48 protein-coding genes, 1 tRNA gene and 1 pseudogene are annotated in these 55,895 nt (G+C 71.4%); 28 read left to right on the forward strand and 22 right to left on the reverse strand.

What is annotated here, in order from left to right:
* A pseudogene (locus ACT3T5_RS16065) lies at positions 1–224 on the reverse strand (CidA/LrgA family protein); the annotation flags it as partial.
* A 75-nt stretch (positions 225–299) separates the two neighbouring features.
* Between ACT3T5_RS16065 and ACT3T5_RS16070 the strand changes: the two are divergent.
* Positions 300–854, forward strand: a complete 555-nt coding sequence (locus tag ACT3T5_RS16070) for a GNAT family N-acetyltransferase (protein WP_444594883.1) — start codon at positions 300–302, stop codon at positions 852–854.
* Between the two features lie 10 nt (positions 855–864).
* Here ACT3T5_RS16070 and ACT3T5_RS16075 read toward each other — a convergent pair whose 3' ends face one another.
* From ACT3T5_RS16075 to ACT3T5_RS16095, 5 genes are all read right to left on the reverse strand, one after another.
* Positions 865–1,104, reverse strand: a complete 240-nt coding sequence (locus ACT3T5_RS16075; RefSeq protein WP_444594884.1) for a hypothetical protein — start codon at positions 1,102–1,104, stop codon at positions 865–867.
* Between the two features lie 12 nt (positions 1,105–1,116).
* Positions 1,117–1,665: a pyridoxine/pyridoxamine 5'-phosphate oxidase gene (locus ACT3T5_RS16080; protein ID WP_444594885.1), complete on the reverse strand. Its 549-nt coding sequence runs from the start codon at positions 1,663–1,665 to the stop codon at positions 1,117–1,119.
* Positions 1,666–1,757: 92 nt separating this feature from the next.
* The gene (locus ACT3T5_RS16085; protein ID WP_444594886.1) at positions 1,758–2,420 is read right to left on the reverse strand and encodes a response regulator; all 663 of its coding nucleotides are present in this window, start codon (positions 2,418–2,420) and stop codon (positions 1,758–1,760) included.
* Positions 2,410–3,780: a sensor histidine kinase gene (locus tag ACT3T5_RS16090; protein WP_444594887.1), complete on the reverse strand. Its 1,371-nt coding sequence runs from the start codon at positions 3,778–3,780 to the stop codon at positions 2,410–2,412. The genes ACT3T5_RS16085 and ACT3T5_RS16090 overlap by 11 nt, the downstream gene beginning before the upstream one ends.
* The gene (locus ACT3T5_RS16095) at positions 3,777–4,892 is read right to left on the reverse strand and encodes a hypothetical protein (protein ID WP_444594888.1); all 1,116 of its coding nucleotides are present in this window, start codon (positions 4,890–4,892) and stop codon (positions 3,777–3,779) included. The genes ACT3T5_RS16090 and ACT3T5_RS16095 overlap by 4 nt, the downstream gene beginning before the upstream one ends.
* A 779-nt stretch (positions 4,893–5,671) precedes the next feature.
* Here ACT3T5_RS16095 and ACT3T5_RS16100 point away from each other — a divergent pair.
* Positions 5,672–6,319, forward strand: a complete 648-nt coding sequence (locus ACT3T5_RS16100; RefSeq protein ID WP_444594889.1) for a hypothetical protein — start codon at positions 5,672–5,674, stop codon at positions 6,317–6,319.
* A 72-nt stretch (positions 6,320–6,391) separates the two neighbouring features.
* Here the strand turns inward: ACT3T5_RS16100 and ACT3T5_RS16105 are convergent, their stop codons facing one another.
* Positions 6,392–6,790: a winged helix-turn-helix transcriptional regulator gene (locus ACT3T5_RS16105; RefSeq protein ID WP_444578494.1), complete on the reverse strand. Its 399-nt coding sequence runs from the start codon at positions 6,788–6,790 to the stop codon at positions 6,392–6,394.
* Between the two features lie 65 nt (positions 6,791–6,855).
* Between ACT3T5_RS16105 and ACT3T5_RS16110 the strand changes: the two genes are divergently transcribed.
* Positions 6,856–7,749 (forward strand): alpha/beta fold hydrolase, encoded by an 894-nt coding sequence (locus tag ACT3T5_RS16110; RefSeq protein ID WP_444594890.1) that lies wholly within the window; start codon positions 6,856–6,858, stop codon positions 7,747–7,749.
* 45 nt (positions 7,750–7,794) lie between these two features.
* Here the strand turns inward: ACT3T5_RS16110 and ACT3T5_RS16115 are convergent, their stop codons facing one another.
* Both ACT3T5_RS16115 and ACT3T5_RS16120 read right to left on the reverse strand, forming a co-directional pair.
* The gene (locus ACT3T5_RS16115; protein WP_444594891.1) at positions 7,795–9,384 is read right to left on the reverse strand and encodes an AbgT family transporter; all 1,590 of its coding nucleotides are present in this window, start codon (positions 9,382–9,384) and stop codon (positions 7,795–7,797) included.
* A gap of 57 nt (positions 9,385–9,441) precedes the next feature.
* Positions 9,442–10,854 (reverse strand): M20 family metallopeptidase, encoded by a 1,413-nt coding sequence (locus ACT3T5_RS16120; protein WP_444578490.1) that lies wholly within the window; start codon positions 10,852–10,854, stop codon positions 9,442–9,444.
* 183 nt (positions 10,855–11,037) lie between these two features.
* Here ACT3T5_RS16120 and ACT3T5_RS16125 point away from each other — a divergent pair, with 183 nt between their 5' ends.
* The 9 genes from ACT3T5_RS16125 to ACT3T5_RS16165 all read left to right on the forward strand — a co-directional run bounded on the left by ACT3T5_RS16125 (position 11,038) and on the right by ACT3T5_RS16165 (position 21,119).
* Entirely contained in the window at positions 11,038–11,991 is a 954-nt protein-coding gene (locus tag ACT3T5_RS16125) for a PTS sugar transporter subunit IIA (protein ID WP_444578489.1), read from the forward strand.
* A gap of 108 nt (positions 11,992–12,099) precedes the next feature.
* On the forward strand, positions 12,100–13,695 hold the full coding sequence (locus tag ACT3T5_RS16130; RefSeq protein ID WP_444594892.1) for a PTS ascorbate transporter subunit IIC: 1,596 nt from the start codon (positions 12,100–12,102) through the stop codon (positions 13,693–13,695).
* Positions 13,696–14,000: 305 nt separating this feature from the next.
* Entirely contained in the window at positions 14,001–15,644 is a 1,644-nt protein-coding gene (locus ACT3T5_RS16135) for a sodium-dependent transporter (RefSeq protein ID WP_444594893.1), read from the forward strand.
* A 157-nt stretch (positions 15,645–15,801) separates the two neighbouring features.
* Positions 15,802–15,909, forward strand: coding sequence for a methionine/alanine import family NSS transporter small subunit (locus tag ACT3T5_RS16140; RefSeq protein ID WP_444578484.1), 108 nt, complete (start codon positions 15,802–15,804; stop codon positions 15,907–15,909).
* Between the two features lie 334 nt (positions 15,910–16,243).
* Positions 16,244–17,434 (forward strand): hypothetical protein, encoded by a 1,191-nt coding sequence (locus tag ACT3T5_RS16145; protein WP_444594894.1) that lies wholly within the window; start codon positions 16,244–16,246, stop codon positions 17,432–17,434.
* A gap of 214 nt (positions 17,435–17,648) precedes the next feature.
* Positions 17,649–18,959 (forward strand): cation:proton antiporter, encoded by a 1,311-nt coding sequence (locus ACT3T5_RS16150; RefSeq protein ID WP_444594895.1) that lies wholly within the window; start codon positions 17,649–17,651, stop codon positions 18,957–18,959.
* 481 nt (positions 18,960–19,440) lie between these two features.
* Entirely contained in the window at positions 19,441–19,971 is a 531-nt protein-coding gene (locus tag ACT3T5_RS16155) for a flavin reductase family protein (protein WP_444578480.1), read from the forward strand.
* 137 nt (positions 19,972–20,108) lie between these two features.
* On the forward strand, positions 20,109–20,951 hold the full coding sequence (locus tag ACT3T5_RS16160; RefSeq protein ID WP_444594896.1) for a DUF5694 domain-containing protein: 843 nt from the start codon (positions 20,109–20,111) through the stop codon (positions 20,949–20,951).
* Between the two features lie 83 nt (positions 20,952–21,034).
* Positions 21,035–21,119: transfer RNA gene (locus ACT3T5_RS16165), tRNA-Ser, on the forward strand.
* A gap of 106 nt (positions 21,120–21,225) precedes the next feature.
* On the opposite strand, the gene ACT3T5_RS16170 is transcribed toward ACT3T5_RS16165, so the two are convergent.
* Positions 21,226–22,287: an Rv2578c family radical SAM protein gene (locus tag ACT3T5_RS16170; protein ID WP_444594897.1), complete on the reverse strand. Its 1,062-nt coding sequence runs from the start codon at positions 22,285–22,287 to the stop codon at positions 21,226–21,228.
* Positions 22,288–22,560: 273 nt separating this feature from the next.
* Here ACT3T5_RS16170 and ACT3T5_RS16175 point away from each other — a divergent pair, with 273 nt between their 5' ends.
* A complete protein-coding gene (locus tag ACT3T5_RS16175) occupies positions 22,561–23,778 on the forward strand; it encodes a hypothetical protein (RefSeq protein ID WP_444594898.1) in 1,218 nt (405 codons plus the stop codon).
* Between the two features lie 35 nt (positions 23,779–23,813).
* Entirely contained in the window at positions 23,814–24,332 is a 519-nt protein-coding gene (locus ACT3T5_RS16180) for an OsmC family protein (protein ID WP_444594899.1), read from the forward strand.
* A gap of 348 nt (positions 24,333–24,680) precedes the next feature.
* On the opposite strand, the gene ACT3T5_RS16185 is transcribed toward ACT3T5_RS16180, so the two are convergent.
* Together ACT3T5_RS16185 and ACT3T5_RS16190 are read right to left on the reverse strand one after the other, a co-directional pair.
* Positions 24,681–26,828 carry a S9 family peptidase gene (locus ACT3T5_RS16185; RefSeq protein WP_444594900.1) on the reverse strand — a complete coding sequence of 716 codons (2,148 nt, stop codon included), beginning with the start codon at positions 26,826–26,828 and terminating at the stop codon, positions 24,681–24,683.
* Positions 26,829–26,884: 56 nt separating this feature from the next.
* Positions 26,885–28,096 (reverse strand): alpha/beta hydrolase, encoded by a 1,212-nt coding sequence (locus ACT3T5_RS16190; protein ID WP_444594901.1) that lies wholly within the window; start codon positions 28,094–28,096, stop codon positions 26,885–26,887.
* Between the two features lie 88 nt (positions 28,097–28,184).
* On the opposite strand from ACT3T5_RS16190, the gene lysX reads away from it, so the two are divergent.
* The gene (gene lysX, locus ACT3T5_RS16195) at positions 28,185–31,574 is read left to right on the forward strand and encodes a bifunctional lysylphosphatidylglycerol synthetase/lysine--tRNA ligase LysX (protein WP_444594902.1); all 3,390 of its coding nucleotides are present in this window, start codon (positions 28,185–28,187) and stop codon (positions 31,572–31,574) included.
* Here the strand turns inward: lysX and ACT3T5_RS16200 are convergent.
* Entirely contained in the window at positions 31,540–32,376 is an 837-nt protein-coding gene (locus ACT3T5_RS16200) for a hypothetical protein (RefSeq protein ID WP_444594903.1), read from the reverse strand. The genes lysX and ACT3T5_RS16200 overlap by 35 nt on opposite strands.
* A 234-nt stretch (positions 32,377–32,610) precedes the next feature.
* On the opposite strand from ACT3T5_RS16200, the gene ACT3T5_RS16205 reads away from it, so the two are divergent.
* Both ACT3T5_RS16205 and ACT3T5_RS16210 read left to right on the forward strand, forming a co-directional pair.
* The gene (locus tag ACT3T5_RS16205; protein WP_444594904.1) at positions 32,611–33,777 is read left to right on the forward strand and encodes an LLM class flavin-dependent oxidoreductase; all 1,167 of its coding nucleotides are present in this window, start codon (positions 32,611–32,613) and stop codon (positions 33,775–33,777) included.
* Positions 33,778–33,956: 179 nt separating this feature from the next.
* Positions 33,957–34,784, forward strand: a complete 828-nt coding sequence (locus ACT3T5_RS16210; protein ID WP_444594905.1) for a CE1759 family FMN reductase — start codon at positions 33,957–33,959, stop codon at positions 34,782–34,784.
* Between the two features lie 74 nt (positions 34,785–34,858).
* Here ACT3T5_RS16210 and ACT3T5_RS16215 read toward each other — a convergent pair whose 3' ends face one another.
* Both ACT3T5_RS16215 and ACT3T5_RS16220 read right to left on the reverse strand, forming a co-directional pair.
* Positions 34,859–36,310, reverse strand: a complete 1,452-nt coding sequence (locus ACT3T5_RS16215; RefSeq protein ID WP_444578464.1) for a sulfatase family protein — start codon at positions 36,308–36,310, stop codon at positions 34,859–34,861.
* Positions 36,311–36,413: 103 nt separating this feature from the next.
* Positions 36,414–37,919 carry a sulfatase-like hydrolase/transferase gene (locus ACT3T5_RS16220; protein ID WP_444594906.1) on the reverse strand — a complete coding sequence of 502 codons (1,506 nt, stop codon included), beginning with the start codon at positions 37,917–37,919 and terminating at the stop codon, positions 36,414–36,416.
* Between the two features lie 114 nt (positions 37,920–38,033).
* Between ACT3T5_RS16220 and ACT3T5_RS16225 the strand changes: the two genes are divergently transcribed.
* The 5 genes from ACT3T5_RS16225 to ACT3T5_RS16245 all read left to right on the forward strand — a co-directional run bounded on the left by ACT3T5_RS16225 (position 38,034) and on the right by ACT3T5_RS16245 (position 41,793).
* Positions 38,034–38,852, forward strand: a complete 819-nt coding sequence (locus ACT3T5_RS16225; protein WP_444594907.1) for a sugar phosphate isomerase/epimerase family protein — start codon at positions 38,034–38,036, stop codon at positions 38,850–38,852.
* Entirely contained in the window at positions 38,849–39,835 is a 987-nt protein-coding gene (locus tag ACT3T5_RS16230; RefSeq protein ID WP_444594908.1) for a hydroxyacid dehydrogenase, read from the forward strand. The genes ACT3T5_RS16225 and ACT3T5_RS16230 overlap by 4 nt, the downstream gene beginning before the upstream one ends.
* Positions 39,836–40,005: 170 nt before the next feature.
* Complete coding sequence (locus ACT3T5_RS16235; protein ID WP_444594909.1) at positions 40,006–41,085, forward strand: LacI family DNA-binding transcriptional regulator; 1,080 nt, start codon at positions 40,006–40,008, stop codon at positions 41,083–41,085.
* Between the two features lie 88 nt (positions 41,086–41,173).
* Positions 41,174–41,401, forward strand: coding sequence for a FitA-like ribbon-helix-helix domain-containing protein (locus ACT3T5_RS16240; protein ID WP_444594910.1), 228 nt, complete (start codon positions 41,174–41,176; stop codon positions 41,399–41,401).
* Positions 41,398–41,793, forward strand: coding sequence for a type II toxin-antitoxin system VapC family toxin (locus tag ACT3T5_RS16245; RefSeq protein ID WP_444594911.1), 396 nt, complete (start codon positions 41,398–41,400; stop codon positions 41,791–41,793). Before ACT3T5_RS16240 ends, ACT3T5_RS16245 begins: the two co-directional genes overlap by 4 nt.
* 22 nt (positions 41,794–41,815) lie before the next feature.
* Here the strand turns inward: ACT3T5_RS16245 and ACT3T5_RS16250 are convergent, their stop codons facing one another.
* From ACT3T5_RS16250 to ACT3T5_RS16260, 3 genes are read right to left on the reverse strand one after another with little or no spacing between them, the layout of a single operon-like run.
* Complete coding sequence (locus ACT3T5_RS16250; RefSeq protein WP_444594912.1) at positions 41,816–42,682, reverse strand: sugar phosphate isomerase/epimerase family protein; 867 nt, start codon at positions 42,680–42,682, stop codon at positions 41,816–41,818.
* Entirely contained in the window at positions 42,679–43,956 is a 1,278-nt protein-coding gene (locus tag ACT3T5_RS16255) for a DUF993 family protein (protein WP_444594913.1), read from the reverse strand. The genes ACT3T5_RS16250 and ACT3T5_RS16255 overlap by 4 nt, the downstream gene beginning before the upstream one ends.
* Positions 43,957–43,958: 2 nt before the next feature.
* On the reverse strand, positions 43,959–45,113 hold the full coding sequence (locus ACT3T5_RS16260; RefSeq protein WP_444594914.1) for a Gfo/Idh/MocA family protein: 1,155 nt from the start codon (positions 45,111–45,113) through the stop codon (positions 43,959–43,961).
* Between the two features lie 282 nt (positions 45,114–45,395).
* Between ACT3T5_RS16260 and ACT3T5_RS16265 the strand changes: the two genes are divergently transcribed.
* Positions 45,396–47,657 (forward strand): glycosyl hydrolase family 95 catalytic domain-containing protein, encoded by a 2,262-nt coding sequence (locus tag ACT3T5_RS16265; RefSeq protein WP_444594915.1) that lies wholly within the window; start codon positions 45,396–45,398, stop codon positions 47,655–47,657.
* 95 nt (positions 47,658–47,752) lie between these two features.
* On the forward strand, positions 47,753–48,214 hold the full coding sequence (locus ACT3T5_RS16270) for a hypothetical protein (protein ID WP_444594916.1): 462 nt from the start codon (positions 47,753–47,755) through the stop codon (positions 48,212–48,214).
* Here the strand turns inward: ACT3T5_RS16270 and ACT3T5_RS16275 are convergent.
* Together ACT3T5_RS16275 and ACT3T5_RS16280 are read right to left on the reverse strand one after the other, a co-directional pair.
* The gene (locus tag ACT3T5_RS16275) at positions 48,211–49,041 is read right to left on the reverse strand and encodes an ABC transporter ATP-binding protein (RefSeq protein WP_444594917.1); all 831 of its coding nucleotides are present in this window, start codon (positions 49,039–49,041) and stop codon (positions 48,211–48,213) included. The genes ACT3T5_RS16270 and ACT3T5_RS16275 overlap by 4 nt on opposite strands.
* Positions 49,042–49,197: 156 nt before the next feature.
* Positions 49,198–50,391 (reverse strand): dioxygenase family protein, encoded by a 1,194-nt coding sequence (locus ACT3T5_RS16280; RefSeq protein WP_444594918.1) that lies wholly within the window; start codon positions 50,389–50,391, stop codon positions 49,198–49,200.
* Between the two features lie 141 nt (positions 50,392–50,532).
* Between ACT3T5_RS16280 and ACT3T5_RS16285 the strand changes: the two genes are divergently transcribed.
* The 4 genes from ACT3T5_RS16285 to ACT3T5_RS16300 all read left to right on the forward strand — a co-directional run bounded on the left by ACT3T5_RS16285 (position 50,533) and on the right by ACT3T5_RS16300 (position 54,622).
* The gene (locus ACT3T5_RS16285; RefSeq protein WP_444594919.1) at positions 50,533–51,282 is read left to right on the forward strand and encodes a response regulator transcription factor; all 750 of its coding nucleotides are present in this window, start codon (positions 50,533–50,535) and stop codon (positions 51,280–51,282) included.
* Complete coding sequence (locus tag ACT3T5_RS16290) at positions 51,279–52,847, forward strand: sensor histidine kinase (protein ID WP_444594920.1); 1,569 nt, start codon at positions 51,279–51,281, stop codon at positions 52,845–52,847. The genes ACT3T5_RS16285 and ACT3T5_RS16290 overlap by 4 nt, the downstream gene beginning before the upstream one ends.
* Before the next feature lie 66 nt (positions 52,848–52,913).
* Positions 52,914–53,837: a class I SAM-dependent methyltransferase gene (locus ACT3T5_RS16295; RefSeq protein ID WP_443335650.1), complete on the forward strand. Its 924-nt coding sequence runs from the start codon at positions 52,914–52,916 to the stop codon at positions 53,835–53,837.
* Between the two features lie 50 nt (positions 53,838–53,887).
* A complete protein-coding gene (locus ACT3T5_RS16300) occupies positions 53,888–54,622 on the forward strand; it encodes an HIT family protein (RefSeq protein ID WP_443335651.1) in 735 nt (244 codons plus the stop codon).
* 24 nt (positions 54,623–54,646) lie between these two features.
* Here the strand turns inward: ACT3T5_RS16300 and ACT3T5_RS16305 are convergent, their stop codons facing one another.
* Together ACT3T5_RS16305 and ACT3T5_RS16310 are read right to left on the reverse strand one after the other, a co-directional pair.
* On the reverse strand, positions 54,647–55,348 hold the full coding sequence (locus tag ACT3T5_RS16305; protein WP_443335652.1) for an HAD family hydrolase: 702 nt from the start codon (positions 55,346–55,348) through the stop codon (positions 54,647–54,649).
* A complete protein-coding gene (locus tag ACT3T5_RS16310) occupies positions 55,345–55,863 on the reverse strand; it encodes a hypothetical protein (RefSeq protein WP_443335653.1) in 519 nt (172 codons plus the stop codon). Before ACT3T5_RS16310 ends, ACT3T5_RS16305 begins: the two co-directional genes overlap by 4 nt.
* Between the last annotated feature and the right edge of the window lie 32 nt (positions 55,864–55,895).

The following is a 55,895-nucleotide window of genomic DNA, read 5'->3' on the forward strand; positions in this document are numbered from 1 at the left end:
AGCAGCTGCAGGTGCGCGAGCAGAGGGGTCGCGGCCGGTTCGGCGACGCGCAGCACGGCGCGCGTGGGCCGGAGCAGACCGAGCACCACCAGCAGCACGATCCCGAGCACCACCCCGGGGACGGGCAGGCCCAGCAGCGCCGACAGGCCCAGGCCCACCATCTGCGCGAGCAGCAGGACCACGAGGCCGAGCAGCACGGGAGGGAGCAGGGCGGCGCGGGACATCCCGGTCAGGGTAGCCCGACGGGACGCCCTCGCATCGCGTTGACCACGACATACCGCGCACCGCACACTGCCCTCATGCCGCGCGCGTCCCGCACGTCCCGCACGTCCCGCACGCCCCTCGCCTTCCCCCTGGTCGGCGAGCGCGTGCTGCTGCGCCCCTTCGAGCAGACCGACGCCGCAGCCGCGCACAGGATCTACGGCGATCCCGAGGTGATGCGGTACGTCGGCGACGGCGACGCGGTCTCGCCGGCGACGACGACGCAGATGATCACGGACTACCGCCGCCACCAGGTCGAGCACGGCTTCGCGTTCTGGGCGGTGATCGATCGAGGCACCGGCAGCCTGATCGGTGATGCCGGGCTGGAGGTCACCCGGTTCGGGACCGAGCTCGGCTACACGTTGGCCCGCGACGCGTGGGGGCAGGGTCTGGCCACGGAGGCTGCGCAGCTGTGCGTGGACGCCGCACTCGGACCGCTCGACATCTCGCGCCTGGTGGCGGTGGCCGACGTCGAGAACCCTGTCTCGGCGCGGGTGCTGGAGAAGCTCGGCTTCGCCCTCGCCGGGACCGTCATGGCCTACGGCCGTCCGCACCGGCGCTTCGTCCCCGACCGGGACCACGCCCAGAGCTGACGATCAGTGATCAGCGATCCTGTTCTCGAACTCGATCCCCGTCCCGATCCCGGCCGGAAGCTCGCGACTCCAGCACGCGACCGACGATGATCATCGCGGCGCCGCCGACCATGTAGAGCAGACCGAAGTTGCTCCAGGAGATGCCGCCGTGCAGAAGGGCGAGCACGACGGTTGCCACCAGTCCGCCCACGAGAAAGACGAGGCCGCTGCGCTGCAGGGTCCGCGGGTAGAAGATAGGCGCTTTCGCCATGCCGTCCTTCCGTCATCTGCCCTGGGCGTGGTTCCAGGAGCCGTCCTCCCGACGGTAGCTGATATACACATGGTTCCGATCCGCGCGGGCCTGCATGAACTCGATCAGCTCAGGTTGCAGGGCGTAGACCTGCCATTCGGGGTTCGGAGTCCCGTCGGACGTGGGGCGGGCGAGCCAGTCCCGCTGCGAGACGTCCTCCCCGAGGGCAGTGACCACGCCGGTGACCTGCACCTGCCGTCCGCTCTCGCGCCAGAAGAAGGTCATGGCCGCGCGGGGATCGTCCGCGAGCTGATGCGCCTTGGCCGAGGTGTTGCGCGTGGAGATCTGGAAGCCGGTCTCGTCGAGGTCCTTGAGGATCAGGGTGCGGCCGACGGGTCCGCCGCCCGGCAGGAGTGTCTGGAACGTCATCGCGTGAGGCTGGCGGGTACCGCTCGCGATCGCCTCGTCGAGCCAGGTCAGGAACAGCTCCGTCGGGTCCTCGGGCAGCGCGTCGAGATCGAGATCGGGCATCTCCTCGGGGAAGGCGGGCAGGGCGCGGAGGCGTGCGGCGAGGTCGCTCATCCCGCCATCCTGCGGGCAGCCCGCGCAGAGGACAAGGCGCGCTCAGGCGTCGCCGAGCATGCAGCGCTCGGAAGGCGTCGCGCGGCGCGACCTCACGGCTCGACGAGCCCGGTCCGGTAGGCGACGACGGCGGCCTGCGTGCGGTCACGGGCACCGAGCTTGCGCAGCACGGAGGCGACATGGGTGCGCACGGTCTCGGTGCCGAGCACCAGCTGCGCAGCGATCTCGGCGTTGCTCGCCCCGCGGGCCACGGCCTCGAGCACCTCTGCCTCCCGCGGGGTCAGCGCCGGACCGGTGTACGCCGCGGTGGCCGCGCGAGGCTGCAGCAGCGTGCGCACGGCGTCGGGGAACAGCAGGCTGTCACCGTGGGCGATCGTGCGCACGGCCTGCACCATCTCCTCGGCGCGGGAACGCTTCAGCAGGAAGCCCGACGCCCCGGCCAGGAGCGCGTCCAGCACATGCCCGTCGTGCTCGAAGGTGGTCACGACCAGCACCTTCGGCGGTTCGGGGAGGCGCAGCAGCAGCTCCGTGGCGCGGATCCCGTCGATCTCGGGCATGCGCACGTCCATGCACACCACATCCGGGGCGTCACGTCGGGCGAGCTGCACGGCGTCGGCGCCGTCATCCGCTTCGCCGATCACCTCGAGATCGTCCTCGGCGTCGAGGATCATCCTCATGCCCTGGCGGACCAGGGGCTCGTCATCGACCAGCAGGATGCGGACCGGGTCGCGGGTCATGTCTGACTCACGAGTCATGTCGGGGCCTCTCGGAGAGGATCGGGAGCTCGGCGCGTGCGCGCCAGCTGCCGTCGGACGGTCCGACGTCCAGCGTGCCACCCCACAGCTCGAGGCGCTCCCGCAGCCCCGCGAGGCCGCGCCCTCCACGCCGTCCCGCCGAGCCCTCCGAGACCTCCGAGACCTCCGAGACCTCCGAGACCTCCGAGACCTCCGAGACCTCCGAGACCTCCGAGCGAGCATCATCTTCCCGCAGGGCCGTCGCCGACAGCGGGTTGCACGTCTCGACGATCACGAGGCGTTCCCCCATCGCCCTCGCCCCCTCGGCGATGCGCAGCCGCACCGGACCCGCGCCGCCGTGGCGGTGCGCGTTGGTGAGCAGCTCGGTGACGATCCGGGCGAGGTGCTCGTGCTGAAGACGGGGCAGGCCTCGGGGGACCTCCATGCTCGCGCGCAGATCCAGGCCGGCACGACGGTGGTCCTCGAGGACACGGTCCAGGCGAGGCGCGGCTCCCCCATCGGCCGCCTCCCCGTCGGCCGCCTCGTCGCGCAGGCCCGCGAGCACCTCATCGAGCTCGAGCAGCGCCTCGCGCGCGGTGGCCTCGATCTGTGCGAGGGACCGCGCGGCCGCGTCCTGGTCGCGGATGATGACGTGCCCGCCGGCAGCCGCCTGGACGCTCACGATGGTGAGGGCGTGACCGATGCCGTCGTGCAGGTCGCGGGCGATGCGAGTGCGCTCGGACTCCCGGTCGATCCGGGCCAGGGCCAGCTGGAGACGATCCCGGGAGGTGGGTCCCAGCAGCCGTGGCGCGAGCTGAGCGGCGAGCCGTCCGAGCGGGAGGAAGGCGGTCAGGGCGATGACGGCCGAGAGCAGCGCGGCGGCGGCGATGCCCAGCCGTCCGGCCGCCGTGCTCGCGGTCGGCACCAGGGTGCTCTCCCCGCCGCGGAGCGCTTCGACGAGGGTGAGCACCGAGGCGGGGAGCAGCATCGTCAGACACGCCGCGACCAGCAGTCCCAGCAGCAGGTGCAGCTGCACCCACACCACGTCCTGCACCCGGTGCACGAGGCCCGGCCGAGAGGGCACCACCAGCTCGGAGTCGACGCCGAGCATCGAGCGGGCGGCGGTGACCTCGAGCTCCCGCACCCCGGGGACCAGCCCGAGCAGGCCGCCCAGAAGGATCGCCAGCAGCACACCGGGCAGGAGGAGCGGGACGGGCAGCAGCTGCTGGCGGGGCACGGGGACCACGAGCGCGAGGACGAGCACGACGGTCGTCCCGATCGCCGCGCCCGTCATCAGCCACGCGAAGCGGCTGCCCTGCTGTCGGACCTGCTGTCGGACCTGCCGTCGGACCTGCCGTCGGACCTGCCGTCGGATGCTCACGCCCCCATCCTGGCCGAGGCGGGGCCTCCGGCGCGAGGGTCGATGGTCGACCGGCGGTGGCCGACGTACCCCCACACGGCGAGCGCGAGCGCCGGGCCCCAGATCCAGCAGGGGAACACGAGCGCGAACTCGAGCGCCGAGGCGAGACCGAGCGACGAGGCGCCGAGCACGATCGGCACCGCTGCGAAGCACAGCAGGGCGGCGACCGTGAACCCGGGGATCGCGGCCGTGGCGACCGGGACCGCGCGCCCGCCGACGGCGGGGAACCAGCGCGGGAACACCTCGCCCCACGGACGGATCAGGCCCAGGGTGAGGAGCACGGCGAGCCAGGCCCCGGTCGAGAGCGCGAGCCCCCACACCCGGATGGAGGGATCACCAGCGGCCATGTCCCCGCCGAGCAGCGGCCACGGGGTGAGCCAGGTCAGGCGGAGCAGCGCGTACGGGAGGGGTCCGCAGGCCGCGATGAGCGTGAGGATCCGGCGCCGGCGCACGGTCCACGCTCCCAGCGCGCGCAGGGTCCCGGTGTCGCGCAGCGCGAGCAGGGAGATCGCGGCCCAGAGGGCGCCGGCGACGACGAAGTGCGCGGTGGCGAGGATCAGGGGGCCGACGGCGAGCATGCTGGGCAGGATCATCGAGGCGAGATGGGCGATCGTCCCCGCCCCGACGACGGTGCCCAGGATCAGCAGGGCGAGCAGCGGGACGCCGACCGCCCATCGGGCCCGACCTCCGTGGACGACGAGCAGCACCCCGATCGCGCCCAGCAGGAGCGGCATCGCCAGGGCGATGAGGTAGCCGGTCTGGGCGAGCGTCATGAAGCTCGCGAAGCCCAGGCCGAACAGGGCGACCTGCAGGCCACCCGCCACGGCCAGCGCAGGACCAGGCCGACGGGACAGGCCGACGACCCCCGCCACCGCCCCGAGCAGCGCCACGACGATCTGCAGGGCGTACAGCGGACCTCCACCGAGCAGCTCGAGCAGAGGAGGAGGCGTGGCGGACGCGGTGAAGAGCGCGGCCTCCGGGGCCATGAGCCACCGGATTCCGAGGGCTGCGCTGATCAGACTGCTGAGCGTGCCCAGCAGGAGGATCCGGAGGGAGCGGGGGGCTGCTCTCACGGCGTCATCGGGGCGTGGCCCCGCAGCGTCGTGGAGGCGCGGGCCCGCAGCGTCGTGAGGGTGCTGCCCCGCAGTGTCGTGGAGGCGCGGGCCCGCAGCGTCGTGGAGGCGCGGGCCCGAAGTGATTCCGCGGCGTGATCTCGGTGTCGTGGGGCGTGGGCGTGGATTCGGTGCTGTGGTCATGTCCCGAGACTTCGCTCATCGGCGCCGCCCCACCTCCCCCGCGCGGGTGAACACTCTCCCCCTGGAACGCTCCGGCGAGTGCGACCTTCGGGATCTCAAGGTCCCAGGACGCCAGCGTCAAGGTCGCACTCGACGAGTGGACGGCTCGGATGACTCGGACGACTCGGACGACTCGGACGACTCGGACGACTCGGACGACTCGACCTGGGCCGGGGCTCCCCCGGGTCCGCCCCGATCTCGCAGGCTCCACCTGCCTCCTGCCCCCTGCCCCGTCTGCCCCCTGCCCCGCCTGACCCTTCTGAACCTTCTGAACCTTCTGATCGTTCTGAACCTTCTGAACCTTCTGAACCTTCTGACCTGCAGGGGAGCCGGCGCCCCGGTCCGATCCCGTCGCCTGTTACGCGTGACACCCAGCGTGCTACGTCACGCACGTCTTGCGGCAGGTCCCCGGTCTCTCACAGCGTGGGTCGAGACGGACGACGACCTGCGACCCGGGCGCGCCCCGTCACGATTTCACCGTCACGACGTCACCGTCACGATTTCACCGTCACGACGTCACCGTCACGACTGCCAGGTATTCATCGGAAGGATCCCGGATGACGACCCCCATGACCACCCCCATCAGCCGGCGCACGGCACTGCGCGGACTGGGCTTCGTCGGCCTCGCCGCGACGACCGGCCTGTTCGCGACCGCCCAGGCGAACGCCGCGAGCAACCTCGTCGTCGTCGATCAGACCGGCACCGGGCCCTGGGAGGGCGAGAACTGCGGTCCGACCTCGGCCGTGATCGCGCTGGTCGCCGCCGGCCGCTCCCCCGCGCACTACGTCTCCGGGGCGAAGGGCGCGACCGTGGGCGGCAACGCCACCGCGGTCAAGGACATGCGCGTCGCCTGCGGCCTGTCCCCGCAGGGCGATGCGTCCGCCAAGAGCGTGGACTACTGGGGCGCCTACCTCTCGGACCTCGAGACGGGGATCCGCGAGAACGACCGCACCGCCACGCACGCCCAGTTCGAGGAGGGCGTGGTCGCCGCCGCGAGCGGATCGGTCGTGATCCTGCACGTCCATCACGGGACGCTGATCGGCGAGGACGCCGACTACGGCCACTTCGTCGTCGCCCAGGGCAAGGACTCCGACGGCAACATCCTGGTCTCCGATCCGGGGCGGGCGCAGACGATCGGCATCACGGGCTACTCACGCCAGCACCTGCTGGATTCCCAGCGGGACGACGCCACGATCGTCAGCTGAGCGGCAACGCCGACGGCGGGCCACTCTGAACCGCCGCGCGGCCGGTCCTGCCCAGCGCGTCGGCCACGGCGATCAGCTCACGGCGTCCGCCTCGTCGATGGCTGCCATGTTGGCCTCGGCCCAGGTGCGCAGAGCGGACAGCGGTACCTCCAGGGACCGTCCGAGCGGCGAGAGCCGATAGTGCACGGCAGGCGGGACGCAATCCTCGACACGGCGCACGACCAACCTGTCCTTGGACAGGCTCTGCAGCGTGCTCGAGAGCATCTTCTGCGAGATCCCCGGGATCCGGCGGCGCAGTTCCGCGAACCGGATCTCCTCCGACTCAGCCTCGGCCAGCACCTTGATCACCATCGAGGTCCACTTCGTGCCGATCCGGTCCAGCAGATGGCGGGTGGGGCAGTCCGGGTCCAACAGGTCACCTCCGCGTGACCCAGCGCCCGTCGAGGCCGCGTTCGGCTGCTGGTCGGTCACCTGGAGCTCACCACCTGAGAGAGAAGTGCCGTCTTCTGGTCTCTGACAAGACCACCTACGGTGACATGGTAACCAATGGTGACCAGGAGGTCTCATGGACGTCACCGACGCGTCTCATCATGGCCGGCACGATCCAGATCAACGTCGCGACAGCAGGTGAGGGACCGCCGGTGCTTCTGCTGCACGGGTTCCCCCATACCTGGCGCATCTGGACACCCGTCATGGAGGAGCTCGCCGCTGCACACCAGGTCATCGCCCCGGATCTGCGCGGCTTCGGCGGGAGCACGCAGGCGGAAGGACGGTATGACGCCTCGACGCTGGCCGGCGACGTCGAGCACCTGCTGGATGCGCTGGGCATTGCCTCCGCACCGGTGGTGGCGATCGATGCTGCGGTGGCGCCCGCCTTCCTGCTCGCCCTCCGCCGTCCGGAACGGGTGACGGGAGTCGTGCTGATGGAAGGAACACTGGGCCGGCTCCCCGGGGCCGAGGAGTTCTTCGCCTCCGGCCCGCCGTGGTGGTTCGGGTTCCACCTGGTCCCCGGATTGGCCGAGACGGTCCTCGCCGGCAACGAGTCGGCCTACGTGAACTGGTTCCTGGCCACGGGCGCGCCCCTGCGCGGAGTGCCCGAGGAGATCCGGGCACCGCTCCTCGCCTCCTACGCGCGGCCCGGAGGCCTGCACGGGGCGCTGGCGTACTACCGGGCGCTTCCGGAGTCGTCCGAGCAGCTCGCGGAGGCCGCAGCGACCGGTCGGCTGACGGTGCCCACGGTGGCGATCGGGGCAGCGACGGTCGGCTCTGCCCTCGCCGGGCAGCTGCGGCCGATCACGGACAGCCTGACGGAGATCCTCATCGAGGACAGCGGCCACATCATCCCCATCGATCAGCCCGAAGCGCTCCTCGAGGCACTCCTCCCCTTCCTCGACAGCCTGGGCGGAGCGACATCGGCGCGACGAAGATGACCTCGCTCCCGAGCGGAAGCCGGTGCGACCCCTGCCTGGCGGCTGTCACTTCTCCAAGAAGATCCCGTTGCCCGGGCCCAGGGGCAGGTCGAACACGAAGAACACGCCCAGGATGACCGTCCAGACGATCCAGAACGGCACCACGAACGGCAGCATGCGCGCCATCAGGGTGCCCAGGCCCGCGCCCGGCTCGTACTTCCGGATCATGCCCAGCAGCACGATCATGTACGGGTTCATCGGGGTGATGACCTGGGTGGCGGAGTCGCCCACACGGAAGGCCGCCTGGGTGAAGGCGGGCTCGTAGCCGATCAGCGCGAACATCGGTACGAACACGGCGCCCATGATCGCCCACATGGCGGAGCCGGAGATGATGAACAGGTTCAGGCAGCTGGCGAGCAGGATGAAGGCGATCACGGCGGGGAAGCCGGTCAGGCCCGCGCCCTCGAGCCCGGCGGCGCCGGTCACGGCGATCCAGGTGCCGATGCCGGACCAGTTGAACAGGGCGATGAAGTTTCCCAGCACGAAGGCGAGCACCACGAAAGGCAGCATCTCCTTGAGCGACTCGGTCATCATGTCCACGGCGTCACGGGTGGAGCGCACCGTCTTCGTGGCGATCCCGTAGGCCAGGCCGAGCACCACGAAGTACGCGACCACGATGAACACGATCGAGCTCAGCAGCGGGGACTTCGGCAGGAAGCCGCCGTCCTCGTTGCGCCACGGGGAGTCCGGGATCAGGAACGCCACCAGGAAGATCGCGGTGAGCACCACGGCGCTGATCACCGCGGCGAGCAGGCCCTTGTTCTCCTCGCGGGTGAGGGCGGCGCGCATCTGTTCGGCGCTCTCGGCGCTGTCGGCAGCGCCCTCGACGGCGACCTCGTCGCGGTTGATGCCCTGACGGGTCAGGCGCGGCTCGAGGACCTTGTCGATGATGAACCCGGCGACGAAGCCCAGGACGATCGACGAGGTGATGTTGAAGAACCAGTTCGAGACCGGGTTGACCGCGGTGGTCTCGAAGCCGGGCAGGGCGCCCATCACCGACGTGGTGATGCCGGCGAACAGCGCATCCAGCGACGTCGGGAAGATGTTCGTGGAGTAGCCGGCGCCTGCTGCGGCGAAACCGCCCAGCAGGCCGGCCACGGGGTGGCGGCCGGCGGCCTTGAACACGAGGGCCGCGAGCGGGGGGACCACCACGAAGGCGGTGTCGGCCATGATCGAGGAGATCACGCCGACGAACCCGACCACATAGGGCAGCAGCCAGGCCGGTGAGGTGCCGAACAGCTTGCGGATCCCGGCGGCGAGCAGTCCGGAGTGCTGGGCGATGCCGATCGCCAGCAGGATCGGCAGCACGGTCACCAGCGGCGGGAACCCGATGAAGTTCTCACCGAGGGTGGTGGTGAGCCAGGTCAGGCCCTCCCCCGTGAACAAGCCCTTGATGACGGTGGGTTCCTCGGCGCCGGGCACGGAGACGACCACGCCGCTCCAGGCCATCGCGGTGGACACGATGCCGGTGACCGCGAAGAGGACCAGGAAGAGCATGAAGGGCTCGGGCAGCTTGTTGCCCGCCCTCTCCACGCCGTTGAGGATCTTGTCGGTGATGCCGGTCGTGGCTGGTGCGGTCGATGCCGTCTTGCTCATGGGGACTCCGGACGAGGCAGGTGGAGGGGCGGGGCGGGATGCTGGCCGAGGGGCCGGTCAGTCGAAGAACGACGGCACGTCGATCGCGCCGCCGGCCTCCTCGAACTCGGTGGCCATAGCCGTGGCCAGCTGCGGGTCGTGGAGGGCGTCGAGCACGGTCGCGGCCAGGCCGTAGGCCCCGTCGGCCGCCGCGGACCGGGCGTCCTTCGAGACGGCCCAGGTCGCGAACTCGCGGGTGTGGAGGGCGACCTCGGGCGGGGCGATCCGGATCACCGGGTGGATCCCGGGCACGCGGTAGCTGACGTTGCCGAAGTCGGTGGAGGCCGCGAGGATCGGGGAGACCACGCCGAAGGGCAGCGGATCGCGGCCGCGGCGGCGCTGCGCCTGGACCCAGCGCCCGGTGAGGGCCTCGTTGGTGCGCACCGGCAGCGACGGCGGGTGCTCGTCCCAGCTCACGGTCACGCCCACGCCGGCCATGAGGGCGGCGCCGCGGGCCACGTCGTCGACCCGCGTCGAGAGGTCCTTGAGGGTCTCGGGGCGCTGCGAGCGCACGTACAGATCGAGCTTCGCGTAGTCCGGCACGACGCTCGCGCGCTCGCCGCCCTCGCGGATCACGGCGTGGATGCGGTCCGACGGCGGGGTCTGCTGCCGCATCAGCCCGATCCCCTGGTACATGAGGTTCGCGGCGTCCAGGGCGTTGCGGCCCATGAACGGCTGCGCGGAGGCGTGGGCGGTGTGCCCGTGGTACTCGACGGTGAGGGTCCGACGCCCCAGCCAGGTCTGATCGGCCAGGTCATAGCCGTAGGGGTGGGCCATCACGGCGGCGTCCAGGCCCTCGAAGGCACCTTCCCGTGCCATGTACTCCTTGCCGGTGTGGCCCTCCTCGGCAGGGGTCCCGAGGAACACGACCCGTCCGGGCACGGCCGACGGGTCGGCCTTCGCGAGCGCCGCCAGGGCCAGGAACGCGCCCAGTCCCATGACGGCGATGACGTTGTGGCCGCAGCCGTGGCCCACGCCGGGCAGCGCGTCGTACTCGGAGAGGATCGCGAGCGTCGGCCCGCCCGTCCCGTCGGCCTCGCCGCTCGCGGCCCCGCTCCCCACCTCGGTCCCCGAGATCTCCGCCCGGATCGCGGTGTCCAGGCCGTGCACGCCCAGCTGCGCCTCGATGCCGTGCGCGGCGAGGACGTCGACGATGGCGCGCGCCGAACGGTGCTCCTCGAAGGCGACCTCGGGGTGCTCGGCGAGATCGAGCATGAGGTCGATCATCTCGGAGCCGTCGGCCGCGACGAGCTCCTCGAGCCGATCGTGCAGGGCGCTGTTCGCCCCGTCGAACGACGAGCCCGGATGGGTCGCGGTGCGCATCGCCGCTTCCCGCTCGTCATCGAGCTGACGGAGGTAGGCGGTGGACACCTCGGTGTGCTGGGACTCCGGGCGTGAGGACTCGGGGTGCGGAGCCGACTGAGTAGACATGCCGACGACAATAGGCACCGGGCGGCAGGAGCCCGTGCATATTGCGCGGTGTTTCCTCACGTGTGAGGTGCGCTTCCGAGACGGCTCTTGCACCTCCTGGTGCGCGCACTGCGACGCTCGTGCGGCGTACGCTCGAACGTCCGCATCTGCGGCACCTCCTCCCTCACCCGAAGAAGCTCCCCCATGTCACAGCTCAGCGATCTGGTCGACCCCTCCGCCATCCTCCTCGACGCTCCGGCGCAGGACTGGCGCGCAGCGATCCGCCGGTCCGGGGACCTGCTGGTCTCCGTCGACGCCACCACGAGCTCCTACACCGACGCGATGATCCGCACGGTCGAGGAGCACGGCCCCTACATCGTCATCGCGCCCGGCTTCGCGCTCGCCCATGCCCGCCCCGACGAGTCGGTGCTGCGCACGGCGCTGTCGTTCGTGCGCCTGGCCGAGCCGATCCCGTTCGGGAACCAGGCCAACGACCCCGTCACCCTGGTCATGGCGCTCGCCGCCGCGGACGCCTCCGCCCACCAGGCGGCGCTCGCCGCCCTGGCCGGCGTGCTCGCCGATCCGGAGGGACGCCGCGCGCTGGATACGGCGTCGACTCCGGCGGAGGTGCTCGCCGCCCTCGGGGCCGACGGGGCCGACGGGTCTGGCACGTCCGACGGGTCTGGCACGTCCGACGGGTCTGACAGGTCCGACGGCTCCGAAGGCGCCGAGGATTCCGGCGGAACCAGCCGCTCCGGCGCGGCTCCTGCAGCGGCAGCAGGCTCGTCGGCCGCAGCGGGCTCATCGGCCGCAGCGGGCTCATCGGCCGCAGCGGGTTCGGCGGCCGCCGTGGATCCCGACGCGGTCCCCTCGAAGAACCTGATCCTCACGGTGTGCGGGAACGGGCTGGGCACCAGCCTCTTCCTCAAGAACACCGCGGAGCAGGTCCTGGACCGCTGGGGCTGGTCCTCCTACCTCGACATCCAGGCCACCGACACGATCTCCGCGAAGGGCCGGGCGAAGGAGGCGGACGTCATCCTCACCTCCGGCGCCATCGCGGACACCCTGGGCGACGTCGGCGTCCCGGTCGAGATCATCGAGAACTTCACCTCCCAGGTGGAGATCGACGCCGTGCTGCGGCGCGTCTACGCCGTCTGAGCCCGACCCACTGAGCTCGGCCATTCGAGCCCGACCCACTGAGCTCGGCGCACCGCCGGCTCTCCCCGCCCCCGCTTCCCCTTCTCTCCCACCCCACGGAGCAAGACCATGAATGTGCTCGTCTCGATCGCCGAGTTCCTCGTCAACGAGGTCCTCAGCGTCCCCGCCTATCTCATCGGCATCATCACCGCGATCGGTCTGGTCGCCCTGCGCAAGTCCGCCGGGCAGGTGGCCGGCGGCGCCCTCAAGGCCGTCCTCGGCTTCCTGCTGATCGGCGCCGGCGCCACCCTCGTCGCCGCCTCCCTCGAACCGCTGGGCGTCATGATCCAGGGCGCTCTCGGTGCCCAGGGCGTGGTCCCCACCAACGAGGCCATCGCCGGGATCGCCCAGGAGAAGTTCGGCGCCCAGGTGGCGTGGCTGATGATCCTCGGCTTCCTCGTCGCGATCCTGCTGGCCCGTTTCACCCCGCTGCGCTATGTGTTCCTCACCGGCCACCACCTGCTGTTCATGGCCACCCTGATCACGGTGGTCATGGCCTCGGCCGGCATGCCCACCGTGGTCGTCGTGGTCCTCGGCGCGCTGCTGCTGGGCATCCTCATGGTGTCCCTGCCGGCCCTCTCCCAGCCCTGGACCCGCCGCATCACCGGGGACGATTCGATCGCGATCGGCCACTTCGGCACCGCGGGATACATCGCCGCGGGATCCGTCGGCCGCCTCGTGGACCCCAAGGGCCGCAGCCGCTCCACCGAGGACCTCAAGGTCCCCGAATCCCTGCGCTTCCTGCGCGACTCGATGGTCGCCACCGCCCTGTCGATGGTGCTCATGTACCTCGTCGTCGCCGTCGTCTACCTGGTGCGCGCCGGCCAGGCCACCGCCTTCGACGCCTTCGAGGGCGGCGCGACCGACGTCGGCAACTACCTCATGCAGTCCGTGACCCAGGGCCTCCAGTTCGGCATCGCCGTGGCCGTGATCCTCTTCGGCGTGCGCACGATCCTCGGCGAGCTGGTGCCCGCCTTCCAGGGCATCGCCGCGAAGGTGGTGCCCGGCGCGATCCCGGCACTGGATGCCCCGATCGTGTTCCCGTACGCGCAGAACGCCGTGCTGATCGGCTTCCTCTCGAGCTTCGCCGGCGGCCTCGTGGGCCTGCTGGTCCTCGGCGTGTGGCTGGGCCCGGTGCTCGGGCTGGCCCTGATCCTGCCCGGCCTGGTGCCGCACTTCTTCACCGGCGGCGCGGCGGGCGTCTACGGCAATGCGACCGGCGGCCGACGCGGCGCGGTCGCCGGCGGTTTCGTCAACGGCCTGCTGGTCACCTTCCTGCCGGCGCTGCTGCTGAAGGTGCTGGGCTCCTTCGGCTCGGCGAACACCACCTTCGGTGACACCGACTTCGGCTGGTTCGGCATCCTCATCGGCTACTCGGCGCGCACCGGTGTGCTGCCCGGCATCATCCTGCTGGTCGTGGTCGGCGCGGTGATCCTCGGCGGCGCCATCCTCATGCAGCGCCGCGTGGTCGACGCCGGCTGGGATCCGTCGCCTGCTCGCGCCGCGGTCGGTGCAGCCGCCGGGGCAGGTGCCGGGGCAGGCGCCCCGGGCAACGGGCCGACGGACGCCGGCTCCGCCTCACCTGCGGGCGTCGGCTCCGGGCGCTACCCGCGGGTCGCGCCCCCGGCCGGGGCACCCACTCCGCCGCCGCCTCCCGCCGACTGACCCCACCACCGGCAGACCTCACCACCTGCAGGGCCGCAGCGTCCTGCATCGGCATACGGCCCGCTCACCTCGGCGAGGTGGCGGGCCGTGCGCCACCGCACGACCTGGCGGACGAGTATCATCCGTGCACGATGCACGGTCGCCCACCCCACCGCTCGCGCATCTCCGGCCTTCGCACGGGCGCGAGACCCGCCGACCGTGCGCCGTCCCGGCATCGCGCCGGGTACGCCCCTGCCCGTCCCCATCCCGCACGCCCCACCCAGCCATCACTCCTCGGCGCACGCAATCATTCGGAGGCGACACCTGTGAGCGCACCATCCCCCTCCCCTGCCACGACGGCCTCGAGCGCCGACCGCGGGGCCTTCACCGGCCGCACCGCGTTCATCTTCGCGGCCATCGGCTCCGCAGTGGGCCTCGGCAACATCTGGCGCTTCCCCGCGGTGGCCTACGAGAACGGCGGCGGCGCGTTCATCCTGCCGTACCTCATCGCCCTGCTCAGCGCCGGCATCCCCCTGCTGTTCCTCGACTACGCGATCGGCCACCGCTGGCGCGGCTCCGCGCCGATGGCGTGGCGTCGCTTCAGGCGCTGGACCGAGTTCATCGGCTGGTGGCAGGTGCTGATCGCGCTGATCATCGCCCTGTACTACGCCCTGATCCTGGCCTGGGCCACGAACTACACGATCTTCTCCTTCGACCAGCGCTGGGGCGACGACGCGGAGGGCTTCTTCGGCGAGTTCACGCAGGCGCTCGGCGGTGCCGACGTGACGCTCTCCTTCGACGTGGTCCCGGCGGTGCTGATCTCCATGATCGTGGTGTGGCTCGCCGTCATCGTGGTGATGGCGCTCGGCGTGCAGAAGGGCATCTCCGCCAGCTCCGTCGTGTTCATCCCGCTGCTGGTGCTGATGTTCGTGATCCTGGTGGTGCGCTCGCTGTTCCTCCCGGGGGCGATCGACGGCCTCGACGCCCTGTTCAAGCCCAACTGGGGGGCACTGCTGGACGCGAAGGTGTGGATCGCGGCCTACGGCCAGATCTTCTTCTCGCTGTCCGTCGCCTTCGGCATCATGCTCACGTACTCCTCGTACCTGAAGAAGAAGACGGACCTCACCGGCTCCGGCCTGGTGGTCGGCTTCGCGAACTCGAGCTTCGAGATCCTCGCCGGGATCGGCGTGTTCTCCGCGCTGGGCTTCATGGCGCAGGCGCAGGGCGTGGCGATCGACGAGGTCGTGACGGACGGCGTGGGCCTCGCGTTCATCGCCTTCCCGACGATCATCAGCAAGGCTCCGGCCGGGGCCCTGATCGGCGTGCTGTTCTTCGGATCCCTCGTCCTGGCGGGCTTCACCTCCCTGATCTCAATCGTCGAGGTGGTCATCGCCGCGATCCAGGACAAGTTCGGCTTCGCCCGCATCCCCGCGACGCTGTGGGTGTGCCTCCCGCTGGCAGTGGTCTCCATCGTCCTGTTCTCGACCACGATGGGGCTGCCGCTGCTGGACGTGCTGGACAAGTGGGTCAACGAATACGGCATCGTCGCGGCTGCCCTGGTCTCCACGATCATCGTCACCTACGTGGTCAGAGGCCTGCCCACGCTGCGCGACCACCTCAACGTCAAGGGCACCTTCCCGATCCGCACCTGGTGGATCGTGTGCGTCGGCGGCGTCGCCCCGATCGTCCTGGGCGCCTCGCTGGTGCTCAGCACCATCGACCTGCTCACCGCTCCGACCATCTACGGGGAATATCCGAGCTGGTTCGTGGTCGTGTTCGGCTGGCTGATGGCGATCGGCCTGCTGGTCATCGCGATCGGGCTCTCGCTGATCCCGTGGCCCGCCGGCTCGAACATCTACAAGGACGACTCCGACGGCGACCCGATCGCCCCCGCAGCCGTGGCCGGCAGGGGCCTGGTCTCCACGCCCGAGGCGACCACTCCCCACGAGCTGCGGTCCGCCGAATGGTGACCGCCGCCCCGCACCCGATCCCGTCGGCACCACTGACTTCGTCTGCACCACTGACCCCGTCGATCTCGTCGACCTCGTCGGCCCCATCGATCTTGTCGACCTCGTCAGCCTCGTCGATCTCGTCGATCTCGTCGATCCCCCTCAGCAAGGAGTGACCATGTCTGTCTCTGCAATCGTCATGATGTCCATCGCGATCATCGCCGTCTGGGGCGGCCTCGTCGCCGCCATCGTCAACATCGTCCGACACCCCGAGAAGGACGTCTGACCCTGCCCGGCGGGGGCGGGGGCGGGGTCGGGGCCACTGCGGCCTTGCGCCGCCCCGCTCCGCCTTGCCTTGCCTTGCCTTGCCTTGCCTTGCCTTGCCTTGCCTTGCCTTGCCAGCATGCGCCGTCAGCATGCGCCGAGTGGCCCCTGAGGACCTGTCCGAGGCACCGCGATAGGTCCTCAGGGACCACTCGGCGACCCTCCCCTCCCGCCATGCCGCGAGCGTCCCCGCGGACCGTGCCCGCGGGGTCGGCACCGTTCCTCCCCACAGGCCGCCCTTCCACAAGGATGGATCCGCGTCGGAGCAGGCACTGCATGACCCCTACGGTCGCCGCATGCGTGCGACCCCGCTCCCCGACCAGGTCCTGCTGCCCCGCAGTCGCTGGCGCGAGCTGGGCGTCTCGACGAATCGCCTGAGCAGCGACGAGTTCGTCCGTCCGCTGCCCGGACTGCTCACCCCGCGCCGTGCCCCAGCGTCCTTCCAGGCAGTGGCCGCCTCCCTGCAGAGGACCGTGGTCCCGGGCGCCGTACTCAGCCACACCACGGCTGCCGTGCTGTACGGAGTCCCGGTCCCGGTCGACGCCGACAACGGGGTCGGTCTCCTCGTCAAGTTGCGCGATCCGCAGGACGGCCGGCACCGGCTCAGTCTGCTCGCCCCACGGAACGATCCGGACGCGCCGCCGCTCGCGGACCTCTGCCTCGACGGCCCCAACCACCCCGCTCTGGAGCTTCGCCTCCCCCACCTGCATTGCCGTATTCCTCCGGGGCCCCGTGCCAAGGCCGGGCAGCACGTCACGGTCCATCGCCTGACAGTGGGCAGAACCCGCAGGTGGAACGGTCTCGTCCTCTCTGCTCCGCCCGATCTCCTGCTCGAGCTCGCCACGACCCTCGAACGCGACGAGGTGGTGATCGCCCTGGACCACTTCCTGGGGCCCCACAGCGCCTTCGGCCCGACCAGTCGGGAGGCCATGCGGCAAGCCTTCGAACCGTTCCGGGACCGCCCCGGCTTCCGCGCTTTGACCAGTGCTCTCGCCGACGCGCGGGAAGGGGCCGAGTCCCCGGGAGAGACCCGGACACGCCTCCTCGTCCTCCGGGCCGGGTCCCCCGAGCCGACTCCGAATCTCCGCGTCCCCGACCCGGATTCCGGAACCACCCGGCGCATCGACAACGCCTACGCATCGCTGCTGATCGGCGTCGAGTACGACGGCGACATCCACCGCAGCAAACAGGCATGGCGCGAGGAGCATGCTCGGCGTGACTCCTTGGAATCCGCCGGGTGGACGCTCCGACGGCTGACAGCGGCCGACATCCGCCGCCCCTCCCGATTCCTCAGCGCCCTGCGCCGCAGCGTCCTCGCCGCCGGCGCTCCGGCCCCGCCGGTGAGCAACTGGAAGGGAGCGACCGGGCGCGCTCTCAGCCGGCCCCGACCACGACCCGGCCCCCGACCGCGCTCCCGGCCTGGTCACGGCCCGCTGGCGGGCACGCCTTCGCTGCCACCTCCACCATTGGCCGCTGAGGACCTATAAGAAGCACCGCAACAGGTCCTCAGGGACCAATGGGTGGATAGAGCAGCGAAGCGGTCCGGGGCAAGGGAGCTCGGGGGCAGCAGCGCGAACTCGGCAGCGGAGCGAACTCGGCAGCGAGGCGGGCGAGGGCTCGGCGTCCCCGGTGTCGCCCCCTCGTTTTCTGACCGACAATGGTCATGGAAATCCACTCGACGTCGGACGAAGGACACCGCCCATGGCCGAGGCGCACATGCTGGTCGACAATCTGCTGTCCATGTGGTGGATCGCGCTGGCGGCGGTCCTCGCGCCGCTCCTCGCGCTGGTCACCCGGCGCACCATCCCGGACGTGGTCTGGCTGCTCGGCTTGGGGGTGCTCATCGGCCCTTACGCGCTGGGGCTCGCCGAGCAGACTGAATCCGTCGAGTTCCTCCGCGAGCTCGGCATCGGCTTCCTCTTCCTGCTCGCGGGCTTCGAGGTCAACACCTCGGACATGCGCGGCAAGCAGGGCCGTCACGCCGCTCTGACCTGGGCTCTCTGCGCACTGCTGGGAATCGGGGCGGGCTTCCTGATTCTCCAGGGCGACTGGCACACCGCGGTCGTCTTCGGCATCGCGTCGACCTCGACAGCGCTGGGAACCCTGCTGCCGATCCTCAAGGACTCGGGCGTGATGAACTCGCCGCTGGGACGGTCCACCATGGTCCATGGCGCCTTCGGGGAGCTGCTGCCGATCGTGGCGATGTCCTTGCTGCTCTCCACCCGCGGCACCTGGCAGGCGGCGCTGATCCTGCTGCTCTTCGCCGTCCTCGCCGTGCTGACGGTGGCGATCCCCGGGCGGTTCTTCCGCCGCATCCCACTGCTCGGGAGAGCCTTCGCCGCGGAGTCGAACTCGACGATGCAGACGACGCTGCGGGTGACCGTCTGGGTGCTGATCTCCTTGATGCTGCTCACCGCCGTCCTCGAGCTCGACGTCGCCCTCGGGGCGTTCGCAGCCGGGCTGCTGCTGAACGCCGCTCTCCGGTCCGCCTCGCCGACCCATGCCGACGAGGTCATGCACAAGATCGAGATCGTCGGGTTCAGCCTGCTCATCCCGGTCTTCTTCGTCACCAGCGGGATGAGCATCGACCTCGCTGCGGTCCTCGCGCAGTGGCCGCTGCTGCTCGGCTTCGTCGCCGTGATCGCGCTGGTCCGCGGGCTCCCGGTGTTCCTGCGCGAGACCTTCACGACCACCCATTCAGGCCTGGGGACGCCGCGTGAGCGGGGCGCTCTGAGCCTGTACGCGGCGACGGGCCTGCCGATCATCGTCGCCGTCACCCAGGTCGCCGCGTCCTCCGGGCTGATCACCACCACCATGGCCTCGATCATGGTCACCGGCGGAGCTGTCACCGTGCTGGTGTTCCCGTTCCTCGCCACGCGGCTGATGGCACGCGGGACGTCGCCGGGCACGCCGGGAGATCAGGCAGCCCGGGGAACTCAGGGAACTCAGGGAACTCAGGGAACTCAGGGAACTCAGGGAACTCAGGGAACTCAGGGAACTCAGGGAACCTAAGGAGCACAGGAGACGCCCGGGACACCAGAGGCGCCGGAGACGCCGGACGAGTCGGCGACTCAGCGGTAGAGGTGAACCGCTCGCCTCACCGTCGGCTCGACATCTGAAACACTTCAGATTCGCCGGTGAGGGGTGGAAGTACCGGTGCGCACCGGCGCCATGGCCGCCGTCCAGGAGCTCAGCTACCGGCCCGGCTCCCAGCAATGCAGGGAACTCCGCCGGGCAGGCGGCAGCGGGCTGATCGGGGTGCTGCCCACCGACCTCGGGAATCCGTGTCGCACGGACGTCATCGCGATAATCGAGGCGGAGGCAGAGGCGGAGTTCCGGGGCCCAAGGATCGTGATCGCCCGCTGCCGAACAGGTCTTCCGCCGTCACAATTCTGGCGGCAGAACAGCACGGCCCCTATGTTCGCTATCGTCACCCGAAAGTCCCCATAGGACCCAGGAGTCCCAGACCGAATCCCTTCGAGGAGGGCAGTCCATGCCGTCTGACCCCACGACCTTCACCGATAGTCCCACCAAAGCCGATGGCGCCCTGGACCGGGAGACCTTCGCCGACCTCTTCCGTCGCCATCCCGCCGGTGTCGCCGTCGTCACGCTGACCAACGGGACCCGACCCCTCGGATTCACGGCGACGTCCGTGATCTCCGTGTCCGCGCAGCCCGCCGTGCTCGCGTTCTCCATCAACGACACGTCGTCCTCGTGGCCGGCGCTCAGCCAGGCCGAGACGGTGACGGTGAACCTGCTGGCCGCGAACCAACGTCAGGTCTCCACCGTGTTCGCGACCTCCGGCATCGACCGGTTCGCACAGGTCGCCTGGCACCATCTCCCCACCGGGGAGCCCGTGCTGGACGGCACCGCGGGGTGGATCAGCGGCCGGATCCTGCAGCGCGTCCCCGCCGGCGGCAGCCATCTCGTGATCGTCGCCGCGGACCGCGCAGAGATCGCGAACGACGAGCCGCTGGTCTATCGCAACCGCACGTACCACCAGCTCCTCGAGTACGAGATCTGAGCTGGCGGAGGGCGCCGCTCGATAGCCTGGACCATGCCTCCAGCACAGAAAGGTCGACGATGTCCTCTCCCCCGCTGAGCACGGAACTACTGATCGTCCCGACCGCGCACCTGTCTGCGAGCACACCGGAGCCTGCAGTGGCTCGTGCACGCGAGCGCTTGGCCGCCTGGCGACCGAACCTGGTGGCGATCGAGGCCCTGCCGGGGAACCTCGTCGTCGAGTACGAGCAGCGCGGCGGGACGTTCGCTGACTTCCAGGTCGGCGGGGCGATCGACGCCCGATGCGGTGCCGCTCTGCTGAGCTCGCCGCCGAGCGATCTCTGGGTCGCGCAGCAAGAGGCTTGTTCACCCGACAGCTCGCTGACAGACCAGGTGCTCGCCTGGATCCGGGCCCGCGAGCCGATCAATGCTCTACTGCTTCCGTACCAGGTTGCGAACCTCGATGAGCCGGTCAGGGAGTTCCTCGACGATCTCGCGGGCCGACGCCGGGAGACCATCTCGATCGGCGCGCACATTGCTCGAAAGCTCGGCCATTCTTACGTCGCGCACGTTGACGACCATGCCGGTGTCGAGTACATCGACCCGCTGCCCGAGGGATTCGAGGCGGAGCTCCTGGGCTACAAGGAGGAGATCTCCGGTCTGCTCGCGGAGGCTGTCGCTCCACCGCATCTCGTGGAGGATCTCTGGGCTCAATGGCGGTTCTACGCATCGGATGACGTGCGGGCCACGACCGAACGTCTGGAGAGCTCGGAGCGCCTCGTGGGCGGAGAGGGCACCCCGCGGCTGCGACGGGTGATGCTGGCGAACTGGCGCGCGAGGAACCTGGCGATCGCGGCGCGCCTGCGGTCGGCGACGGGTGCCGTCCCCAGCGGACGGGTGCTGTTCGTCGTCGGCTCGTCCCACGAGGCGCCGCTGCGTACCGCCCTGGGCACAGATCAGTACGACCTGCGACTGGTCGAGCTCAAGGAGCTGGAGCCCTGAATAGGAGCGAGTGTGACCTGCGCCCGCTCGGTTCGCACCACCCCTGGGTGTCGGGTACGCTGATGCCTGCTCTTACGAGCGCTGGAGGATTCGCCTAGCGGCCTATGGCGCACGCCTGGAACGCGTGTTGGGTTAACGCCCTCAGGGGTTCAAATCCCCTATCCTCCGCCGAAGAAATGCCCCTCACCTGCTGGTGGGGGCATTTCTGCATCCGCTAGATTCCGAACAGTCGCACCACTCAGCACAGCCGCGCCTCTCCGCACAGCCGTGCTCGTCAGAACAGTGACGGCTGCGGGACCAGGTCGAGTGCGGCCGGGGCGGGCCGCACCCTGCCGGCCCGGGCGGCTCTGCCAGCGGCGGCCCGTCGTTGCTCGGGCTGGTCCTCGTCCTCGTGGATGTCCAGGCCGTGGCGCTGCAGCAGCGGCCGCACCCGCTGGGACAGGTTCTTGCGATAGCTCGCCGGTGCATAGGACTCCCGGCCGTAGAAGCGCTGATATCCGGTGGCGAGCTCGGGATGCTCCCGCTCGATCCACTGGAGGAACCACTCCTTCGCGCCCGGCCGCAGGTGCAGCGCCCCGAAGACGACGCGCTCCGCACCAGCCGCGGCGATCTGCGCGAGGGCTTCGTCGAGCTGGGCGTCGGAGTCGGTCAGCCACGGCATGATCGGCATGAGGAACACGGTGACGCGGAAGCCGGCGTCGGCCGCGGCGCGCACGGTCGCGAGCCGCGCGGCGGTGGTCGGGGTGCCCGGCTCGATCGCCTTCTGCAGGTCGTCGTCGAAGACGGCGATCGACATCGAGAGGTCCACCGGGACCCTGTCCGCGGCCGTCGTCAGGAGCGGGAGGTCCCGCCGCAGCAGGGTGCCCTTGGTGAGGATCGAGATCGGCGTGCCGCTGTCGGCGAGGGCGGAGATGATCCCGGGCATGAGCCCGTAGCGCCCTTCGGCACGCTGATACGGATCGGTGTTGGTGCCCAGTGCCACGAGTTCGCGGCTCCAGGAGCGCTTGGCGAGCTCGGCGCGCAGCACCTCGGCGACGTTGACCTTCACGATGACCTGCTGGTCGAAGTCGGCGCCCGCATCGAGGTCGAGATAGGTGTGCGTGCTGCGGGCGAAGCAGTAGACGCAGGCGTGGGAGCACCCGCGATACGGATTGACGCTCCACTGGAACGGCATCGAGCTCGAGGCGGGTACCCGGTTCAGCGCAGATTTCGCCGTCACCTCGTGGAAGGTGACGCCCTGGAACTCGGGGGTGCGCACGCTGCGCACCAGTCCCTTCATCCCGAGGAGGGCCTGGGAGCGCTGCTCGTCGTCGATCGCCTGTCCACTCCATCGCATACCGCACAGTCGAACGCGTGTTCGATCTTTTGTCAAGGAGGCGCGCAGGCTCCGTCCTCGCGGCCGACGTTCGCCACCTCGTGACCGCATCGGGACCTCCGGCGTCGACACCGTCGAAAGCCCACGTCAGCGGCATCGCAGTGCCCGGCCCACATGCCTCAGGGCCGTCGGCACGGGTCGACCCGCGACGCCGAACCCCCTGTTCCTCCGCTCGCTCCGTCCTCCCCGGATATCGTGCGAGCTGCAACGGCCGGGGAACGCAAGGGGGAGCGCATGTCGGGCACAGGGGACGGCGCGCCGCATAACGGCCCTCCGGGGTACGGGGGCGACAACCGTGATCGGCCGCAGGGCTGGGGAGCACAGGGCGCCGACCCCGACGCCACCCATCAGGCGTGGAGAGCGGACCAGCCCCACCCGAACGCTCGCTCCGGCGCCTCCCCGTACAACGCCTCGTCCCCTGCTCCGCAGCACAACGGACAGTTCAGCGGCTCCCCGCAGGCCCCGGGTCGACAGCCCTCCCCCGGGCGCCGTTGGGCACTGATCGCGGTGGCGTTCGGCTGCATCGCCATGCTGCTGCTCGTGATCGGCGGAGGAGTCCTCTACCTGACCCTCCAGCGCAGCGGCGGGACGAACCCCTCCGTAGCAGCCCCGTCGGACCCCGAATCGACCTCGACGCAGCCCGCGGAGACCGACTTCTCGACCGACCCGGCGGACTCGACGTTCGTGGGGATCTCCCCGCTCGACACCGTGGACGGCGATGCCGACGACGTGTGGGCGGTCATGGCCAACAACCCGCTGACCACCGGCTCCCTGCCCGATGTCAGCAGCTGCAAGATCCCCGAGACCCCGGTCGAGCAGACCGTGGAGGAGCTGCAGGCCGCCCTCGACGCCGCCAACGACTGCCTGAACTTCCTGTGGTCCAGCGCGAACTCCGACCGCGGGCTGCCCTGGGACGGGCCGACGGTCCAGGTCTACACCTACCCGGACATCCCCAGCTCCCCCTGCGAGCCGGACACCTTCGAGGAGGACTTCCCGCGGGTGTGCAACCTCGACTTCACAATCTATTGGCCCGCGGGCTACGGCACGGGAGCCGAGCAGACCGATCCGGCCGCGGTGCCGGGCGCCTATGTGTGGGACCTGTCGTACCTGTACATGAACACGGTGACCTGGAACAGCTCGCTGGCGTTCTACTTCAACGCGCTCGACGAGAAGCTCGCGGACGATCCGGAGCGTGCTGACGAGGCCTGGCGCCGCTACAACCTGCAGATGCGCTGCCTCGCGGCGGCCTCCACCATGCAGGTCCCCGCGGCCGCGCAGCCCACCCCGGAGATGATCGAGACGCTGCTCGATGAGTCGACCTGGCCCACGGAGGACGAGCCGCACAGCCTCGAGCCGGCGTCCCGCGTGCGCTGGCTGAAGGTCGGACTGGAATCCGACGGCGACGTCTCCCAGTGCAACACCTGGCTCGCGCCGTCGGACCAGGTGGCGTGATCTCCCGCGATCCGACTCCCCACTAGCCTGGAGCCATGGTGCAGCCCTCGACATCCTCTCCGCGCGACCCCTCATCCGGCGCCTTGTACACGGCCCGCGTGGACAACGTCGACGGCACGTCGGGACAGGTGCGCGTGCACGAGGGTCCCGCCACTCTCGCGACAGAGGTCCCCTCCGCCGAGCTTCCGGAAGGAGCCGCCCCGACCCCCGAGGCCCTGCTCCCCACGGGCGGGCCGACGGCACCGGCACGCGGGTTCAACCCCGAGCAGTTCCTCGCCATGGCCTGGAGCACGTGCCTCGGTGAGACCCTGCGCGTGGTCCTCGCGGAGCGGGGCCTGCCCCACGAGAGCCATGTGAGCGTCGAGGTGGGCCTGCACCGCGACCCGTCGGGCGGTTACCGTTTCGCGCCCCGCGCTCTCGTCACGATCGACGAGATGGCGGCCGACGAGGCGCAGCCGCTCCTAGAGGCCGCCCATGCCCGCTGCCCCGTCTCGAAGCTGCTGAGCGGCTCGAGCGAGCCGATCGTCGAGCTCCAGGAGCCCGACCGCGTCTGAGGGGCCGACGGCAGTCGAGGACCTGACCGCGCTCGAGGACCCGACGGCGGTCGAATGTTAGCTCCGAGCTGAGGTCGACGTGATGCACCGCAAGACCCCCTGGCCAGCGCACGAGAGGCCCGCCCCACGACCCGACGCTCAACCCGCCCCACGACTCGCCGAGCGAATCCACCGATACGTCCCGCCCGCGGGACATTTCAGTGGATTCGCCGTGCGTGTCCTGGCATCGCCGCCCAGCTGCCCACGGGACGGGTCGACCCGGGCCACCTCGGGCCGCCTCGGGTCGCCTCGGGTCGCCCCGGGCCGACCCGGGCCGCCTCGGGTCGCTTCGGGTCGCTTCGGCGCACCTCAGCCGAGAGTCGCCGGTCGCTCCCAGGCCACCCCGCGCACGTGCTCGTCGAGGAACCCGAGGAAGGTCTCGTACCAGACCTGTGCGTTCCCGCGGCCCTGGATCCAATGGCCCTCGTCGGGGAAGTACAGGTAGCGGTGCCGGGTGCGTCCGTCGGCGTCGCGCGGGGTCGCCGAGAACTCGTGCAGGTCGTACCAGAGGGCGTGGCCCTGGGCGATCGGCACCCGGTAGTCGCGGTCGCCGTGGATCACGAGCATCGGGGCGACGATGTCCCCCACGTAGTCCTTGGGGTTGTACTGCTGGTTCTGGTCCCGCATCGACCGCTCCCAGCCCGCGTTGTCGGTGGTGTGACCCATCGACTCGGTGTCCCACAGCGAGGCGTGCGTGACGATGCAGCGGAAGCGGTCGCCGGTGTGCCCGGCCACCCAGTTGGCCATGTAGCCGCCGTAGGAGCCGCCGGCGAAGGCGGTGCGCTCGGCGTCGATGTCCGTCCGCTCCACGGCCGCGTCCGTCAGCGCCATGATGTCGGTGAACGGGGCGCCGCCCAGCTCGTGCTGGCCGCGGTCGATCATCGCCTGGCCGTAGCCGGTGGAGATCGCGGGGTCCGGCAGCAGCACGGCGTAGCCGGCGGCCACAAAGGGGTTCGGGTTCCAGCGGTAGGTCCAGGCGTTCCAGGATCCCCAGGGGCCGCCGTGGGCGAAGACCACCAGCGGGTGCGGGCCCTCGCCCTCGGGGACGCGCAGCCAGGCGCGCAGGTCGGTGCCGTCCTCGGCGGTCGCGATGATCTCGGTGAGCGTGCCGGCGGAGGCCAGGGAGGCGGCCGGGTTCGGCAGCTCCTCGACAACCCCGGTCGCCGGGTCGATGCGCACCGGGAAGGGCGCCACGTCGATCCCGGAGGCCGACGCGATGACTGCTCCCCCGGCGACCGATGCCGACGAGAACGCCAGATCCTGCTCCGGGCCGCCGGCGACGCGTCGCGGTGTCGGGTCGTCGACCCCGCCGATCCACACGGAGCCGCGGCCGTGGTCATCACTGGTCGCGATCAGCGTCGTGTCGTCCAGCCACACCGGATCGACCCAGTGGTCCAGCTCGGGCCACACCGTGGTCGTGGTCCCGTCGCTCAGGTCCAGCAGCTCGACCGAGGCCGAGAGGCTCGCGTGCTGGGTCCAGATCTGCTGGCGTCCGATCAGCGCCCTGGTGCCGTCCGGGCTGAACTCGCCGGGGCCGTACTCGACCTCCGCCGTGGCCTCGCGCAGGAGGCGCGGAGGCTGGGCGCCGATGAGGTCGAGGAGGTAGAGATCGGGGGCGGCGACCAGGTCGCCGCGGGAATCCGACATCGCCACCAGGGCTCTCGATCCGATGCGGTCGACGGTCCAGCCGACGAGCCGACCCGGCGGCATCTCGACGTGGCGGAAGTGCAGCACCTGCGCGCGGGGCCCGTCGTCGGCGGATCCGGTGGCGGGGTCGGTGGCGGATCCAGTGGCAGATCCGTCGGCGGGATCGGCGGCAGATCCGTCGGCGGGCTGGGTGGCAGATCCGGTGGCGGAGTCGGCGGTCGCCGATCCGGTGGGCTCCGTGGCCTCGGCCCAGTCGAGGTCCTCGGGCAGAGCGGCGAGGGCGAGGACGGTGCGCGTCGGCCCCAGATCCTGATCCCAGTACCGGGTGGGGAAGGCGGCGTGGAAGGCTGCGGTCACCTTCGCGGTCTCCCGTGCCGCGCTCAGACGCGCGTGCTCGATCTCGTCGGCCGCCTGGGAGTGGACCTCGAGCTCGGCGAGAAGGTGGCCGCCGGCCAGGTGGAGCGCGCCGAAGCCGCCGGGACGAGCGGCGAGCTCGCGCGCCTCGCCCCGCACGGGCAGCGCCCACAGCTGGGCATCCCCCGACGCGTCGGCCTCGGAGCCGTCCTCTCCCACCCGCTTGGCGGTGAAGAAGGTGGTGCCGTCCTCGGCGACGGCGACCGCCCCGATGGAGGCGTCACCGCGGGTCAGCGGCAGGATACGGTCTCCCTCGAGCTCCACGAGCGCGCTGCGGTAGGCGGTGCCCTTGGCGTTCGGGGAGGAGACCTTCGCGAGGATCCTGCCTCCCTCGGTGGTCTCCAGCCCGGCCAACCGGGTCGCGTCCAACAGGGCTTCGATGCTCTCGGATGTCATGGTTCACCATCCTGCCACCGGCGCCTGACAGCGCGGAGCCGTTCTCCCCGACCCGCTCAGGGAGTCGGTGCGGGGGCGAACCCCGGGGAGCTGCTCCCCAGCCAGCGCAGCGCCGCGGGGGTCACCTCGACCCACAGCGAGGCCGTATGCCCGCCCCGGGGAGTGCTGGCCACGGTGAGGGAGGTGGGCGCTCGCACCGCCTGCTGCATCTGGGCGAGCGAGGGATGGGGCAGCGGGTCGTCCGCGCCGTAGAAGAACCACAGGCGCACGGCCGGAGCCTCCTCGGCGGCGAGGGCGGGGAGGTCATAGCGGGGGTCGTCGTCCGGTCTCCACTGCTGCCCGCTCGCGTAGAGCGGCTGGTAGTAGCCGGCCAGGGAGATCGCGCTGGCGAAGAGGTCGGGGTGGCGCAGGGCGAGCATGTTCGCGCACCAGCCGCCGGCGCTGTAGCCGAAGCTCGCCCAGGCCTCCGGGTGCTCCACGGTGCGCAGATGCGTGCGCACCCAGTCCGGGACGACCTCGGCGAGGTAGGTCTCGTACTGACCGTCGCTGCCCTGCGAAGAGGGTCCGGTGGCGGGGTCGGTGGAGGGGTCGGCATCCACGCATTCGGTGTCGTAGGTCCCGGGATACGGGGTCGGGGCGACGACGATCGCCTCGCCGAGCTCCCCGTGCGATGCGGCCCTGTCCATGTCGCGCCCGAGCTCGAACGAGCGCCGGAAGGTGCTGGGACCGCCGGGGATCCCGCTGAGCGCGACGATCACGGGGTAGCGCCGCTGTGGATGCTGCAGGTAGCCGGCGGGCAGATGGACCATCGCCTCGGTCGTCGCGATGCCGGGGGCAGGGATCGTGACGGTGATCCACTGGCCGTGCGTGGTGCTGCGCAGCCCCGTGAGCGCCTTGTCGTCCAACGGATCGCGCTGGAGCGAGGTCGCGGGCGCTGACTGCGCGGCCTCGAGCGCGGCGAGCTCGTCGCGATCCTCTCCGTCGGCCCCTCGCTGCGCGGGCGCCCCGTCCTGCGCCTGGACCGAGAGCTCCCCGGGTCCCTGCGCCAGGAACTCCCAGCTGCTCACGGTGCCCGTGGCCCGGTTGATCCACAGCGCGGCGGTGACCAGCACCAGCGAGCTCACGAGCACGAGGGCGACGACCTGTGCCAGGTGGGGGTGCCGCGCACGCGGAACTCTCAGCACCGCGAGGGCGAAGACGATCGCCGTGATCACCGTGGCGGTGACCGCGGTCCCCAGTCCCATCAGGTCGAACGCGCCCATACCCATCTGCTTCCTCCTCGCAGGGGCCGTACGCTACTCCCATTCCCGGCGAACTCCTCGGGACGGTGTCGGGACGACCTCGGAAGGACCTGGGATGAGCGCTGGGGATCCCCGCACGCCCGCCGTGATCCGTCACGAGCGCATCGCCCGCCTCGTCACCGGGGCGCTCCTCCTCGCCGCGGCCCTGAGCGTGGTCTCGATGCTGTTCACGGGCTTCGGCCGACGCTCGCCGTCGGTCGCCGACCTGCTGTTCTCGGCCCTGAACGTCCCGGTCGCCCCGTCGTTCGCGTCCGTGGTGCTGCTGGTGCTCCTCGCCGGAGGGATGCAGCGGCGCAAGCGTCTGGCGCTGGCAGCCCTCGCGGGGCTGCAGGTCCTCGGCGCCGTGCTCTCGGTGATCGACCTCGTGCAGATGCTGGGCCTGGACCCCTCCACGATCAGGCATCCGGTGCCGCTCTGGGCGATGGTCGTCGCGAATGGTCTGAGCCCCGTGGTGGCAATCATGGTGCTGGTGCTGCTGTGGAGGCTGCGCGACCGGTTCCCGGCCCGGATGCCGCACGGCTCCCGGTGGCTGGCCCTGCTGGTGCTGGCCGTCGGCTCGGCGCTCACCGTGGGCGTCACCGCGCTGTGGATCGCCCTCACCCACGAGGAGCTGGGCGTCGATGCCACGGTGCTCGTCTGGTCCCTGGGCCACAGCCTGGGGCTGGTGGGCGGGCATCCCGCCGGGGCGGCACCCCCGGGCCTGGGCTGGACCGCCTCCACGCTGACCGGGCTCACCCTGGCCGCCACCGCGTGGACGTTCCTCCGTGCCGCCCCGCGCCGCACCGTGCGCACCCCGGACCAGGAGGTGACCCTCCGTGCCCTGCTGCTGCACGACGGGGACCGCGACTCCCTGAGCTACTTCGCGACGCGCCGCGACAAGGAGCTGGTGGCCACGGCCGGGGACACCTCGATGGTCGCCTCCCGGCGCCTCGGCGGGGTCGCGATGGCCGCCGGCGATCCCGTCGGCCCGAGCACCCGCGACCACGAGGCGATGGGCGCCTTCATCACCGAATGCCGCACCCACGGGTGGACCCCGGCGGTCCTCTCCGCGTCGGAGGAGGCGGCCCGGCGATGGACCGAGCACGGCATGATCGCGGTGCGGATGGGCGATGAGGCGGTGCTGCGCCCGGAGGAGTTCCGCCTGTCCACCCCCGCGATGACCCCGGTGCGCCGCGCGGTCCAGCATGCGCGCCGCGCGGGCCTGGTGGTCCAGGTGCGTCGCCATGGCTCTCTCAGCGAGCAGGAGCGCTCACGGCTGGTCGAGCTCGCCGACTCCTGGCGCGAGGGCGGGGAGGAGCGCGGCTTCTCGATGGCGCTGTCCCGCCTCGGGGATCCGGCCGACGCGGACTGCCTGCTCGTCACCGCCGAGATCCCCCAGGATCCCGAGGACCCCCAGAACCCCGAGGACCCCGAGCACCCGGAGCAGGCCGGCGGCAGCTGGAAGGCGCTGCTGAGCTTCGTCCCCTGGGGCCGCAGCGGACTGTCCCTGGACGTCATGCGCCGCTCCCCCGGCGCCCCGGGCGGCGCGACCGAGCTGATGATCGCCGAGCTCATGGCGCAGGCACCGGAGCTGGGCGTGCGCCGCGTGTCGCTGAACTTCGCCATGTTCCGCCATGTGCTCGTCGAGGCGGATGCCGTCGACGCGGGTCCCGGCGTGCGGATCGGCTCGCTGCTGCTCTCCCGCGCCGACCGCTGGTTCCAGCTCGAACGTCTCGCCCGGTCCAACGCGAAGTATCAGCCGCACTGGGTGCCCCGCTATCTCCTGGTCGATTCGCTCACCGCGCTCCCGACCTCCGCGCTGGCCGCGATGGCCCTGGAGGGCTTCGCCCCGCTGTGGGGCGCCGGCACCCCGCTCGAGCAGCAGCTCCCCGCGGAACTGCTCGAGCGCACGCGGGCCGACGCCGCGAACTCCCGGCAGGCCGTCGAGCTGCCGCTGCTGCGCCGCTCGGAGCAGTTCACGCATCGCCTCGAGCACCTGGAGCGGCTGCGGCAGGCCGGCATGGCGCCCTATCCCGTCGGCCTGCCGCAGCCGCTGCCGTTCCCCGCGGCGGTCGCCGCCGTGCACGCAGGGGATCCGGACGACGAGATCATCGTGGCGGGTCGGGTCCGGCATGTGCGCGAGCACGGCGCGGTGGTCTTCGCGGATCTCTGCGCGGGCCGCGAGAGCCTGCAGATCATCCTGGACGAGGCGTCGACGGGACCCGGACCGCTCGATCTCTGGCGCCGCACGGTGGACCTCGGCGACCTGGTGCACCTCACCGGGCGTCCGGGGCACTCGCGCCGCGGCACCCCCTCGCTGCTCGTCGACAGCTGGGCGATGGCCGCGAAGGCGCTGCACCCGGTGCCCTTCGACGGCCTGGTCGATCCCGATTCCCGCCTGCGACAGCGCTCGCTGGACCTCGTGGTGCACCCGCGCGGGGCCGGGCTGCTCCGCGCGCGCTCCACCGTGCTGACCGCGGTGCGGGAGCAGCTGCTGCGCGAGGGCGCCCAGGAGGTCGAGACCCCGATCCTGCAGTCGGTGCACGGCGGGGCCAACGCCCGACCCTTCAGCACCCACATCAACGCCTACGACCTCGATCTCAGCTTGCGCATCGCCCCGGAGCTGGCGCTCAAACGACTGCTGGTGGGCGGGCTCGGACCGATCTTCGAGATCGGCCGGAACTTCCGCAACGAAGGGGCCGACGCGACCCACAATCCGGAGTTCACGTCGCTGGAGACGTACTGGCCGTTCCAGGACTACACGGACATGCGCCGGCTCACCGAGCGGCTCGTCAAGGCCGCCGCACGAAGCCTCTACGGAGCGGAGGTGCTGCCGCTGCGGGACGTGCGCACGGCAGAACCCGTCGGCACCGATCCGGGCGATCGGCTGCAGGCGCTGCTCACCGACGTCTCCGGCCCGTGGCCGGCGATCCCGATGGCCGAGGCGGTCTCGCAGGCGGTGGGCCGACGGGTCGACGTGGAGACCGACATCGACGAGCTGACCGCCCTGGCCGCCGCCCACGAGGTGCCGCTGCGCGGGGACATGGGGCCCGGGGCCGTGCTCGAGGAGCTGTACGGGGAGCTGGTGGAGCCGCAGACGATCCGGCCCACCTTCTACACCGACTTCCCCGCGGAGACCTCCCCGCTCACCGCCCCGCATCGCACCCGGCCAGGGCTCGTGGAGCGCTGGGACCTGGTGGCGTGCGGGATGGAGATCGGTACCGCCTATTCGGAGCTGACCGACCCCATCGACCAGCGCGAGCGCTTCACCGCCCAGTCGCTGAAGGCCGCCGCCGGGGACCCGGAGGCGATGGAGATCGACGAGGACTTCCTGCGCGCCCTCGAGGCGGGCATGCCTCCCGCCGGCGGGCTGGGGATCGGGATGGACCGTCTGGTGATGCTGCTGACCGACACCACGATCCGCGACATCCTCACCTTCCCGTTCGTGCGTCCCCGGCAGCCCTGACGGGAGGCACCGCCTCGACCGCGGCGGACTGCCGGGAGAGCACCACGGCCGACGCCAGCGCCACGGCGAGCGCGACCATCGCAGCCACTTCCCAGCCCGGACGCAGCCGCTCCCCGAGCAGTCCGAGGCCCACCCCGGTGGGGACGATCACCTCGATCACCCACAGCCAGGCCGTCGCCGGCGCTGCAGCATCCGGGGAGGCCTGCAGCGCGCGGGCGAACATCACGGTGCCGACGATGCCGAAGGCGGCGCCGCACCAGGCCAGCGGGGACGCGAGGATCTGCGTCAGAGTCCCGGACTCGACCGCCCGGGCGCAGATCGCCGTGCCCGCGTAGCCCAGGCCGGCGAGGATCGCCTGCGGCGCGACGCCGGCGCGACGCAGCAGCACGCACAGGACCAGGGTCGCCCCCAGGGCGAGCGCTGCGACGGGGGCTGCGCCGGCGGGCGCGGGACCGGGCGGCCCGGGCATCCCGGCCACGGAGACGACCGCGACGGCGCCGCTCAGCGCCAGCACCGCGAGGATCGCCGGGGGCGGGAGCGGGATCGACAGCACGAGACGGGCGACGACGACGGTGATGATGAGGGACCCGGCCAGGACCGTCTGCACCACCATGAGGGACTCGTGGCGCATGGCCACGAGGGACAGCAGCCAGCCGGCGAAGTCCATCGCGAGCCCGGCGACGTACAGCGGATGGATCAGCACGCCGGGGCCGCTCACGCGTCGTGCCGCGGCCGCCTGGGCGACGGCCGCGAGCCCCATGAGGATCGCGCCGGCGACGGCGAGCAGCAGCGAGACCGCCATCCTCAGCGCACCTTGCAGCGTTCGAACGCACCGGTCATGGCCTGTTCCCTTCGTCCGCCACAGGATAGGCCCCGTCCTGACCCGCGCCCGACGGCGCCCGCAGCCCGGCGGTGACCGGTGCCCCTCGGCGACCGCAGCCCCACGGTGACCGGTGCCGCACGCCTGTTCCTTGCGCCCCGTCCGAAAGTAGTTTATTATTGAACTATATTCCACGACCACCCAAGGAGTGTTGCCATGCAGTTCGGAATCTTCACCATCGCCGACATCACGCCGGACCCCACCACCGGGAAGGTGCCCACCGAGAACGAGCGCCTGAAGGGCATGGTCGAGCAGGCGAAGCTCGCCGAGCAGGTGGGTCTGGACGTGTTCGCGATCGGCGAGCACCACAACCCTCCGTTCGTGACCTCCTCCCCCACCACCACCCTCGCCTACATCGGCGCGCAGACCACGGACCTCATCCTGTCCACCGCGACCACGCTGATCACCACCAACGACCCGGTGAAGATCGCCGAGGACTACGCGATGCTGCAGCACCTCACCGGCGGCCGCATCGACCTCGTGATGGGCCGCGGCAACACCGGCCCCGTCTACCCGTGGTTCGGCCAGGACATCCGCAAGGGCGTCGAGATCGCGATCGAGAACTACGACCTGCTGCGCCGGCTCTGGACCGAGGACGTCGTGGACTGGGAGGGCAGCTTCCGCACCTCGCTGCAGCAGTTCACCTCGACCCCGCGCCCGCTGGACGGCGTCGCGCCCTTCGTGTGGCACGGCTCGATCCGCTCCCCGCAGATCGCCGAGCAGGCCGCCTACTACGGCGACGGCTTCCTGCACAACAACATCTTCTGGCCCATGAGCCACACCGCGCAGATGGTGCAGCTGTACCGCGAGCGCTTCGAGCACTACGGCCACGGCACGGCCCGTCAGGCGTACGTGGGCCTCGGCGGCCAGGCGTTCATGCGCAAGAACTCCCAGGACGCCATCACCGAGTTCCGCCCCTACTTCGACAACGCCCCGGTCTACGGCGGCGGCCCCTCGATGGAGGACTTCACCGCGCAGACCCCGCTCACCGTCGGCTCCCCCGAGCAGGTCGTCGAGCGCTACCTGACCATGGCGGACAACGTCGGTGACTACCAGCGCCAGATGTTCCTCATGGACCATGCGGGGCTCCCGCAGAAGACGGTCCTGGAGCAGATCGAGCTGTTGGGCACTGAGGTGGTCCCGGTGCTGCGCCGCGAGCTCGAAGCCCGCAAGCCGGCCGACGTCCCCGAGGCGCCCACCCACGCAGCACGGGTCGCCGCCGCCGAAGCCGAGCGCGGCTCCTTCGACGACGCCTACAAGTTCGAGACCGGCGACAACTGGACGGGCCTGCGCGCCGAGGACGCCGGCACCACCCGCCGCTGACCCGGCGAGCGGGGCAAAGTTGGGGGAATCCACCCGACATTCCCCCAACTTTGCCCCGCTGACGCAGCCAGACCTGGTCCCCAGCGCCAATCCACCCGTTCCGCCCCGCTGACACCGACGACACCGTGCCGGCTCCACGCCGCCCTCGTCGTCGTCCCGCTCCCTGAGAGGATCACCCCATGACCGATACCGTCCGCCTGGTCGCCCTGTCCGCCGGGCTCTCCACCCCCAGCTCGACCCGCATGCTCACCGATCAGCTCTCCCGGGCCGCCGCCACCGCTCTCGGTCGTGAGAGGTGGGCCGCCGCCGCGATCGGTCGTGAGCGCACCGCCGACGGCGCCGCCGCGCCCGCCGACGGCACAGCCGTGGACGTGGACGTGGACGTGGACGTGGACGTGGACGTGGACGTGGACGTGGACGTGGACGTGACCACGGTGGAGCTGCGCGAGTACGCGCACGACATCACCGACGCCCTGCTCACCCGCTTCCCGAACGAGCGCCTGTCGATGGTGATCGAGGCTGTGCGCGCCGCTGACGCGGTCATCGCGGTGACCCCGGTGTTCAACGTCGGCCCCTCGGGTCTGTTCAAGATGTTCTTTGACGCGATCGACATCGAGGTCTGGAAGAACAAGCCGGTGCTGCTGGGCGCGACCGCGGGCACCGCGCGACACTCCCTCGCGATCGACTACGCGATCCGCCCCATGTTCGGGTACCTCAAGGCGGAGGTCGTGCCGACGGTCGTGTTCGCGGCGTCGGCCGATTTCGGCGCCGACACCGAGGGCCAGGCCGATGAGCAGCCGCTCGCGGTGCGCGTGCGCCGGGCCGCGCGCGAGCTCGCCACGATGCTCAGCGCCGGGATCGGCACCTCGCCCGAGCACATCGAACACCCTGAGCACACGGAGGGCTCCACGGGGGCGGACGACGGGGCTCCCGCGGATCAGGCCACGGCGCTGGATGCCGAGTTCTCCGACTTCGTCCCAATGGGCACGCTGCTCGGCCGCGGCTGAGCAAGGTCAGGCCGACGACCAGGCCACCGATCAGGCCGACGCGAGCTGGGCCACCCACTGCTCGCGCAGGGCGGTCAGGCGGACGCGAGCCCCGCCGCCCACTGCTCATGCAGGGCGGTCAGCTCGTCGACGACCTCCGGGTGCTGCGCGGCGACGTCGGCCTGCGGTGACTCGTCGGTGATCCCGTCGCCGAGGGGCACCAGCGTGAGCCCGGCGCCGATGTCGGTGTGCTCGACCGCGAGCAGGTGCTCGCGGTGCCCGGTGCTCGCATCGACCCAGCGCAACTTCCAGTTCGGGGTGCGCACGGCCCATTGGAAGCCGGTGTCGAAGTGCAGCGCCTCGTGCCCGGCCTCGACCCGGCGCGCCCCTCCGGCCGCCTCCCACACCCGGCGCAGATCGATCCCGTCCACCGGGGTGCCCACCGGCAGCGACGCCCCGGCTGCTGCCGCGAACGTCGGCAGCAGGTCGAGCGCGGAGACCAGCGCCGCGGAGTGCTCGCCCGACGGCACGGTACCGGGCCGGGAGACCAGGAACGGCACCCGCACCCCACCCTCGAAGAGGCTGTACTTGGTCCCCGTGAGCGGGGCGTTGTCCCCGTAGTTGCAGGTGGAACCTCCGTTGTCGGTCAGGTAGACCACGAGCGTGCTCTCCCGCTGCCCGGTGTCCTCGAGGTGGTCGAGCATCCGGCCGATCTCGCGATCCATGATCTCGAGCTGGGCGAGGTAGTAGTCGCGGCCGTGCTCGAGGCGCGGGGAGATCGCCCCGTCGTACCAGTCCACGTACTCCGCGGCGGCGGGGTCGAAGTCGTCGTGGGCGGGCAGGGCGCGGGCGTCGAGCTCGTCCTGCGGCAGCTGCCAGGCGAAGTTGTGCACGGCGTTGTAGGCGACCATGCAGAAGAAGGGGTCCTCCCCCGCGCCCTCCGGGTCTCCGTCGCTCGCCTGCGCCCCGTCCCCCATGAAGTCGATCGCCCGCTCGGTGAACTCCACCGTCAGGTGCTGCTCGCAGTCCACCTCGCGGCCGTTCTCGAACAGCGGGCTCACCCCGTGTCGCGAGGCGGCCTCGCCGTACTCCTCCTGCGCCTGCTCGGAGTGGTGCAGGTAGTGCAGGCGCCCCATGCTGAGCCCCGCCAGCCCGTACAGCGACCGGTCGAAGCCGTGCTGGTCGGGGCAGGCACGATCACCGGGTCGCTCCGGCCCGTAGTGCACCTTTCCGAAGTACCCGGTGCGGTATCCAGCCTCCCCGAGGATCTCGGGCATGACCGGCCGCTGCGCCGGCGGGAACGCCGAGGTGTCGAACCACTGCGCACCCCAGCGCTGCTGGTACGCGCCCGCGATGAGGCCGGCTCGGGATGGCGAGCAGATCGGAGCGGTGACGTACCCGTTCTCGAACGTGGTGCCCGTGGCCGCCAGGCGGTCCAGGTTCGGGGTGCGGGCGTCGGCGCTGCCACGGGCGGAACGGTCGGCGTAGCCGTGGTCGTCGGAGACGATGAGCAGGATGTTCGGCCGGGTGTGGGGGGCGGTGGGCATCAGAAGTGCTCCTTGCAGAGGATCCGGGTCCTTGTGCGGTGATCCGCGGGTGGTCGGTGCGACGGGCGACGGGCACCGGGCGCGGTCCGGTGTCGTCGTGCCGTCACCCGGGGCGACCCAAGGGTCGCCGCTGGCCGGCACCGTCGACCGCGGTACCCCAGCCGCTCAGCGCAGGCGTCTCGTGGGCCGCGAACCAGGACTGCAGATCGTCCTCCAGCGCGCGACGCCGGCCGGCGTGCGCCGCGTCGTGGGAGAGGTCGTGCTCCTCGCCGGGGTCCTCCTCGAGGTCGTAGAGCTCGGCGGGGCCCTCCCGGCGCACCACGAGCTTCCAGCCGTCGGTGCGGATCATGCGGTGGGCGCCGTACTCGTCGTGGATGACGATCGGCTCGTCACCCGTCCCCGGGCCGCTCCGTCCGTCCGCCGAGGGCCGCCCGTCCACGACGCGCGCGGCGAACGATCGTCCCGCCCGCAGCGGGTCCTCGCGGGGGACGGCGCCGGTGAGCTCGGCCAGGGTCTCCAGAAGACCCGTCGCCGAGGTCGGGAGGCGATCGCACGTTCCCGCGGGAACGTGGCCGGGCCAGCGGATGATCAGAGGCACGGTGATCGAGGGCTCCCAGAGGTTCAGCGGGGTGGTGGCGTTGCCCTTGCCCCAGATGCCGTGGTGGCCGCAGGAGAAGCCGTTGTCCGAGGTGAAGACCACGATCGTGTCCTCCAGCATCCCGCTGCTCTCGAGCTGGGCCAGGAGTGCCTCGATGCTGCGGTCCACGCCGCTGAGCGCCGCGCAGTAGCCGGCGAGCGCGCCGTGGCGGTCCGCGACGGCGCGGGGGAAGTTCTCGGGCACGAACCACGGGTGCGGCGGGGGCTGCGGCACGGAGGGGAAGTCCGTCTCGTCGTAGAGGTCCAACAGCTCGGCGGGGTGGTTGCCGTCGAACCAGGGGTCGTGCGGGGCGGTCCAGTTGACCTGGAGGAAGAAGGGTCGGGCGTCGGCCGCCGCGGCGCCCAGGAAGTCGAGGGCGCGCTGCGTGATCGCGTCGGTGAGGTAGGCGGGTTCGGTGTCGGGCTGCGCAGGGGATGCGGGGATGCCGGTCTCGTCGGCCTGCTGCCAGATCGGGGCGTCGTAGTAGGGGCCGCCGCCGAGCTGGTGGGCGTACCAGTACTCGAAGCCCTCCGCGGGGCGGTCCGCGGAGCCGAGGTGCCATTTGCCGGTCATCCCGCAGCGGTACCCGTGGCGGGAGAACATCGCGCCGAGCGAGTCCGCGCCGGGGAGGTCCTCCAGGAAGTCCCTTCGGAACGGCCGGAGCGGGGCATCGGTGCGCGCCAGGGCCTCGGGCCGGATCCAGTCGTGCACGCCATGGGCCGACGGCATGCGCCCCGTGGCCAGGCTGGCCCGCGCCGGGGAGCACACCGGGGAGGCGCAGAAGAACTGCTCGAAGGTCCTCCCCTCGCGCTGGAGGCGATCCAGGGTCGGGGTGCGCAGCTCGGGCATCCGCGAGCCGAGCGCCCAGGCGCCCTGGTCGTCGGTGACCAGCAGCAGGACGTTCGGTGTCGTCGCGGCGCGGGCCGGAGCATCGGGGCTCTCTCCGCCGGGGCCGCTCGCATCGGTGACCATCGCCCCCACCTCCTCGTGCTCGCGATACGCTCTGGGCAAACGCTTGCCTTCCGTTCGTCGGAGGCTCTGCCCACACCGTATCGGCACCTGACGATGCAGACACCAGGAGTCACCATGATCCGTCCCGGACTGTGCTCGGTCACCTTCCGCAGCCTCGAGGTCGACCGCGTCGTCGAGCTCGCCGCCGACGCCGGCCTCGCGTGCATCGAGTGGGCAGGTGACGCCCACGTCCCGCCCGGGGACACCATCGCTGCGAGCCGCGCCCGCGAGCTCACCGAGCAGGCGGGCCTCGCCGTCGCATCCTACGGCTCCTACCTGCGCTTCGAGGGGTCCGACGAGGAGTTCTCGGCAGAGCTCGAGGGCGTCATCACCTCGGCGCGGGCACTCGGCGCGCCCCGCATCCGGGTGTGGGCGGGCAGCTGCGGCTCGGCCGACGTCGGCGCGCAGGATCGTGCCGCGCTCGTGCGCCGGATCCAGGAGTTCGCCGATCGCGCGAGCGAGCACGGGATCGATGTGGGCCTCGAGTTCCATGGCCGCACGCTGACCGACGAGATCGGCTCGACGCTGCGCCTCCTGGACGCGATGGACCGGCCGACCGTGCTCTCCTACTGGCAGCCTCACCAGGGCATGCCGGACGCCGACGCCCTCGAGACCCTGCGCCAGGTGCTGCCGCGCGCCTCGACCATCCATGTCTTCTCCTGGTGGCCCACGCACGAGCGCCACCCCCTCGCCGCGCGGGCGGACCTCTGGCGCGGGGTGTTCACGGTGCTCGCCGCCGAGGGCTCGGACCGCGATGCGCTGCTCGAGTTCCTCCCGGGAGATGATCCGGCGGCCCTCGCCGGGGAGGCCGGGACCCTGCGCGCTCTCATCGCCGCCGCAGTCGCCGACTCCAGCGCCGACGCCGGTACCGACGGAGAAGGCGGCACGCGATGAAGGCCCTGCTCGCGATGCCGGACGGTCTCCAGCACAGCATGTTCGACGCGGCCCAGCGCGACCGCCTGGCACAGCTCGCCGACATCGATCCCGACCGCACGGTGCCCGACCTCGCCTCCGACGGGGACCTGCGGGACGTCGAGGTCCTGGTCACCGGCTGGGGTTCGCCCCGGATCGATGCGAGGACCCTCGCCCGCCTGCCCCGGCTCCGCGCGATCGTGCACACCGCGGGCACCGTGCGCTTCGTGGCCACCGAGGCGGTGTGGGAGCGCGACGACATCACCGTGACCTCGGCGACCGAGGCGAACGCGGTGCCCGTCGCGGAGTTCACGCTCGCCCAGATCCTGCTGGCCGGCAAGCGATCCCACGCCCGCGAGGCCGGCTACCGGGCGGACCACCAGGTGCACGGCGGCGCCGCAGCAGACCCGGGGATCGGCAACTACGGCGGCGTCGTCGGCCTCATCGGGGCCTCACGCATCGGCGTGCTGGTGGCGGAGCATCTGCAGCGCTTCGACCTCGACGTGCTGATCACCGACCCGTTCGCGAGCGCCGAGCAGATCCAGGCTCTGGGCGCGACCAAGGTCGAGCCCGAGGAGCTGTACTCCCGCAGCGACGTGGTGAGCCTGCATGCGCCCGACCTCCCGTCCACGCGCGGCATGGTCAGCGGCGAGCTGCTCGCCCTGATGCGCGACGGGACCACGTTCGTCAACACGGCCCGCCCGGCGCTCGTGGACCTCGACGCCCTGCGCGCGGAGCTCGCCTCCGGCCGGCTCGCCGCCGTGCTCGACGTGCATGACGACTTGGCCGCCGACGACCCGATCTGGGATCTGCCGACCGTTTCGATCACCCCGCACATCGCCGGCTCGCAGGGCAACGAGCTGCGCCGGATGGGCGAGTTCGCCCTGGAGGAGGTGCGGCGACTCGCGGCCGGTGAGCCCCCGCGCCACCCCGTGGACCTCTCCACGCGGGACATCTCCGCCTGAGCCGTCTCGTGACGGCAGGAACATCCGGTCCACGGGCAGGAGGAGGAAAGTCACGCCCCCGGAAGGCTCGAATCCTCCGTCGGCCGATCACGGCGTCGTTATGCTGACAAGAGTCGGGACAGCGTTTCCCCGCCCCGCCACGACAGCATCCCCGAGAAGTAGGAGCCCCGATGGCTGCAGTGCGTCTCAGCGACGTCGCCCAGGATGCCGGGGTCTCCCTGGCCACAGCGTCCCGCGTGCTCAACGGATCCGCCCGCGTCCCCGGCAAGGCGGTCGCCGAGAGGGTCGAGGCCTCCGCCGCGAAGCTCGGCTATGTCCCCAACGCCCAGGCCCAGGCCCTGGCCCGCTCCCGCTCGGGGCTGATCGGCCTCGTGGTCCACGACATCGCAGACCCGTACTTCGCGACCATCGCTCGTGAGATCCAGCAGCAGGTGTTCGCCTCGCAGTCCCAGGTGCTGCTCACGCAGACCGACCGCGAGATCGACACCGAGGTGCGCGCACTGCGCTCCCTCATCGCCCAGCAGGTCGACGCCCTGGTGCTGGTGGGCTCGCACCGCTACGGCAACGACTCCGATGCCGCGATCAGCACCCTGCTGGAGGGCTTCGCCCGTCACGGCGGCAAGGTCGTGGGCATGGGCCAGTCGGTGGGCGTGGGCCGCACCATCGTGCCCGACAACGCCGCAGCCGCCCATGAGCTCGCGACCGCCCTGATCGTCGAGGGCCACCGCCGCTTCACCGTGGTCCAGGGCATCTCCGGCATCCCGTCGGCCGCGGACCGCACCGGCGGCTTCATCGCCGCGCTGACCGAGGCGGGCATCGAGCCCGAGCTGAACGTCGAGGCGGGGCTGACCCGGGACGGCGGCTACGAGCTGGCAGAGGCGATCGAGGCCCACCTCGCGACCGTCCCCAGCACGGACGACGCCCCGCTGTGCGTCTTCGCCCCGGCGGACGTCATGGCCCTCGGCGCTCTCGGCGAGCTGCGTCGACGCGGGATCGACGTGCCCGGCCAGGTCTCCGTCGCCGGCTTCGGCGGCGTGCCCGACGGCGAGGACTCGAACCCCGCGCTCACCACCATCGCGCTGCCGCTGCACGACATGGCCCGTCAGGCGGTCCAGTGGGTGCTCGGCACCCCGCCCGCGGAGGCGGAGACTGCGACGACGGCGGCCGACGCCCCAGAGGAACCTCTCGAGATGCATGTGCGCGGCGACGTGCTGCTGCGCGAGTCCACGGCATTGACCGCTCGCACCTGAGTCGTCGACCAGCCCGGGCGCCGGGCCCGACACCGGGCCGGGCCCCCTCACTCTGGACGACCTGATAGCACTTTGCTAGCATCGTGGCATGTCCACCTTGTATATCCGGGACGTCCCGGACGATGTCTCCACGACGCTCAAGCAGCGCGCCGCTGAGGCAGGCCTGTCCCTGTCCGGGTACGTGAATGCCGAGCTCGCCCGTATCGCGGAGACGCCGACCAACGCCGCCCTTCTCGAGCGGATGCGGAAGCGTCCGTCCGCGGGAGCGCCAGGTCGTGTGGATATCGCGCAGGCACTGCGGTCCGAGCGCGGATGATCGTCGTGGACGCGTCCGCGGTCGTGGAGGCCCTGATCGGGCGAGATACCCCCGGGGAGCTCCTCGACCTCGTGGCCAGGGAGCCGTTGGCGGCCCCGCACCTCCTCGACGTCGAAGTGCTTTCGACCCTTCGCGGGCTGACCCGGGGGCACCGGCTCGACGACGAGCTCGCCGACGCCGCTCGCCGCACCTACTTCGCCCTCACCATCACGCGCTACGAGACGGCTCCGCTGGCGGAGAGGATCTGGGAGTTGCGCCATCGATGCACGGCGTACGACTCCACGTATCTTGCTCTCGCCGAGGCGCTCGATGCCGACCTCGTGACCGCCGACGCGAAGCTCCTCGCCGGAGGGTCCGCCGCCAGGATTCGGATCATCCCCAGCTCGGGATGAACGCTCAGGCGCCGATGAACACTCACGCCTCCGGCAGCACGAGCTCCTCGTAACGCTGCTTCACGATGCCGATCGCCTCGGACGCCGGGGTGGCCCACACGTCCTCGTGGAAGATCTCGACCTCGATGTCCCCGGTGTAGCCGGCGGCCTTCACCATGCGGGTGATGGAGGGGAAGTCGATGAAGCCGTCACCCATGTAGCCGCGGGAGAACAGCGTGTTCGCAGCCAGCGGCAGGTTCCAGTCGCACACCTGGTAGCTGAAGAGCCGTCCGCTCTGCCCCGCCCGGGCGATGGATGCTTCGAGCGCCGGGTCCCACCACACGTGATAGGTGTCCACGATGACGCCGACGGCGTCGCTGCCGGTGGATTCGGCAATGTCGAGGGCCTGGCCGAGGGTGGAGAGCACGGCGCGATCTGCGGCGAACATCGGGTGCATCGGCTCCAGCGAGAGCGTCACGCCGGCCGATTCCGCGTAGGGAGCGAGCGTCGCGATGTTCTCGGCGACCCGCGCACGGGCTGCGACCACGTCCTTGTCTTCCTGCGTGATCCCGCCGACGACCATCACCAGCGTGGGCGCGCCGAGCGCGGCGGCCTCGTCGATCGCCCGACGGTTCTCGTCCAGGGACGCGGCGCGGGCGGTCTCGTCGGCCGCGGTGAGGAACCCGCCGCGGCACAGGCTGCTGACCCGCAGACCGGCGTCGTCGACGCGACGGCGCAACGCATCCAGACCCACCTCCTCGACATCCTGGCGCCACAGGCCCACGGCCTCGAGGTCGTGCGCGGCCGTGGCCTCGAGGAAGTCCTGGATCGGGGTGCTGCGGCAGGTCCAGCGGTTGATCGACAGCCGGGGTGCGCCCTGCGAGATGTGCGGGGTGGGCGGGGTGTTCATGCGGTGGCTCCGTCCAGGATCGGGATGTCGTAGCCGGCCAGGCGCAGCATCGCGTGCCAGCGCTCGGCGGCGAGCGCCGGGTCCTCGAGGTTGCCGGTGGTGGCGGCGAGCTCGATGGTGCGCGAGAGGTGCGGGAGGCTGCGCGCGGAGTGCATGCCGCCCACCATGGTGAAGGCCTTCTGGTGGCCGTTGAGCCAGGCCAGGAAGGCGACGCCGGTCTTGTAGTGGAAGGTGGGGGCGGAGAACACATGGCGCCCCAGCTCCTCGGAGGCGTCCAGGATGCGGCGCGCCTCGGCCGGGTCACCCGCGTCCAGCGCCTGCACGGCGGCCGACGCGGCGGGCGCGGTGGCGGCGAACGCCCCGAGCAGCGCGTCGGAGTACTCCCCCGCGACCTGTGCGCCCCCGATCTCGGTCGTGCCGGTGCCGTCACCCACGATGAGGTGGGAGAAGTGGAAGTCGTCGCCGGTGAGCATGCGCACGCCGGCGGGCAGCTTCTCGCGCACCGCGATCTCGGCGGCGTCGTCCAGCAGGCTCATCTTCACGCCGCGGATCCTCGCCGGGTCCGCCTCGATGATCCGGAGCAGGGTCTTCGCGGCGACGCTCGTGTCGGCGTCCCCGAAATATCCCTTCAGCTGCGGATCGAAGGCCGTGCCGAGCCAGTGCAGCACGACGGGCTCCGTCGCGGCGTCCAGCACTCGGCGGTAGACCTCCTCGTACTGTGCGGCGCTGGTCGCGACGCGGGCGAGGTGGCGGCTGGCCATCAGCACGGCGCCCGCGCCGGTGGCCTCGGTGGCGCGCAGCTGCTCGACGTACGCGTCGACGATCTGATCCAGGCTCAGCTCGTGTTCGCTGCGCTGGTCGGTCGAGACCCCGGCGACGACGAGGTCGCGCACGCTCGCCCCGGCGGGGAACACCGCCGCGATCTCCGGATCCTCGAGCGCCTCACGGGCGGCGTCGGCCGTGCCGGCGATCAGCTCGCGGGTCGCGGCCGGGTCCAGGCCCATGTTGCGCTGGGCGGTGTCCATCGCGTCGGCGACCCCGAGGCCGCGGGACCACATGGTGCGGCGGAAGGCGAGGGTCGCGTCCCAGTCGATGTCCGCGGGAGCGCCGGGGGTGTTGTCCCCGTGGGCCTGCGGGACGACGTGCACGGCGGCGTAGACCACGCGGGAGCGCAGCGGCGAGGTGGGCCGCGCGAAGGCGGGCGCCTCGTCCAGGGCGATCCGACGCAGCGTGCCGTCCTCGCCCAGCAGGGTGAGCTGCAGGGGTTCTGCCATGATCAGGCCTCCGTCAGCGGGTCGAGGGACACGCGACGGCCCTCGGCGGCGCTGGTCAGGCCGGCTTCGGCGAGGCGCACGCCGCGGGCGCCGGAGAGGAAGTCGAAGGGGTAGTCGCGGCCCTCTGCGTAATGCAGCAGGAAGTCCTCCCACTGCACCTTGAACCCGTTGTCGAACGGCTCGTTGTCCGGCACCTCGATCCAGTCGGCGTAGTAATCGTGCTCGTCCTTGACGTCGGGGTTCCACACCGGCTTCGGGGTCGCCTCGCGCGGCTGGATCCGGGCGCTGTGCAGGCCGACGACGGCGGAGCCGTGCGTGCCGTCGACCTGGAACTCGACCAGCTCATCGCGGTGCACGCGCACGTCCCAGCTGGAGTTCATCTGCACCACGGTGCCGCCCTCGAGACGGAACACGCCGTAGGCGGCGTCGTCAGCGGTTGCGGTGTACTCCTGGCCCGTCTCGTCCCAGCGCGTCCCGATGTGGGTGGCGGTCTGGGCGTAGACGTCCTCGATGCGCCCGAAGAGCTCCTCGATGACGTAGTTCCAGTGCGGGAACATGTCCGCGACGATGCCGCCGCCGTCCTCGGAACGGTAGTTCCAGGAGGGGCGCTGGGCGGGCTGCCAGTCGCCCTCGTAGACCCAGTAGCCGAACTCGCCGCGCACGGAGAGGATCTCGCCGAAGAAGCCGCTCTCGATGAGGCGCCGCAGCTTGAGCAGGCCCGGCAGGTAGAGCTTGTCGTGGACCACGCCGTTGACGGTGCCGTGCTCGGTCGCGAGGCGGGCGAGCTCGAGGGCGTCCTCGAAGGTCTCGGCGGTGGGCTTCTCGGTGTAGATCGCCTTGCCGGCGGCGATGGCCTTCTTGAGGTTCTCGACGCGCAGGTTGGTGACCAGGGCGTCGAAGTACACCTCGTAGTCGTCGTTGGCGAGGGCCTCGTCGACGTCGGTGGTCCAGTTCAGCAGACCGTGCTTCTCCGCGACCCCGCGCAGCTTCTCCTCGTTGCGGCCCACCAGCAGCAGGTCGGGGACCAGGCGATCGCCGTCGGCCAGCTCCACGCCGCCCTGTTCCTGGATGGCGAGCAGCGAGCGCACCAGGTGCTGGCGGTAGCCCATGCGGCCGGTGGCCCCGTTGACGATGATCCCGATCCTGCGTTCTGCCATGACTGTCTCCTGTGCTTCCTGTGGCGCCCCGTACCGGGCGAGTGCTCGCGGGCAGCTGCTCGGTGGGCCGGACGATCCACCTCGACCGCCGCCGCCCCTCGCGGGGCAACCGCTTTCCTTCCCCTCTAGTCAAGCATGGACGCGACTGTCGGGCAAGCGCTTGTCGATGCCGCCGCTCCCTCGACACCGCCGAGCCCCACACCTAGGATGAATCCGAGCGGAAAGCGTTGACCCTGCCGTCAGTGACGCCGCCACCACGCCTCCCCCACCGAAGGAATCCCCATGTCATCGAGCACGACCATCAGCCGCTCCCGCCCGGCCTCCCGCTGGCTCGAGGCGCTCCCCCTCGGCAATGGTCGGATCGGTGCGATGGTGTGGGGCGACCCCCGGCGGGCACGCTTCAGCCTCAACGAAGCCACTCTGTGGTCCGGCTCCCCCACCACCACGCAGCGCTGGCTCACCTCGGCCGAGGAGGCCGCACCGATCCGCGAGCGAGCCCGGGAGCTGTTCGAGGCCGGGGAGATCGCCCAGGCACAGACGCTGCTCGAGGGGCTTGGCGCTGCCTGGTCGCAGGCCTATCAGCCGGTCGGAGAGCTCGTCGTGACGCTGGAGCCGCAGACCCCGTCGGCCGATTCTCCGATCGCCGATTCCTCGGCTGCCGACTTCGAGCGCGCACTCGACCTCACGCGCGGCGAGCACGTGGTGCGCGCGCACGACGGCGAGCACCTCACGGTGGTGAGCGCGGCCGACGAGGTCCTCGTGCACGCCGCCCCCTGCGCCTCCGGCACCCGGTTCGCCCTCGAGCTGACCTCACCGCTGGTCGAGGAGCAGCGCACGGCCGACGAGCACGGCCTGACCGTGGTGCTGCGAGCGCCGTCGGACGGCGTGCCGACGCGCCATGGCGACATGGCCGAGCTGGCCTGGGATCCCGAGGGCGCGAGCCGCGTCGCGGTCGTGGTGCGCACCCGTGTCCAGGACGAGCGTCTGCTCGTCGCCTGCGCGATCGTCACCACCTGGCAGGGACTCGGCCAGCAGCCGGACCGTCCCGTCGCCGAGGCCCTCGCGGAGGCGACCGAGCAGGCGGAGGCGGCCCTCGCCCGCGGCGAGCAGGAGCTGCGCCGCCGCCACCGAGAGGCCCCGCTGCCGGGCCTGGCGGACGTCACCCTCGAGCTCGCGGACTCCGAGGAGCCGGAGCTGCTGTCCACGATGTTCGCCTATGGCCGTCACCTGCTGGCCTCCGCGTCGCGGCCGGGACTGCCGCCTGCGACTCTGCAGGGCCTGTGGAACGAGCAGGTGCTCGCGCCGTGGAACTCGAACTACACCGTGAACATCAACCTCGAGATGAACCACTGGGCGGCGGGCATCGCGCACATCCCCGGCGCGGCCGGCGCCCTCGAGGGCTATGTCGCCATGCTGCGGGAGTCGGGCCGCGAGACGGCGCGACGGCTCTACGGGGCGAGCGGCTGGACCGTGCACCACAACTCCGACCCGTGGGGATACACCGACCCCGTCGAGGGCGACCCGAAATGGGCGACCTGGCCGATGGGTGGGCTGTGGCTCGAGCGGGAGCTCGACTCGATCGCCTCGTTCAGCGGCGAGGATCCTGCCGTGATCGCCGGGCGCCGCCTGCCGGCGCTGCGTGAGGCGGCGGCCTTCGCCCTGGACCTGCTGCACGAGGGGCCGGACGGCACCCTGGTCACCTTCCCTTCCACCTCCCCCGAGAACGAGTGGATCACCGCCGGCGGCGAGGTCGTCTCGCTCACCGAGGGCTCCGGGATGGATCGCTGGCTGCTGCGCGAGGTGCTCGAGTCCCTCGTCGCGAAGGCCCAGCTGCTGGGTCGCGCCGACGACGACGTGGCGTCCCGGGCGGCCGCCGCCCTCGAGCGGATCCCCGGCCCCCGTGTCGGGACCGACGGCCGCATCCTCGAGTGGCACGTCGACGGGCCGGACGAGGTCGAACCGACCCACCGCCACGTCTCCCACCTGGGCTTCGAGTACCCCGGCGCGCAGCATCTGAGCCCGGAGCTGTCCGACGCGGTCGTCCGCTCGATGGAGGCGCGCGGCGACGAGGCCACCGGCTGGTCGCTCGCCTGGAAGACGTCGCTGTGGGCGCGTCTGCATCGCCCTGACAAGGTCCAGGACCTGCTGACGCTGTTCCTGCGCCCGGCCGAGACTGCGGACGGCGAGCGCAGCGGCCTCTACCCGAACCTGTTCTCCGCCCATCCCCCGTTCCAGATCGACGGCAACATCGGGATCGTCGCCGCGATCGCGGAATGCCTCGTGCAGAGCCACCGCGGCGAGATCGAGCTGCTCCCGGCCCTGGCGCCGATCCTGAGCACCGGCTCCGTGCGCGGCCTGCGCGCCCGCCCCGGCATCGAGGTGGACATGTCCTGGGCGGACGGCGACCTGACCGCGCTGAGCCTGCGCGCCGTCGGCCCGGGCGCGGTCGGCACGCACCGCGTGCGCTGCGGCCAGCAGAGCATCGAGGTGGAGCTCCCCGCTGAGAGTGCGGTGCAGGTGGATACCAGCGTTCTGCGGGCATAGCCGGCTGGTGCCCGGAGCTGGTCTCGGAGCTGGTCTTCGTACGACCCGTCGCTCGTGCTCGCAGTCTCCCCCGACGCCGTGAAAGGCCCGTGCCCATGCCACGCACCGCTCGAGAGACCCCTGCACGTCGTCGTCGGCGACCGGTCGCGACCGCCGCTGCGCTCGGGGCGCTGCTCGTTCTGACCGGCTGCGGAGCGTCGGAGCCCCAGGATCCGGAGAGGACGTCCACGGAGATGGTCTTCCCCGACCGAGCTGCTGGCTATGCGGATCTGGAGCGGATGTGCAACGAGGCGGAGGACCCGCCCAGCGCGACGCTCGAGGACACCGAGCGGTGGGCGGAGCAGGAGGTTCGGATCGCCTGCGTCGATGAGACCGATCTGGGCGTCTTCGTGGCGCAGGACTTCTCGGACGTCCCGGTGACTGAGGACCTGCTCCGGTCACTCACCCCGGGCGAGCCCCTTCCCGACGGTGGCTCCGAGGCCCCGTCGACGCGCGTGCGGTTCGTCGTCGAGGACACCGTGTACACCGCCCGGATGGTCATCACCGTCGAGCTCTAGGACACCCTGTCCGGCACCGACACAGCCCGCCGCGCTCCTGTCCGGGCCTGCCAGCGCCCGTCGTCGAAGCTGACGCGGATGGGGTGATCGAAGGTCTCCGAGACGGCCTGCGAGGTGAGGACCTCGTGGATCGGCCCGGCCGCGGTGACCTCGCCGTCGCGCAGCAGCAGGGCATGGGTCGTAATCGGCGGGATCTCCTCGAGGTGATGGGTGACCAGGAGCGTCGTGAGGTCGGGATCGTGGACCGGGAGCTGCTCGAGAGTCTCCAGCAGCTGCTCCCGGGCGGCCACATCCAGCCCGGTCGACGGCTCGTCCAGCAGCATCAGCTCGGGCGACGTCATCAGCGCCCGCGCGACGAGGGTCCGCCCGCGCTCGCCCTGGGAGAGCGTCGGCCAGCGGGCGTCGGCCTTTCCCGCGAGACCGAAGATTCCCTTGAGCTCGCGCGCCCGAGCGCGCTGCGCGGCCGTGGGCTCCCCGCGCATCATCATCTCGGTGCTGCCGGTGAGCCCGGTGAGGATGACCTCCTCGATGAGCAGGGCGGACTGCAGCGGATGACGCGGGTTCACATGGCCGATGCGCTCGCGCAGGGCCCGCAGCTCGACCCGGCCCACGCGTTCGCCGAGCACGTCCACCGTGCCGCTCGTGGGATGGCTGGTGCCGCCGGCGAGTCCCAGGATCGTGCTCTTGCCGGCGCCGTTCGCGCCGAGCATCACCCAGTGCTCGCCCTGGTGGACGGTGAAGGACACCCCGGGAAGGATCACGGCGTCGCCCCGTCGGAACGAGACGTCGGTGAAGTCCAGGACGGCCGGGCCGGGGGTGGAGGGCATGGGGTTCCTTCGTGTGCTGCGAGGGCTTGCGGGTCGTCGTCGGTCCGGTCCACGATCCGCCCTCGCCGGATCGCCGAGGCGACGCGACCACTGATCGAGACGGCGGGACCCGGACCGCACGTCCGGGGCCGGGTCCGGGATCCTGCCCTCCGGCTCTCACCCCTGGTCGGACCCTCCGTCCGAGGCATCTCCGGGCTCGCCCGCCGGCGGCTCACCGGGCGCTCCCTCGGGCGGCTCGCCGCCGACGCCCGGGCCACCGGTACCGTCCTGCGCACCGCCCGGCCCCTCGGGGGCCTCCGGCTCCGTGCTCGTGTCGATCGGGACGTCGATGCTCACCTGGTATCCGGCGTCGACGTCACCGGTGACGGTCGCGAGCTGCATGTCCCAGCCATCGGAGAACACGTTGTCGCTCTCGAGCGTGATGGCGTCCAGGTTCTCCGCGGAGCCGTCGTACTGCGCCGAGGAGTACACCTGGGTGCTCACATCCTCCGGCAGGGCCAGCTGGGAGGTGAGAACGGCGTTGCCCGCATCGGTGATCGAGTCGATGTCGGGGAACACCTCGAAGTGGATGTGCGGCCACCTGCCCGAGTAACAGCCGGGGAAGATCGACGTGAACGTGACGGTGCCGTCCTCGCCCACCACCTGCACCCCGCGCAGGTAGGTCTCCTCCTCGAGCCCGTCGCCGTACATCGAGTATTCGCCCTGCGCATCGCAGTGCCACACGTACACGGCCGCACCGGTCATCGCAGCGCCCTCCTCGGCGAGGTCGGTCACGGTCATGGTGAGGGTGATCGGCGTCCCTTCGGCGACGGTGTCCGTGTCGATGCTCGAGCGGATGTCGCTGCGCTCGACCCCGCTGATCTCGAGCACATCGGCCCCGTTGGAGCCGTCTCCCGGGTAGGGCCCCGCGGTCTCGGTCGGCATCTCGGCATCGCCGGCGGTCCCGTCGGAGCCGCCGTCGGAGGCATCCGAGCCGCCCCCATCCGACGAGGCGGACCCGCTGGCGACGCCGCAGGCGGCGAGCACGAGGGCCGCGGCGCCGGCGCCGGCGACACCGATCGTGCGTCGCCGGCTCACGAGGGTCCCGAGGTCGAAGGCCAGGCCCTGGTCCTCGACGTCCTCGAGCGGCCGATCCAGGCGCCGGCCCTCCCAGACCGCGGACCGCTCGTCGGCGCCACCCGTGCCGGAGCCGCCTGCAGGATGCGACGTCTCGGAGCCTTCGGCGACGGCGGGGAAGGGACGGCCGACGCGACGGGCAGACGGGGAGCGGTGCGCGGCCCGGTTCGGGACGGTCAGGTCCTCCTGGTCGGAGGAGTCGGCGGGTGTGCTGGTCGGTTCTGTGGTGTTCATGGCGGGAACCGTAGGCACGGACCCTATGCGGTTCCTATGAATCCGATATGGACTGTCTTCGAGACCTCGTGGGCAGATCCACGAGGCGGTAGCGTCGCAGGACAGCACGCAGCACAGCACTCCCAGGCAAGGACTCCTGCCATGGCACCACCACCTGCCGATCCCCCTACCGATCCTCGGCCGACGCCGCTCGCGCGGCCCGACGGGTCCCCGATCCGCGCCCTGGTCGTGGACGACGAGGAGTACCTCAGCTCGCTGCTGCGCATGGCGCTGCGGCACGAAGGGTGGGATGCCCGCACCGCGGCGAACGGCCAGGAGGCCTTGAACCTCGTGCGGGAGTTCGGGCCGGATGTGGTCGTGCTGGACGTCATGATGCCGGGCATGGACGGCTTGGAGGTGCTCCGGCGCCTGCGAGCCGCCGAGAACGACGTGCCCGTGCTGTTCCTGACCGCGAAGGACGGCGTCGAGGATCGGATCACCGGGCTCTCCGCCGGCGGGGACGACTACGTGACCAAGCCGTTCAACCTCGAGGAGGTGCTCGCCCGGCTGCGCGGCATGGTCCGTCGGCACGTCGGGACCGCGGCGGGCCAGGATCCGTGCCTGCGCGTGGGTGATCTCGTCCTGGACGAGGAGTCCTACGAGGTCGAACGGGCCGGCGTGCCCATCGCCCTCACGGCGAAGGAGTTCGAGCTGCTGCGCTGCCTCATGCGCAACCCGCGCCGGGTGCTGTCCAAGGCGCAGCTCCTGGACAGGGTGTGGAGCTATGACTTCGGCGGCCGCTCCAGCGTCGTCGAGCTGTACATCTCCTACCTGCGCAAGAAGGTCGACAGCATCGGCGAGCCGATGATCCACACCGTGCGCGGGGTCGGCTACACGATCAGGCCGGCATGAGCAGGCTCTCCCGCTGGTCCCTGCGCCGGCGCCTCGTGATCGGGGTCGCCCTGCTGGTGGCCGCCGCGTTCCTCCTGACCGGGGTGACCACGCTGGTGTCCGTGCGGGCCTCGGCCCTGGACCGGCTCGATACGCAGGTCCTCTCCGGCCTGGACAGGTCGCTCAGGCCGAACGCTCCCGCCGCGGACGCGCCGGGAGCGGACGACCCCGGAGCGCCGCAGGACCCCGGCGCTGCCGGCGACCAGCCGCCCGCGCGCGTGGGGAGCCTGCACGTGCTGCTGCGGGCCGACGGCACCGCGGCCGCCTCGGCCTACACCGACGACACCGGCACCGAAGTCGCCCTCACCCCGGAGCAGGTCGGAATCCTCGCCTCCGCGCAGCTGGAGCCCCGTACCCCGACCACCGTCGACCTGGGCGGCACGATCGGCTCCCTGCGGGTCGCCGCCGACACCCGCGACGGAACCACCGTGATCTCCGGCAGCTCCCTCCAGGACGTCACCGCGACCACCACGGCCACCGCCGCGATCCTCGCCGCCGTCATGGGCGGCGTGCTGATCCTCGTCACCCTCGGCCTGGTCCTCGTGATCACCCGGGCCCTGCGTCCCCTCCGACGGGTCGCCGCCACGGCCCAGCGGGTCAGCGACCGCCCTCTGGCCAGCGGCGCCGTGGAGCTCCCCGATCGCGTCGATCCGGCGGACACCGACCCCCGCACCGAGGTGGGGCAGGTCGGGAGCGCGCTGAACGCTATGCTCCACCACATCGAGGGGGCGCTCACGGCCCGCCAGGACAGCGAGGAGAAGCTGCGGCGTTTCGTCGCCGACGCGAGCCACGAGCTGCGCACCCCCCTGACCTCCATCCGCGGCTACGCACAGCTCTCCCAGGGCGAGGGCGCCCCGATGACCCCCACCCAGGAGCGCTCACTCACCCGGATCTCCGCCGAGGCCGCGCGGATGAGCGCCCTGGTCGACGACCTGCTGCTGCTGGCCCGCCTCGACGCCGGGCAGCCCCTGCGGCGGGATCCCGTGGAGCTGACCCATGTGCTGATCGAAGCCGTCGACGATGCGCACGCCGCCGACCCCCACCGCTGCTGGCTGCTGGAGGTCGAGGAGTCCCTCGAGGTGCTCGGGGACGAGGACCGGCTGCGTCAGGTGCTCGTCAACCTCCTCGGCAACGCCCGCGCCCACACCCCCGAGGGGACGACCGTCACCGCCTCGCTGGACCTCGAGGGCGACGCGGCGGTCGTGCGGATCACCGATGACGGGCCCGGCATCGACCCGGAGCTGGGCGCCCGGCTCTTCGAGCGCTTCTCCCGCGGGGACGCGTCACGCACCCGCCGGGCCGGCGGCGCAGATGGCGCAGATGGCGCAGATGGCGCGGATGGTGCAGATGGCACGGCGGGGACCGACGGGACCGACAGCGGCGGGGACATCGGGGGCGCCGGTCTGGGGCTCTCGATCTCCGAGGCGATCATCCTCGCCCATGACGGACGGATCGGGGTGGCCAGCGAGCCCGGCCGCACCACCTTCACCGTCCGTCTGCCGCTGCTCAGCGACGAGGCACGGTGACCCCGCACGCCGCGCGCTCCCCGGAATTCCGTTGTCCCCGCCCGTGCGCACCCCGACAATGGCGCCATGACCGATGACCCGCCGACCGCCCGCACCATCCACCAGCATCCGCTCGCGTACCTGCTGGGGCTCGAGGGCGTCGCCCTGATGCGCGCCTTCACGGGCGAGTACGACCGGACGTTCACCGAGGCCCGGATCGCCGAGGTGCGCGAGCTGCTGGATCGGGCCGACGAGCTCGGTCCCGGTGTCGATGTCCCTGCGCTGCCGGTCTCCGACGGGTACGACGGCTGGGCGAGCAGCTACGACGGCGAGGCCAACGGCTGCTTCCCGATGCGCGACGACGTGCTCCTCCCGATGCTCGATTCCCTGCCTCCGGGCCGTGTGCTCGATGCCGCCTGCGGCACCGGCGCGGTGACGCAGCAGCTGGTCGAGCGAGGTCACGAGGTCATCGGGATCGACGGCTCCGAGGGCATGCTCTCCCGCGCCCGGCGCGCCGTGCCGGGCGCTCGCTTCGAGCTCGGCGACCTCACCGCACTGCCTCTGCCCGACGGGAGCGTCGACCACGTGGTGTGCTCCCTCGCGCTCACCCACCTGAGCGACCTGACCCCGTTCTTCGCCGAGGCCGCGCGGGTGATGCGCCCCGGCGGGCACCTCCTCGTGCTGGACACCCGCGGGCACTTCCTCGGCTCGGCCCTGTATCCGCTGGTCAAGGAGGCGCCCGACGGACGGGTCGGCCACATAGCCGGCTACCACCACGGGCTCGGCGACTACCTGCGCGCCGCCCTCCCCCTCGGTTTCGTGGTGCGGGCCTGCGAGGAGACGCATCTCGGCGACAGCATCGTCGGCCCGGAGGTGGAGGCGGCGCCCCTGACCCCCGGCCCGCCGAACATCTGGGAGCTGCACCCCTGGGCGCGCGACGCCGCGAACGCCGCCAAGGCCGGACAGAGCGCAGTGGTCGCCTGGGACTTCCAGCTCCAGCCGGAGCTCTGAGATCGAGGTCCACGATGGTCACGGCCCGTCGACCCTGGCATCGTAGGAGGATGTCCACGCCGAGCTCGTCCGCAGACCGTGAGTCGATCGAACACGCTCGAGGCCGTGTCCGCGCCGAGTTCGCCCGACGGATCGAGCAGGGCAATAGCGAGGCATCCTCGATCCATCTCGTCGCGATCGACCTGCAGCTCAGCCTGTCGGACTGCGCCGAAGCCGTCGGCCATCCGGGCCTGGTCCAGCACAGCGACATCGCGTGGAGGCTGGAAGAACCGGACACGTCAGGTCAGGCCCCGGGTGCAGAGACCGACGAGCCGCCCGATTGGCGCGAGGACCGGGTGGGCAGCGCCCTGGCCGGGAGGAACCCGACGGTGATGTCCCGCCTGCCGGGCGGCTTCGCCGTGATCGGTGACGTGCAGTTCCTCCCCGGCTACAGCGTGCTGATCACGGACCGTCCCGGCGTGGACCGGCTCTCCGATCTCCCCCGCGAGGAACGTGCCCGCTTCCTGTCGAGCATGGACCTGCTCGGAGAGGCCGTCGAGCAGGTGTGCGCCGCGCGCGATGCCGCGTTCCGTCGGGTGAATCTCGAGATCCTCGGGAACGCGGATGCGCTCCTGCACGCCCATGTCTGGCCCCGCTACGACTGGGAGCCCGCCGAGCTCATCACCCGGCCCGTCTGGCTCCACCCTCGCGAGAACTGGTCGGACCCTGCCCTGCGGCTCAGCACGGAGCACGACGGGCTGCGGGCGGAGCTCGCCGCCGCCCTCGATTCCCTGTCGTCGGCCTGAGCTGCTTCCTGCTGGTCAGAGCCCTCAGACCCTGCCCAGCACCTCGTCCAGCCCGGCGATCCTCGCCGACCCGGCGAGAACGCGACGCCGACGGTCCAGCTGGAGGGCCGGAAGTCCAGCGGCGAGCGCGCCGCGCAGGTCGTTCTCGAGGTCATCGCCGACGTGCAGGACGGCGCCGGGGTCCGTACCGAGCGCCGTGCACACCGCCAGGTAGGTGGCCGGATCGGGTTTCTTCGCCCCGAGGCGCTCGCTGGTCCAGACGCCCGCGACCCAGGGGGCGAGGCCGAGTGCGCGGACCTTGCGCTGCTGACGCTCCTCCGGCCCGTTGGTGAGGATCGCGACGGGAAGATGCCGGTCGTGCAGCGCCCGCAGCGTCGGGACGGCGTCGGCGAACCCGACCCACTCCTCCTCGTAGACCTCGAGGAACCGGTCATAGAGGCGATCGCACTGCGCGTCGTCGGCGGTCGCGGCCTCCTCGGGCCGTCCGAGGTCCGCCAGCAGGTGCCGGATCCGCAGGCGCCGGTACTCGGCACGGTCGATCTCGCCCGCGTGCCGTCGGCCCTTGAGGTGCTCGGCCGTGCGCTCCCAGGCGGCGGCCGTCTGCGGGTCGAGCGTCGCGCCGAGCTCCTCGACCAGCCGTGCCAGCCCCCGTCGTGCCGACTCGAGATGGTCGAACAGGGTGTCGTCGAGGTCGAGGATGACCGCCTGTATCCGCGGGGCGCTCATGCCCCCTCGCCCGCCTCGGGCACCCGGAGCACGAGCTGGCTCTCCGGCGGCAGCACGTACTCGTCGTCGCAGCGATATCCGCGCAGCCACACCGTCCCGTCGACGACCCGCAGGTAGAAGCCCTTGGGGACCTCATGGTCCGCGCTCAGCGGCTCGGAGAGGACATGGAGTGCGCCGGTGGGCACACGCCCGGCGGAGAGCACCGCGTCGGGCGCCTGCTCCTGCTCGGTCATCGCGAGCCGCAGGAAGGGTCCGGTCCGCAGGGGGCACGGCCGGAGGCCCGCAGCGACGGTTGCATCGAGAATCTGTGGAAGCGTCCCGCCCTCGGGAAGCCCGAGCTCGGCGACGCTGCGCCGGGTGACGTGCACCGTCTGCTCCGTGCGATCGTCGAACGCGCTGTGCTCGAGCAGCATCTCGGCATAGGAGTTCAGCGCGACCCCCTGCGCCGCCAACGCCTCCCGCAGCGCGTCTCGGGAGACGCCGCCGATGACCAGCTGCCGCTCGGGTTCTGTCATGGGGCCAGTATCCCCGGCGCGTGAACGCCCAC

The organism is Brachybacterium sp. AOP3-A1-3 (assembly GCF_052378285.1).
GTDB lineage: Bacteria > Actinomycetota > Actinomycetes > Actinomycetales > Dermabacteraceae > Brachybacterium.

Excerpts from the sequence above, each read along its gene's own strand:
- ACT3T5_RS16070 (WP_444594883.1), top strand. The coding sequence starts at position 300 with ATGCCGCGCGCGTCCCGCACGTCCCGCACGTCCCGCACGCCCCTCGCC.
- ACT3T5_RS16075 (WP_444594884.1), bottom strand. The coding sequence starts at position 1,104 with ATGGCGAAAGCGCCTATCTTCTACCCGCGGACCCTGCAGCGCAGCGGC.
- ACT3T5_RS16080 (WP_444594885.1), bottom strand. The coding sequence starts at position 1,665 with ATGAGCGACCTCGCCGCACGCCTCCGCGCCCTGCCCGCCTTCCCCGAG.
- ACT3T5_RS16085 (WP_444594886.1), bottom strand. The coding sequence starts at position 2,420 with ATGACTCGTGAGTCAGACATGACCCGCGACCCGGTCCGCATCCTGCTG.
- ACT3T5_RS16100 (WP_444594889.1), top strand. The coding sequence starts at position 5,672 with ATGACGACCCCCATGACCACCCCCATCAGCCGGCGCACGGCACTGCGC.
- ACT3T5_RS16110 (WP_444594890.1), top strand. The coding sequence starts at position 6,856 with ATGGTAACCAATGGTGACCAGGAGGTCTCATGGACGTCACCGACGCGT.
- ACT3T5_RS16115 (WP_444594891.1), bottom strand. The coding sequence starts at position 9,384 with ATGAGCAAGACGGCATCGACCGCACCAGCCACGACCGGCATCACCGAC.
- ACT3T5_RS16120 (WP_444578490.1), bottom strand. The coding sequence starts at position 10,854 with ATGTCTACTCAGTCGGCTCCGCACCCCGAGTCCTCACGCCCGGAGTCC.
- ACT3T5_RS16125 (WP_444578489.1), top strand. The coding sequence starts at position 11,038 with ATGTCACAGCTCAGCGATCTGGTCGACCCCTCCGCCATCCTCCTCGAC.
- ACT3T5_RS16130 (WP_444594892.1), top strand. The coding sequence starts at position 12,100 with ATGAATGTGCTCGTCTCGATCGCCGAGTTCCTCGTCAACGAGGTCCTC.
- ACT3T5_RS16140 (WP_444578484.1), top strand. The coding sequence starts at position 15,802 with ATGTCTGTCTCTGCAATCGTCATGATGTCCATCGCGATCATCGCCGTC.
- ACT3T5_RS16145 (WP_444594894.1), top strand. The coding sequence starts at position 16,244 with ATGCGTGCGACCCCGCTCCCCGACCAGGTCCTGCTGCCCCGCAGTCGC.
- ACT3T5_RS16150 (WP_444594895.1), top strand. The coding sequence starts at position 17,649 with ATGGCCGAGGCGCACATGCTGGTCGACAATCTGCTGTCCATGTGGTGG.
- ACT3T5_RS16155 (WP_444578480.1), top strand. The coding sequence starts at position 19,441 with ATGCCGTCTGACCCCACGACCTTCACCGATAGTCCCACCAAAGCCGAT.
- ACT3T5_RS16170 (WP_444594897.1), bottom strand. The coding sequence starts at position 22,287 with ATGCGATGGAGTGGACAGGCGATCGACGACGAGCAGCGCTCCCAGGCC.
- ACT3T5_RS16175 (WP_444594898.1), top strand. The coding sequence starts at position 22,561 with ATGTCGGGCACAGGGGACGGCGCGCCGCATAACGGCCCTCCGGGGTAC.
- ACT3T5_RS16180 (WP_444594899.1), top strand. The coding sequence starts at position 23,814 with ATGGTGCAGCCCTCGACATCCTCTCCGCGCGACCCCTCATCCGGCGCC.
- ACT3T5_RS16185 (WP_444594900.1), bottom strand. The coding sequence starts at position 26,828 with ATGACATCCGAGAGCATCGAAGCCCTGTTGGACGCGACCCGGTTGGCC.
- ACT3T5_RS16190 (WP_444594901.1), bottom strand. The coding sequence starts at position 28,096 with ATGGGTATGGGCGCGTTCGACCTGATGGGACTGGGGACCGCGGTCACC.
- lysX (WP_444594902.1), top strand. The coding sequence starts at position 28,185 with ATGAGCGCTGGGGATCCCCGCACGCCCGCCGTGATCCGTCACGAGCGC.
- ACT3T5_RS16200 (WP_444594903.1), bottom strand. The coding sequence starts at position 32,376 with ATGGCGGTCTCGCTGCTGCTCGCCGTCGCCGGCGCGATCCTCATGGGG.
- ACT3T5_RS16205 (WP_444594904.1), top strand. The coding sequence starts at position 32,611 with ATGCAGTTCGGAATCTTCACCATCGCCGACATCACGCCGGACCCCACC.
- ACT3T5_RS16210 (WP_444594905.1), top strand. The coding sequence starts at position 33,957 with ATGACCGATACCGTCCGCCTGGTCGCCCTGTCCGCCGGGCTCTCCACC.
- ACT3T5_RS16215 (WP_444578464.1), bottom strand. The coding sequence starts at position 36,310 with ATGCCCACCGCCCCCCACACCCGGCCGAACATCCTGCTCATCGTCTCC.
- ACT3T5_RS16220 (WP_444594906.1), bottom strand. The coding sequence starts at position 37,919 with ATGGTCACCGATGCGAGCGGCCCCGGCGGAGAGAGCCCCGATGCTCCG.
- ACT3T5_RS16225 (WP_444594907.1), top strand. The coding sequence starts at position 38,034 with ATGATCCGTCCCGGACTGTGCTCGGTCACCTTCCGCAGCCTCGAGGTC.
- ACT3T5_RS16230 (WP_444594908.1), top strand. The coding sequence starts at position 38,849 with ATGAAGGCCCTGCTCGCGATGCCGGACGGTCTCCAGCACAGCATGTTC.
- ACT3T5_RS16235 (WP_444594909.1), top strand. The coding sequence starts at position 40,006 with ATGGCTGCAGTGCGTCTCAGCGACGTCGCCCAGGATGCCGGGGTCTCC.
- ACT3T5_RS16240 (WP_444594910.1), top strand. The coding sequence starts at position 41,174 with ATGTCCACCTTGTATATCCGGGACGTCCCGGACGATGTCTCCACGACG.
- ACT3T5_RS16245 (WP_444594911.1), top strand. The coding sequence starts at position 41,398 with ATGATCGTCGTGGACGCGTCCGCGGTCGTGGAGGCCCTGATCGGGCGA.
- ACT3T5_RS16250 (WP_444594912.1), bottom strand. The coding sequence starts at position 42,682 with ATGAACACCCCGCCCACCCCGCACATCTCGCAGGGCGCACCCCGGCTG.
- ACT3T5_RS16255 (WP_444594913.1), bottom strand. The coding sequence starts at position 43,956 with ATGGCAGAACCCCTGCAGCTCACCCTGCTGGGCGAGGACGGCACGCTG.
- ACT3T5_RS16260 (WP_444594914.1), bottom strand. The coding sequence starts at position 45,113 with ATGGCAGAACGCAGGATCGGGATCATCGTCAACGGGGCCACCGGCCGC.
- ACT3T5_RS16265 (WP_444594915.1), top strand. The coding sequence starts at position 45,396 with ATGTCATCGAGCACGACCATCAGCCGCTCCCGCCCGGCCTCCCGCTGG.
- ACT3T5_RS16270 (WP_444594916.1), top strand. The coding sequence starts at position 47,753 with ATGCCACGCACCGCTCGAGAGACCCCTGCACGTCGTCGTCGGCGACCG.
- ACT3T5_RS16275 (WP_444594917.1), bottom strand. The coding sequence starts at position 49,041 with ATGCCCTCCACCCCCGGCCCGGCCGTCCTGGACTTCACCGACGTCTCG.
- ACT3T5_RS16280 (WP_444594918.1), bottom strand. The coding sequence starts at position 50,391 with ATGAACACCACAGAACCGACCAGCACACCCGCCGACTCCTCCGACCAG.
- ACT3T5_RS16285 (WP_444594919.1), top strand. The coding sequence starts at position 50,533 with ATGGCACCACCACCTGCCGATCCCCCTACCGATCCTCGGCCGACGCCG.
- ACT3T5_RS16290 (WP_444594920.1), top strand. The coding sequence starts at position 51,279 with ATGAGCAGGCTCTCCCGCTGGTCCCTGCGCCGGCGCCTCGTGATCGGG.
- ACT3T5_RS16295 (WP_443335650.1), top strand. The coding sequence starts at position 52,914 with ATGACCGATGACCCGCCGACCGCCCGCACCATCCACCAGCATCCGCTC.
- ACT3T5_RS16300 (WP_443335651.1), top strand. The coding sequence starts at position 53,888 with ATGTCCACGCCGAGCTCGTCCGCAGACCGTGAGTCGATCGAACACGCT.
- ACT3T5_RS16305 (WP_443335652.1), bottom strand. The coding sequence starts at position 55,348 with ATGAGCGCCCCGCGGATACAGGCGGTCATCCTCGACCTCGACGACACC.
- ACT3T5_RS16310 (WP_443335653.1), bottom strand. The coding sequence starts at position 55,863 with ATGACAGAACCCGAGCGGCAGCTGGTCATCGGCGGCGTCTCCCGAGAC.